Origin of the sequence: Stenotrophomonas sp. SBJS02, assembly GCF_020428325.2 — a bacterium.
GTDB lineage: Bacteria > Pseudomonadota > Gammaproteobacteria > Xanthomonadales > Xanthomonadaceae > Stenotrophomonas > Stenotrophomonas africana.
Genome location: NZ_CP109812.1, coordinates 1,342,185 through 1,394,951, shown reverse-complemented (window position 1 = coordinate 1,394,951; position 52,767 = coordinate 1,342,185). Strand labels below are relative to the sequence as shown.

At 61.7% G+C, this 52,767-nt stretch carries 69 protein-coding genes and 1 pseudogene (2 of these 70 running past the window's edge); 19 read left to right on the top strand and 51 right to left on the bottom strand.

Annotated elements, in window-relative coordinates:
• From FQS62_RS06660 to FQS62_RS06645, 4 genes are all read right to left on the bottom strand, one after another.
• A protein-coding gene (locus FQS62_RS06660) for a hypothetical protein (RefSeq protein ID WP_088475699.1) crosses the window boundary here: on the bottom strand, nt 1-87 show its beginning. Its footprint begins 246 nt before the window's first position; only the first 87 of its 333 coding nucleotides appear in the window; the start codon lies at nt 85-87; the stop codon falls past the left edge of the window.
• A 65-nt stretch (nt 88-152) separates the two neighbouring features.
• Nucleotides 153-1,409, bottom strand: coding sequence for a hypothetical protein (locus FQS62_RS06655; protein WP_088475700.1), 1,257 nt, complete (start codon nt 1,407-1,409; stop codon nt 153-155).
• 59 nt (nt 1,410-1,468) lie between these two features.
• Nucleotides 1,469-2,104, bottom strand: coding sequence for a hypothetical protein (locus FQS62_RS06650; protein WP_088475701.1), 636 nt, complete (start codon nt 2,102-2,104; stop codon nt 1,469-1,471).
• 28 nt (nt 2,105-2,132) lie between these two features.
• Entirely contained in the window at nt 2,133-2,534 is a 402-nt protein-coding gene (locus FQS62_RS06645; protein ID WP_111207076.1) for a hypothetical protein, read from the bottom strand.
• Between the two features lie 765 nt (nt 2,535-3,299).
• Between FQS62_RS06645 and FQS62_RS06640 the strand changes: the two genes are divergently transcribed.
• The 3 genes from FQS62_RS06640 to FQS62_RS06630 all read left to right on the top strand — a co-directional run bounded on the left by FQS62_RS06640 (nt 3,300) and on the right by FQS62_RS06630 (nt 5,558).
• Nucleotides 3,300-4,391 carry an HNH endonuclease gene (locus FQS62_RS06640; RefSeq protein ID WP_049419590.1) on the top strand — a complete coding sequence of 364 codons (1,092 nt, stop codon included), beginning with the start codon at nt 3,300-3,302 and terminating at the stop codon, nt 4,389-4,391.
• 5 nt (nt 4,392-4,396) lie between these two features.
• Complete coding sequence (locus FQS62_RS06635; protein WP_049419589.1) at nt 4,397-5,293, top strand: HNH endonuclease; 897 nt, start codon at nt 4,397-4,399, stop codon at nt 5,291-5,293.
• A 118-nt stretch (nt 5,294-5,411) separates the two neighbouring features.
• A complete protein-coding gene (locus tag FQS62_RS06630) occupies nt 5,412-5,558 on the top strand; it encodes a hypothetical protein (protein WP_157804755.1) in 147 nt (48 codons plus the stop codon).
• 40 nt (nt 5,559-5,598) lie between these two features.
• On the opposite strand, the gene FQS62_RS06625 is transcribed toward FQS62_RS06630, so the two are convergent.
• The 5 genes from FQS62_RS06625 to FQS62_RS06605 form a co-directional block, all read right to left on the bottom strand.
• The gene (locus FQS62_RS06625) at nt 5,599-6,636 is read right to left on the bottom strand and encodes a hypothetical protein (RefSeq protein WP_226053563.1); all 1,038 of its coding nucleotides are present in this window, start codon (nt 6,634-6,636) and stop codon (nt 5,599-5,601) included.
• Nucleotides 6,637-6,707: 71 nt separating this feature from the next.
• Nucleotides 6,708-7,316: a hypothetical protein gene (locus FQS62_RS06620; protein ID WP_049419588.1), complete on the bottom strand. Its 609-nt coding sequence runs from the start codon at nt 7,314-7,316 to the stop codon at nt 6,708-6,710.
• Nucleotides 7,313-7,909, bottom strand: a complete 597-nt coding sequence (locus tag FQS62_RS06615) for an AAA family ATPase (RefSeq protein ID WP_049419587.1) — start codon at nt 7,907-7,909, stop codon at nt 7,313-7,315. Before FQS62_RS06615 ends, FQS62_RS06620 begins: the two co-directional genes overlap by 4 nt.
• A 114-nt stretch (nt 7,910-8,023) precedes the next feature.
• Nucleotides 8,024-8,488 carry a hypothetical protein gene (locus FQS62_RS06610; protein ID WP_049419586.1) on the bottom strand — a complete coding sequence of 155 codons (465 nt, stop codon included), beginning with the start codon at nt 8,486-8,488 and terminating at the stop codon, nt 8,024-8,026.
• Nucleotides 8,479-8,652 carry a hypothetical protein gene (locus FQS62_RS06605; RefSeq protein WP_158229327.1) on the bottom strand — a complete coding sequence of 58 codons (174 nt, stop codon included), beginning with the start codon at nt 8,650-8,652 and terminating at the stop codon, nt 8,479-8,481. The genes FQS62_RS06610 and FQS62_RS06605 overlap by 10 nt, the downstream gene beginning before the upstream one ends.
• 165 nt (nt 8,653-8,817) lie before the next feature.
• Between FQS62_RS06605 and FQS62_RS06600 the strand changes: the two genes are divergently transcribed.
• Nucleotides 8,818-10,605 carry a type II secretion system protein gene (locus FQS62_RS06600; protein WP_208044151.1) on the top strand — a complete coding sequence of 596 codons (1,788 nt, stop codon included), beginning with the start codon at nt 8,818-8,820 and terminating at the stop codon, nt 10,603-10,605.
• Between the two features lie 162 nt (nt 10,606-10,767).
• Here the strand turns inward: FQS62_RS06600 and FQS62_RS06595 are convergent, their stop codons facing one another.
• From FQS62_RS06595 to FQS62_RS06535, 13 genes are all read right to left on the bottom strand, one after another.
• Nucleotides 10,768-11,529 carry an AbiU2 domain-containing protein gene (locus tag FQS62_RS06595; protein WP_080354593.1) on the bottom strand — a complete coding sequence of 254 codons (762 nt, stop codon included), beginning with the start codon at nt 11,527-11,529 and terminating at the stop codon, nt 10,768-10,770.
• Nucleotides 11,526-12,443 carry a hypothetical protein gene (locus FQS62_RS06590; protein ID WP_049419584.1) on the bottom strand — a complete coding sequence of 306 codons (918 nt, stop codon included), beginning with the start codon at nt 12,441-12,443 and terminating at the stop codon, nt 11,526-11,528. Before FQS62_RS06590 ends, FQS62_RS06595 begins: the two co-directional genes overlap by 4 nt.
• An 88-nt stretch (nt 12,444-12,531) precedes the next feature.
• A complete protein-coding gene (locus tag FQS62_RS06585; protein WP_088475648.1) occupies nt 12,532-12,972 on the bottom strand; it encodes a DUF6573 family protein in 441 nt (146 codons plus the stop codon).
• A gap of 256 nt (nt 12,973-13,228) precedes the next feature.
• Nucleotides 13,229-14,014, bottom strand: coding sequence for a hypothetical protein (locus FQS62_RS06580; RefSeq protein ID WP_226053561.1), 786 nt, complete (start codon nt 14,012-14,014; stop codon nt 13,229-13,231).
• A gap of 359 nt (nt 14,015-14,373) precedes the next feature.
• Complete coding sequence (locus FQS62_RS06575) at nt 14,374-14,862, bottom strand: ankyrin repeat domain-containing protein (RefSeq protein WP_099547440.1); 489 nt, start codon at nt 14,860-14,862, stop codon at nt 14,374-14,376.
• Nucleotides 14,855-15,139, bottom strand: coding sequence for a hypothetical protein (locus tag FQS62_RS06570; RefSeq protein ID WP_088475617.1), 285 nt, complete (start codon nt 15,137-15,139; stop codon nt 14,855-14,857). Before FQS62_RS06570 ends, FQS62_RS06575 begins: the two co-directional genes overlap by 8 nt.
• Before the next feature lie 88 nt (nt 15,140-15,227).
• Nucleotides 15,228-15,449 carry a hypothetical protein gene (locus FQS62_RS06565; protein WP_024956690.1) on the bottom strand — a complete coding sequence of 74 codons (222 nt, stop codon included), beginning with the start codon at nt 15,447-15,449 and terminating at the stop codon, nt 15,228-15,230.
• A 38-nt stretch (nt 15,450-15,487) separates the two neighbouring features.
• Nucleotides 15,488-15,985, bottom strand: a complete 498-nt coding sequence (locus FQS62_RS06560; protein WP_049400425.1) for a hypothetical protein — start codon at nt 15,983-15,985, stop codon at nt 15,488-15,490.
• Nucleotides 15,982-16,257 (bottom strand): hypothetical protein, encoded by a 276-nt coding sequence (locus tag FQS62_RS06555; protein WP_141098915.1) that lies wholly within the window; start codon nt 16,255-16,257, stop codon nt 15,982-15,984. Before FQS62_RS06555 ends, FQS62_RS06560 begins: the two co-directional genes overlap by 4 nt.
• 37 nt (nt 16,258-16,294) lie before the next feature.
• Nucleotides 16,295-16,699 carry a hypothetical protein gene (locus FQS62_RS06550; protein WP_088475618.1) on the bottom strand — a complete coding sequence of 135 codons (405 nt, stop codon included), beginning with the start codon at nt 16,697-16,699 and terminating at the stop codon, nt 16,295-16,297.
• A gap of 293 nt (nt 16,700-16,992) precedes the next feature.
• Nucleotides 16,993-17,475, bottom strand: coding sequence for a hypothetical protein (locus tag FQS62_RS06545; protein ID WP_024956693.1), 483 nt, complete (start codon nt 17,473-17,475; stop codon nt 16,993-16,995).
• Nucleotides 17,476-17,534: 59 nt separating this feature from the next.
• Entirely contained in the window at nt 17,535-17,897 is a 363-nt protein-coding gene (locus tag FQS62_RS06540; RefSeq protein ID WP_046272117.1) for a hypothetical protein, read from the bottom strand.
• On the bottom strand, nt 17,894-18,493 hold the full coding sequence (locus tag FQS62_RS06535) for a hypothetical protein (protein ID WP_187143982.1): 600 nt from the start codon (nt 18,491-18,493) through the stop codon (nt 17,894-17,896). The genes FQS62_RS06540 and FQS62_RS06535 overlap by 4 nt, the downstream gene beginning before the upstream one ends.
• A gap of 431 nt (nt 18,494-18,924) precedes the next feature.
• Here FQS62_RS06535 and FQS62_RS06530 point away from each other — a divergent pair, with 431 nt between their 5' ends.
• Nucleotides 18,925-19,275, top strand: coding sequence for a helix-turn-helix domain-containing protein (locus FQS62_RS06530; protein ID WP_076738325.1), 351 nt, complete (start codon nt 18,925-18,927; stop codon nt 19,273-19,275).
• Nucleotides 19,276-19,371: 96 nt separating this feature from the next.
• Nucleotides 19,372-19,668, top strand: coding sequence for a hypothetical protein (locus FQS62_RS06525; protein WP_141098928.1), 297 nt, complete (start codon nt 19,372-19,374; stop codon nt 19,666-19,668).
• Here FQS62_RS06525 and FQS62_RS06520 read toward each other — a convergent pair.
• The gene (locus tag FQS62_RS06520; RefSeq protein WP_088475658.1) at nt 19,665-20,453 is read right to left on the bottom strand and encodes a DUF6988 family protein; all 789 of its coding nucleotides are present in this window, start codon (nt 20,451-20,453) and stop codon (nt 19,665-19,667) included. The genes FQS62_RS06525 and FQS62_RS06520 overlap by 4 nt on opposite strands.
• The gene (locus tag FQS62_RS06515; RefSeq protein ID WP_208043158.1) at nt 20,450-21,928 is read right to left on the bottom strand and encodes a competence protein CoiA family protein; all 1,479 of its coding nucleotides are present in this window, start codon (nt 21,926-21,928) and stop codon (nt 20,450-20,452) included. The genes FQS62_RS06520 and FQS62_RS06515 overlap by 4 nt, the downstream gene beginning before the upstream one ends.
• Nucleotides 21,929-22,072: 144 nt before the next feature.
• Between FQS62_RS06515 and FQS62_RS06510 the strand changes: the two genes are divergently transcribed.
• Complete coding sequence (locus tag FQS62_RS06510) at nt 22,073-22,417, top strand: hypothetical protein (RefSeq protein ID WP_088475660.1); 345 nt, start codon at nt 22,073-22,075, stop codon at nt 22,415-22,417.
• Between the two features lie 361 nt (nt 22,418-22,778).
• On the opposite strand, the gene FQS62_RS06505 is transcribed toward FQS62_RS06510, so the two are convergent.
• The 3 genes from FQS62_RS06505 to FQS62_RS06495 form a co-directional block, all read right to left on the bottom strand.
• The gene (locus FQS62_RS06505) at nt 22,779-22,958 is read right to left on the bottom strand and encodes a hypothetical protein (protein ID WP_046272123.1); all 180 of its coding nucleotides are present in this window, start codon (nt 22,956-22,958) and stop codon (nt 22,779-22,781) included.
• Nucleotides 22,948-23,316 (bottom strand): hypothetical protein, encoded by a 369-nt coding sequence (locus FQS62_RS06500; RefSeq protein WP_046272124.1) that lies wholly within the window; start codon nt 23,314-23,316, stop codon nt 22,948-22,950. The genes FQS62_RS06505 and FQS62_RS06500 overlap by 11 nt, the downstream gene beginning before the upstream one ends.
• Nucleotides 23,317-23,538: 222 nt before the next feature.
• Nucleotides 23,539-23,706, bottom strand: a complete 168-nt coding sequence (locus tag FQS62_RS06495) for a hypothetical protein (RefSeq protein ID WP_153643641.1) — start codon at nt 23,704-23,706, stop codon at nt 23,539-23,541.
• 824 nt (nt 23,707-24,530) lie between these two features.
• Here FQS62_RS06495 and FQS62_RS06490 point away from each other — a divergent pair.
• A complete protein-coding gene (locus FQS62_RS06490; protein WP_208043156.1) occupies nt 24,531-25,394 on the top strand; it encodes an EAL domain-containing protein in 864 nt (287 codons plus the stop codon).
• A 478-nt stretch (nt 25,395-25,872) separates the two neighbouring features.
• Here the strand turns inward: FQS62_RS06490 and FQS62_RS06485 are convergent, their stop codons facing one another.
• From FQS62_RS06485 to FQS62_RS06475, 3 genes are all read right to left on the bottom strand, one after another.
• The gene (locus FQS62_RS06485) at nt 25,873-26,079 is read right to left on the bottom strand and encodes a hypothetical protein (RefSeq protein WP_153643642.1); all 207 of its coding nucleotides are present in this window, start codon (nt 26,077-26,079) and stop codon (nt 25,873-25,875) included.
• A 564-nt stretch (nt 26,080-26,643) separates the two neighbouring features.
• Nucleotides 26,644-27,258: a hypothetical protein gene (locus FQS62_RS06480; protein WP_032971128.1), complete on the bottom strand. Its 615-nt coding sequence runs from the start codon at nt 27,256-27,258 to the stop codon at nt 26,644-26,646.
• Nucleotides 27,259-27,306: 48 nt separating this feature from the next.
• Entirely contained in the window at nt 27,307-27,540 is a 234-nt protein-coding gene (locus tag FQS62_RS06475; RefSeq protein ID WP_106468504.1) for a hypothetical protein, read from the bottom strand.
• 1,049 nt (nt 27,541-28,589) lie between these two features.
• On the opposite strand from FQS62_RS06475, the gene FQS62_RS06470 reads away from it, so the two are divergent.
• Nucleotides 28,590-29,111, top strand: coding sequence for a response regulator (locus tag FQS62_RS06470; protein WP_050559897.1), 522 nt, complete (start codon nt 28,590-28,592; stop codon nt 29,109-29,111).
• On the opposite strand, the gene FQS62_RS06465 is transcribed toward FQS62_RS06470, so the two are convergent.
• Complete coding sequence (locus tag FQS62_RS06465; RefSeq protein WP_065427813.1) at nt 29,075-29,503, bottom strand: response regulator; 429 nt, start codon at nt 29,501-29,503, stop codon at nt 29,075-29,077. The two genes, FQS62_RS06470 and FQS62_RS06465, sit on opposite strands and share 37 nt — an antisense overlap.
• Before the next feature lie 15 nt (nt 29,504-29,518).
• Nucleotides 29,519-30,529: a sensor histidine kinase gene (locus tag FQS62_RS06460; protein WP_006375636.1), complete on the bottom strand. Its 1,011-nt coding sequence runs from the start codon at nt 30,527-30,529 to the stop codon at nt 29,519-29,521.
• A gap of 44 nt (nt 30,530-30,573) precedes the next feature.
• Between FQS62_RS06460 and FQS62_RS06455 the strand changes: the two genes are divergently transcribed.
• The 4 genes from FQS62_RS06455 to FQS62_RS06440 all read left to right on the top strand — a co-directional run bounded on the left by FQS62_RS06455 (nt 30,574) and on the right by FQS62_RS06440 (nt 32,813).
• A complete protein-coding gene (locus tag FQS62_RS06455; protein WP_032971133.1) occupies nt 30,574-31,098 on the top strand; it encodes an EAL domain-containing protein in 525 nt (174 codons plus the stop codon).
• 569 nt (nt 31,099-31,667) lie between these two features.
• Entirely contained in the window at nt 31,668-32,144 is a 477-nt protein-coding gene (locus tag FQS62_RS06450; RefSeq protein ID WP_046272126.1) for a chemotaxis protein CheW, read from the top strand.
• 117 nt (nt 32,145-32,261) lie between these two features.
• Nucleotides 32,262-32,495, top strand: a complete 234-nt coding sequence (locus FQS62_RS06445; protein ID WP_032971135.1) for a hypothetical protein — start codon at nt 32,262-32,264, stop codon at nt 32,493-32,495.
• A 39-nt stretch (nt 32,496-32,534) separates the two neighbouring features.
• Entirely contained in the window at nt 32,535-32,813 is a 279-nt protein-coding gene (locus tag FQS62_RS06440) for a hypothetical protein (RefSeq protein WP_125892001.1), read from the top strand.
• Between the two features lie 212 nt (nt 32,814-33,025).
• On the opposite strand, the pseudogene FQS62_RS22250 reads toward FQS62_RS06440, so the two are convergent.
• A pseudogene (locus FQS62_RS22250) lies at nt 33,026-35,255 on the bottom strand (methyl-accepting chemotaxis protein).
• A 147-nt stretch (nt 35,256-35,402) separates the two neighbouring features.
• Here FQS62_RS22250 and FQS62_RS06425 point away from each other — a divergent pair.
• Complete coding sequence (locus FQS62_RS06425; protein WP_139338727.1) at nt 35,403-35,612, top strand: hypothetical protein; 210 nt, start codon at nt 35,403-35,405, stop codon at nt 35,610-35,612.
• A 96-nt stretch (nt 35,613-35,708) separates the two neighbouring features.
• Here the strand turns inward: FQS62_RS06425 and FQS62_RS06420 are convergent, their stop codons facing one another.
• From FQS62_RS06420 to FQS62_RS06395, 6 genes are all read right to left on the bottom strand, one after another.
• A complete protein-coding gene (locus FQS62_RS06420) occupies nt 35,709-36,092 on the bottom strand; it encodes a response regulator (RefSeq protein ID WP_032971140.1) in 384 nt (127 codons plus the stop codon).
• Nucleotides 36,093-36,275: 183 nt separating this feature from the next.
• Nucleotides 36,276-36,749, bottom strand: coding sequence for a BLUF domain-containing protein (locus FQS62_RS06415; RefSeq protein WP_006375647.1), 474 nt, complete (start codon nt 36,747-36,749; stop codon nt 36,276-36,278).
• 61 nt (nt 36,750-36,810) lie between these two features.
• Nucleotides 36,811-37,086 carry a hypothetical protein gene (locus tag FQS62_RS06410; protein ID WP_032971143.1) on the bottom strand — a complete coding sequence of 92 codons (276 nt, stop codon included), beginning with the start codon at nt 37,084-37,086 and terminating at the stop codon, nt 36,811-36,813.
• 93 nt (nt 37,087-37,179) lie between these two features.
• Entirely contained in the window at nt 37,180-37,614 is a 435-nt protein-coding gene (locus tag FQS62_RS06405) for a BLUF domain-containing protein (protein ID WP_006375649.1), read from the bottom strand.
• A gap of 1,184 nt (nt 37,615-38,798) precedes the next feature.
• The gene (locus tag FQS62_RS06400) at nt 38,799-39,176 is read right to left on the bottom strand and encodes a hypothetical protein (RefSeq protein WP_006375651.1); all 378 of its coding nucleotides are present in this window, start codon (nt 39,174-39,176) and stop codon (nt 38,799-38,801) included.
• A gap of 2 nt (nt 39,177-39,178) precedes the next feature.
• Nucleotides 39,179-39,697: an H-NS family nucleoid-associated regulatory protein gene (locus tag FQS62_RS06395; protein WP_032971149.1), complete on the bottom strand. Its 519-nt coding sequence runs from the start codon at nt 39,695-39,697 to the stop codon at nt 39,179-39,181.
• A 222-nt stretch (nt 39,698-39,919) separates the two neighbouring features.
• Here FQS62_RS06395 and FQS62_RS06390 point away from each other — a divergent pair, with 222 nt between their 5' ends.
• Nucleotides 39,920-40,294 (top strand): HNH endonuclease, encoded by a 375-nt coding sequence (locus FQS62_RS06390; protein WP_076739360.1) that lies wholly within the window; start codon nt 39,920-39,922, stop codon nt 40,292-40,294.
• Nucleotides 40,295-40,584: 290 nt separating this feature from the next.
• On the opposite strand, the gene FQS62_RS06385 is transcribed toward FQS62_RS06390, so the two are convergent.
• Nucleotides 40,585-41,184 carry a relaxase domain-containing protein gene (locus FQS62_RS06385; RefSeq protein WP_076739359.1) on the bottom strand — a complete coding sequence of 200 codons (600 nt, stop codon included), beginning with the start codon at nt 41,182-41,184 and terminating at the stop codon, nt 40,585-40,587.
• 10 nt (nt 41,185-41,194) lie between these two features.
• Nucleotides 41,195-41,893 carry an ankyrin repeat domain-containing protein gene (locus FQS62_RS06380; RefSeq protein ID WP_158229329.1) on the bottom strand — a complete coding sequence of 233 codons (699 nt, stop codon included), beginning with the start codon at nt 41,891-41,893 and terminating at the stop codon, nt 41,195-41,197.
• 183 nt (nt 41,894-42,076) lie between these two features.
• Between FQS62_RS06380 and FQS62_RS06375 the strand changes: the two genes are divergently transcribed.
• Together FQS62_RS06375 and FQS62_RS06370 are read left to right on the top strand one after the other, a co-directional pair.
• On the top strand, nt 42,077-42,358 hold the full coding sequence (locus tag FQS62_RS06375; protein ID WP_032971158.1) for an ankyrin repeat domain-containing protein: 282 nt from the start codon (nt 42,077-42,079) through the stop codon (nt 42,356-42,358).
• A 25-nt stretch (nt 42,359-42,383) separates the two neighbouring features.
• Nucleotides 42,384-42,956 carry a hypothetical protein gene (locus FQS62_RS06370; RefSeq protein ID WP_006375657.1) on the top strand — a complete coding sequence of 191 codons (573 nt, stop codon included), beginning with the start codon at nt 42,384-42,386 and terminating at the stop codon, nt 42,954-42,956.
• A gap of 506 nt (nt 42,957-43,462) precedes the next feature.
• Here FQS62_RS06370 and FQS62_RS06365 read toward each other — a convergent pair.
• From FQS62_RS06365 to FQS62_RS06330, 8 genes are all read right to left on the bottom strand, one after another.
• A complete protein-coding gene (locus FQS62_RS06365) occupies nt 43,463-44,221 on the bottom strand; it encodes an abortive infection family protein (protein ID WP_099539936.1) in 759 nt (252 codons plus the stop codon).
• An 86-nt stretch (nt 44,222-44,307) separates the two neighbouring features.
• Nucleotides 44,308-45,378, bottom strand: a complete 1,071-nt coding sequence (locus FQS62_RS06360; protein ID WP_076739357.1) for a Shedu anti-phage system protein SduA domain-containing protein — start codon at nt 45,376-45,378, stop codon at nt 44,308-44,310.
• 242 nt (nt 45,379-45,620) lie between these two features.
• Nucleotides 45,621-46,769, bottom strand: coding sequence for a fimbria/pilus outer membrane usher protein (locus tag FQS62_RS06355; protein ID WP_268924149.1), 1,149 nt, complete (start codon nt 46,767-46,769; stop codon nt 45,621-45,623).
• Nucleotides 46,712-47,815 carry a fimbria/pilus outer membrane usher protein gene (locus tag FQS62_RS06350; protein WP_268924147.1) on the bottom strand — a complete coding sequence of 368 codons (1,104 nt, stop codon included), beginning with the start codon at nt 47,813-47,815 and terminating at the stop codon, nt 46,712-46,714. The genes FQS62_RS06355 and FQS62_RS06350 overlap by 58 nt, the downstream gene beginning before the upstream one ends.
• A 3-nt stretch (nt 47,816-47,818) precedes the next feature.
• Nucleotides 47,819-48,478: a fimbrial biogenesis chaperone gene (locus FQS62_RS06345; RefSeq protein WP_208043154.1), complete on the bottom strand. Its 660-nt coding sequence runs from the start codon at nt 48,476-48,478 to the stop codon at nt 47,819-47,821.
• 129 nt (nt 48,479-48,607) lie between these two features.
• On the bottom strand, nt 48,608-49,108 hold the full coding sequence (locus FQS62_RS06340) for a Csu type fimbrial protein (RefSeq protein WP_076739353.1): 501 nt from the start codon (nt 49,106-49,108) through the stop codon (nt 48,608-48,610).
• A gap of 470 nt (nt 49,109-49,578) precedes the next feature.
• Nucleotides 49,579-50,079 carry a hypothetical protein gene (locus FQS62_RS06335; protein ID WP_076739352.1) on the bottom strand — a complete coding sequence of 167 codons (501 nt, stop codon included), beginning with the start codon at nt 50,077-50,079 and terminating at the stop codon, nt 49,579-49,581.
• A gap of 2 nt (nt 50,080-50,081) precedes the next feature.
• Nucleotides 50,082-50,393: a hypothetical protein gene (locus tag FQS62_RS06330; protein WP_076739351.1), complete on the bottom strand. Its 312-nt coding sequence runs from the start codon at nt 50,391-50,393 to the stop codon at nt 50,082-50,084.
• A 330-nt stretch (nt 50,394-50,723) separates the two neighbouring features.
• On the opposite strand from FQS62_RS06330, the gene FQS62_RS06325 reads away from it, so the two are divergent.
• Together FQS62_RS06325 and FQS62_RS06320 are read left to right on the top strand one after the other, a co-directional pair.
• The gene (locus tag FQS62_RS06325; protein WP_076739361.1) at nt 50,724-51,206 is read left to right on the top strand and encodes a GNAT family N-acetyltransferase; all 483 of its coding nucleotides are present in this window, start codon (nt 50,724-50,726) and stop codon (nt 51,204-51,206) included.
• A 50-nt stretch (nt 51,207-51,256) separates the two neighbouring features.
• On the top strand, nt 51,257-52,072 hold the full coding sequence (locus FQS62_RS06320) for an AbiJ-NTD4 domain-containing protein (RefSeq protein ID WP_076739350.1): 816 nt from the start codon (nt 51,257-51,259) through the stop codon (nt 52,070-52,072).
• A 199-nt stretch (nt 52,073-52,271) separates the two neighbouring features.
• On the opposite strand, the gene FQS62_RS06315 is transcribed toward FQS62_RS06320, so the two are convergent.
• On the bottom strand, nt 52,272-52,628 hold the full coding sequence (locus FQS62_RS06315) for a PM1101 family membrane protein (RefSeq protein ID WP_046272143.1): 357 nt from the start codon (nt 52,626-52,628) through the stop codon (nt 52,272-52,274).
• Between the two features lie 136 nt (nt 52,629-52,764).
• A protein-coding gene (locus FQS62_RS06310; protein WP_076739349.1) for a hypothetical protein crosses the window boundary here: on the bottom strand, nt 52,765-52,767 show its 3' end. It continues 474 nt past the right edge of the window; only the last 3 of its 477 coding nucleotides appear in the window; its start codon lies beyond the right edge, outside the window; its stop codon occupies nt 52,765-52,767.

Here is a 52,767-nt window from a genome sequence, read left to right as displayed (position 1 = left end):
GAACAAGCGCCCGTGCAGGTTCAGCCACTTTGAGCCGAAGTGAAGTTTTCCGGGTTCCCGGTATTGCGTGAAAAACCACTTAAACATGTCTCCCCCTTATTCATGAGTAGGTCACTTCTTTCTAGATCGAATCCGCAGATGCGCAAGGGGGATCAATCGATCCCCGACTTCTTCGCCCAGGCGTCCAGGTCTGCGTTGGCTTCTTGCTGCCAGTCGTGCCTCGGCTCGGCGGCTGGTGCGGGGGCCTTCTTCGGCAACGGGGCGGTCGCACGTTTCGGCGAAGGCATTGGCTGGGACGCAATCGGCGCTGTCGTCGTTACCGGGGGAGCGGCGACAGGTGCGGGTCTCTCGATCGTGGCTTCTGGCTTGGCCTGTTCTGAAAGCACTGCTGGAGCGGGCGCGACCACGGGGACTTCCACCACCTCCGGCAACTGCTCGGGAGCGGCTGGAGTGGCCACCGGCGACGCGGGAGCGGGTGTGCTTGGAGGCACCTGGTTGTTCTTCCCAAGCAAGAAGTAGATCGCCCCCGCGACCAATGCTACCGCCACCACACCGGCCAAGACCCAAGGCAAACGAGAGCGGGGGCTGGGTTGGATTGGAGTTACCGGCTGCTCTACTGACGCGGCATGTGGCGGCTGGCTGGACCCTTCAGGCACCGCAGAAACGGACAGGGTATCCACCACGTCCTGCTGAGACAGGTCGGCCAAGGGTGCCGCACCTTCACCAGCAAGTGCCGCTGGCACATGAATGGTCGAATTCGCATCCAGCGCTTCTTTCGCAGCCCCACGAAGTCCATCCATTCCATCGGATACGACCCCGCCAGAAGCGAGCAGGTCGTTGCTGGTCATGCCAGCCCCTGTCTCACCAAACAGAAACTGCTCACTGCCGAGCTCTAATTTCGTTAACGAGGTAACAGCTCCAGGGTCTGGCACGAGATTGTTCGCACCGCCCAGTCCATCTGCAACCTGTGCGCCAGGCTCTCCAAATTCATCAACCAGTTCCCAAACGGTGCACATTCCCTTATCACCCGCTCCTACGAGAACCGGTGCAGCTGCATCGGACGTCAGTTGCCTGACCAACATTTCCTGCTCCACGGTGAGCGGAGCGTCTTGAGGCTTCTCTTCGACAGCACTATGTTCCTGGGCTTCTCGGGTGCGCTTTGCGTCCAGTTGCGCCTTGGCTTGCTTCGCCTTCTCTGCAGCGGCAACAACGCCCTTCTGGGTCAACTCGGCAGTGCGCTTGCTGATCACCCCGGCCCAGTGACCGGCAGCTTTCAGGTTTTCTTTCACGCCATCGGAAACCAGCCGCTCTTCCTGCGTGGGCGAAGCGGTTGGGGTTGCCTTGGCACGCTCAAGCAGTTCCTTGCGCTTGCGCTGAAGGATTCTTTGGTTCTTTTCTTCTGGGGTCATGTGGGCTCCTCGGAAGGGGGAAGGAAGCCCGAGCATCGATCGACACCCGGGCACTGAGATCACCGGACGTCAGGCACCGGGGTAACGACGATCACGGGCTCACCGCTGCCGCAGCGGTCGTCCACCGTGACCTTGGACAGCGCGCCACGCTTGGCCAGCTCAACGATGGGCACCTGGCAGGCGGCCTTGTCGGCGCCTTGGAACACCACCGTCAACCCGTTGCTGGACTTGTTCAACAGACCCGCGAACTTGTCGAGGAAGGCCCGGGTGTCGCTGTCCAACCGCTTCATGTCGGCGGGGTTGTAGTTCAAACGCAACGAATCTAGGACGGCTTCCTGCTTGCCTTCCACGGTTTCGGTCTTGGTGACCACTTCGGCCTTCATGCCAGCCGCACGGGCGGCGTCGGCGGCCTGCTCGGCGTGCTCCCGCTGCTGCGTCACGTAAGACGCCGAAGCACCCACGGCAGCACCGGCGGCGCAAGCGCCCAAGGCCTTGTCTTTCTTGCCCGTGAGCAAGGCGATGGCTCCGCCGGCCACGCAACCGATGCCACCGGCTTTGAACAGACGCTTCTTGTCGGCCTTGGGCTTGCCATCGTCCTCCGCGGCATGGACCGCATCAGGGGCGGCCTGGGCGGAAACCTGAAGCGGCATGAACGCCGCCAGGCAGAGAGTGAGAGGAAGGGAAAAACGTTTCATGGGATGGATCTCCTGCTGTGGGGGAAAGTTAGGTGCGTGGAGCAGTCATGGGTCCGGTTGCGGGCACCTTGGCCGCACCAGGACCTTTTGGAGAGGGTTGCGAGAGGGCCGCCGTCACGACCTTGCGAAGCGCTTCTTCGTAGCGCTGAATGGCGCTGTCCTGCTCCGCCTTCGTTTCGTCTCGCAACCGCCGCAGGTCTTCTTGGAGCGCACTCCGGAACAGCGCGTTCTCTTCCCGCAGATCGTCGATGAGGCGCTCCAGCTGAGCGTTGGCGTTCTCCAACACGCTCACCACTGACGTGGCGGTGTTGTGTCGCTCCAGCGCCTCTCGCACGTAGGCGCTGAACGCGCTGCCCGATTCACGGGCGAGCCGCTGAGCAAGTTTCAGTTGCCGAGGGTCGAGGTTTACGTTTTGACGAACGAACGCCATCGGTCGAGTAACTCCGTTTCGGGATTACTCCACCGATACCGCGAATCTCGGAGTTGGCAAGGCCCCACGTCAGGAGCCTGAAAAACATGGGCCAAACGAGCTAACAAGCACTGACACTGTCTCCATTCGGTGGTGACATGGTCAGGCCTTGATTGCATTGAGGTTTCGGCTGGCGTTACAGCGATTCTTGGGCGAAAAACGCACTCCCACTTCAGTGCGTCATGTGTATGACGACTCTGGGGAACCGTCCGGGCTCCTGCTTCTCTGCCACTGCCGACATTGCTTCCACCCACGTTGGGCTCTTGCAGTTGCTTTTCGGCGGCCCCTTGCGTGTTGCCCCAGGTGCGCTATTGGTGGTCTACGCCCCCTCGCCCCACAGGACCACCACCCACGCCATGCCCACGCAACGCTCCCGCTCTTCCACCCCTCACGCCCACCGATGCCCCACCCCGGGAATCCGTGCGGAGTTTTCCAGCCCACCGTTTCGCATTGCCCCCAATCCCCAGGACAGGTTGCCCTCGCCCACCCGCAGCACGCCCCAAGAAACCCAAATCACATTGGTTTTAGTCAAACGTGTGCAGTGCCCTTGGATACACCCACAGCGCGTTTCCCGAATCACAAGTGGGGAGCCAAAGAACCCCTGGAAGGAAATCGCAGATCCCTCGCCGCATTTCGTTTTAGTCAAGCGAGGGTGCGCGCCATGGCCTTCATTCACCGCCATTGGCCCATCAATGATCCACCTGCTTTCGTTTCAGGAGTGCTCTCATGAACACCGCTGACCTGGACGCGTTTGCCCGTCGCGTGCTGGCCTTCCATGCCGCCCGTGGGCCTGCCACCCCACGCTGGGCGCTGGACGTGGCCCGCCGCTCTGAGAACCCCGCGTGCGCTTTCTGCACCGCCCCTTTGAACGTGGATCATCGCCATTCGTGGGGGCTTTCACCCCTCGTTCCGTTGAACCAGGGCGGCCCGGCGGACACCGAAAATCTGCTCATGGCCTGCAAACGCTGCATCGCTGAACGCGGCAGCCGAGACCTGTTGGCCTGGCCCGAGTTGAGCCAGCGGCTGCCACCAGAACCCTTGGACGCCCTGCTGGCCGACCGGCTGCTTGTCCTCCAGCGCTCCGACAACCACCTGGTCGAGGTGGGGCGCTTTGCCAAGCCAGCCACCGTCCTTGCCCAGCTCCAAGAGCGCTGGATACACCCCCGGTTCGTCGTTCACGCCCAGAGGCATTCGGACGGCTGGATAGTGGGGTGGCCACTGGCCCACCGTGCCCATCTGACGCGAAACGACTTGGCCGCGCTCTTGCGCAACGTGCACCAAGGCGAATGGCTGGAACACCCCGAGGTGGTGGCCTTCCGGTTGACCGAGGATGTTTTTCAATCGGCGGTGTGGCAACTGATCGCCCTCCACGCGTTGGTCGTCCCCCTGCATCTGGGGACTGACACTCCTTCCGACCGCTCCTTTGAGAACCGGTGGATGGCCCGGTATCCAAGCCTGCGCCAGATCCGACTGCGGCGACAGGGCACGCACGAAGCACCGTGGCCTAGCCAGGCCAAAGACCACATTCCGGCTTACAGCGACAAGCCCAACGCGGTTCGCATGCGGACACAGCGCCAAGCCGCTCGTCAGGAGGAAATCAAGGCACAGTGGCTCAATGCCCGGCGCCGTTTAGCGAACCGGGACGCTGGGGTGGCCAGTGGGACGTTGAGGGCATGGCTGCCTGGGGAACGGTCCGCGCTGCAGGCCGACGTGGACGATCTGGCGGCGGCGTGGTTGAAAGCCCGCAAGCGCCAGCCGAAGGGGCGCCCGGACACCAGGTATCCCTTACCATTGAGGCAAGCTCAGACAACCAATTGACCGACATGGACGAAAAGGATCAGGACAAGGGAAGCGACAGTAAGGCTAACCGGAGCCCGTCGAAGCCTCAGCGGCGAAAGAAGAAGTGGAAGGAGCAATTTAACAAGCCTTTCAGCAGCCTGTTCACCATTCGCGATAACGAAGATGGAAACCCGCCGGAGCTGGAGGAATACCTGGTTCGTCAACACCTGCAAAAAGGGCTGAGCCACCTCCGGATGAGCAGCCGTGATGTTAGGTCAGCGCTAAAGGTCTTGAGCTTGGGCGAGCTGAACCAACTTTGGAGCATGCGCGAAAAGAAACTCAAGTATGTGGAGGACGCCGCCCTTCTGTTGGCGCACATCCGGCACCGGTCCGGGATTGACCTTCAGTTGCGCTCGGCATCGGAGCTTTTCAGTCACGATGTGATCCAAGCCCTTCAGGGCGTCCTTGAGGAGAGCGGGCGATTAAGGCTAGAAAAGCCACTGCCGCCGGCTCCTGATGCTGTCGCAGCAGAGGGAAAGCGAATGGAGCAGGTCCTCCGGGTGATCCGAGAGGGCCAGGCCGAGTTTCGCAAGCGCCTAGTCGCTCACTATGGAGCGGTGTGCATGGTCACCGGGACCGCCCTGGCCAGCGTTATCGACGCCGCTCACATCGTCCCTTACAACGGAGCTTCCACCAACGCTCTGAACAACGGCCTATTGCTACGAAAGGACATACACGCGCTGTTCGATGCAGGCCTGTTGACCATCGGGCCGGACCTGGTCGTTTACGTCAGCTCTGGGGTAGACGATCCGTTCTACCGTTCGTTGGACGGAAAGGAGCTCACGCTGAACGCCCCGCCCAAGATGTCCAAGGAGGCGCTGAGAAAGAGGCTGAATGGGCACGAGTCATCCGAGTTGAGCAACACGTCCCTACTGAAGTGAAACCCTGTCTTGGCCCTGATGTCTCAGGAGCTGATCAAACTCCCAAGATTTCTAACCAACTGTCCTGGCTCTCCCTTCTAGGCTGACCGCTCACCCAGCCTCCTGGAAGGAGAACACAATGAGCAGCAGCAAGAAGACCCCAATGACACAGGCCGCCCAGCGACGCATCCAAAGCGCGGTGGATCGCCAACCCAACCCCTCTCCTCAACAACGTGCGTTCAAGGCCAAAGCAGCCTCAGTTGTTGCGAAGCGGAACGGCAAGTGAGCCATGGCGGCTTTACCTCGAAATGAGGGGAGCCGCTTCATCACCTGCTTTGCGAGAACTGGGACCAGTAGGGTTGGACCCATGGGGTCTTCACCCGCCCCTGGTTGCACAGAGCGTTCCACCATTGGTTGTAGCGCTCACCGGCCAGCATTACTGCCTCCACACCCTGCTCTTCCACCCGTCCCCAAGCTTGGGCGGCGACATAGAGACGTCGCATCGTCCATGACACGTCTTTCCCCGTAGAGTGTCCGACATGCGCGATCACCGATAGCACATCCTCTTCTCGAAGCGCTTTGGTTCCATTGCGCCAACGCACCACCCAGGACTGGCCACCGGATTCGGGCGGGCCGCCCATGAGCACGCCCTCAATCTCTCGGACCTTCGGCAAGCTCTCTGGCAGGTCACGCCCGGCCGCAGCAAGCGCCAGGGCGTAATAGATGTCCAAAAGTCGGTGCTGAACCCGCTTCCTCGCCCCACTCCCAGGCGCATCAATCAACAGTGCCACCAAGCTGTTGATCTCACCCGCGTTAGCCATCAGAGGAGTGGTGAGGTCGTGATCCATCTGAGCCAATAGCAGGAGCAACGCATCCAAGCCTGGATCCAGCCGACTATCCGGCTGCATAGCTCCCGCGGGCAGTCCAACCACTTCTGCTGCCGCTTTGACCACTGCCGCTGACATACTGTCCCTGGACAACCGCCCATGCAGGACGTCGGCGGAAACCTCGTCGAATGCAACCGCCAGTGCTTCCAGCCTATCTCCGCCTGCGATACCAAGCGTGTGGTGGAAGAAGTTACACGGGGGGAGCGTTGGATGTTCGGACAGAGCGCGTGCACCTCGCTCCATCGCACGGGCTTGGCGCTCCGCACACTCCGGCATCAGCTCAGCGTGGCTTTGCCGGACGTAAGCAACCAGGCCATCACAGACCTGCTGCCGCTTCTTAGGCCTGCGCGGAATCCCAGCCTCCCAAGTTTTGGCGGACACCTTAAAAATCTTGATTAACCGATCGGAAAGCGTGCGCTTGTCTGCCCAGATTCCCGTCGAGTGAAGCAGCCAACCGGTCAGCGGTTGAGCCGTCATGCCTGGGACGCGCCAGATTTTGGCCCAAATGGCGTGCTCTTGATCAGCAGTCAGAGGGCCAAGTGCCACGCTCAGTAGATCTTTCCGTTCTTGCTCATCCCCAGATTCCGCACCGCCACCCTGGCGGCCTTGCGGTCCTCCGCGTGTTCGTCCTCGGGCGAGCTCACGATCAACAGCGTCTTGTCCTTAATGAGCGACGCGGCCGCGTAGTCGGCCAACGCCACCATGGCGGTGGTCAACGCGACTTCACTGCCGGCGTCCTCCGAATCGTCAAAGCCAAACAGCTTGGCGATGTTCTCGCGGAGCTTTGGCGGGATCGTCACCATGGCCCGGTGGTGGCGCAGCCCGTCCTCCCGACGGCGGTAGTCGTGCAGGGTGACCGATCGGGGCATGACCATGTGAACCCGCTTGCCTCCCACGCTTCCCGCCTTCTGGCTGTCGTCGTAGTCAAAGTAGGACTTGCGCTCCGGGTAGTCGCCCGGCCCCAGCAACAGGTGCTCCGGGATGCGGGCAATCGGAACGCTTGCCGCTTTGCTGGCCCGGCGGGGCTTGGCATGGGTCACGTCCTTGACGTCATCCAAGGTGCGCTTGACGGCCTTCTTCGTGGCAGCCTTCTTGGCAGGAGCTTTGCGAGTGGCCATGGGTAGGTCTGGGAGGGAAACCAAGGGAAGCTCCATCATGCCGCAGCCCTCCGGCCTGCACCAGCGGCCAAGGTATCGCGCACCCGGACAGCCAGGGCGTGAATCTCCTCCTGGGCCACCCGGGCCCAGCGGCCGTTGGCGTCGAACACGGTCTTTCCCTCCTCGTAGCAGTCCGCAAACAACGCACGATCCCGCACCAGGATAGCGCCCGACATCTTGGGGTGCTCCAGGCGGCGGCGATGGGCTGCCCGCTTCTCGTTGGTCCGGTTGGCGATGGGCAGGTAACGCTTTCCCTTCTTTTCAAGCACATCCACGGTTCGCAGGAAGATGAGAAAGCTGGCCCCATCGAGCAACGTGGGCACCAGGTAGAGATCGGCCTCGGGGATCACTTCGTTGTCCGGCAGACGCGGCGGGGTGTCGGTGATCTCCACGTCGAAGCCAGGGGAGCGCGATCGCCCGACACTGAACGGTGTTTCGTCCGACAGTGAGGCAAACGCGCAGGCCCCGCCTTGGGGGTCCCGGTCATTGACCAGCACACGCAGGCTGGGGTCACGGGCATAGCACCCGGCTAGATTCAGGGCCAGCGTCGTGCGGCCGACGCCACCCTTGAGTGAGAAGTTGCACAGTCGCATAGGGCATCCTTTCGTGAGTAGATAGGGGTTCCCTCCGAATCTACCCCGACGCTGCCATTGCGCAAGTGTATGTTTTTGCAACCCTTTCGGGCCGTTCAGCCCTTGGATTCTTTTCTATCCTTCCGACAAGGCGGCTGGACGACGGCAGTCCCACCGCAGCGTGTGGGCGGTGTTTGACGCCGAGCAATGCAGATCGAACGGCTGAGAGGCCATCCATGCTTTGACAGACGGTGGCGCAGCGCCATGCAGTGCTTCGATGATCGTCCAGCGTTGTTTTGCCGGACCGAACTCCGCGAACACGTCCGCCCCTGCTTCGGCCAGCAATCCGGCCATCTTGTCGTAGCACTGCCGCTTGGCCGGGTCATCCTGGTTCACGTGCCACGCCATGCAAGCGACGTGGAAAGCGGTGATTCCGTTGGGCCCCACCGGGTGGTCCAAGGACGGGAAAGCCGTCAGGCCCCTCCACGCCTTCAGACGTGCCTCGCGGATGGCCGCAATGGTTCTCTTCAAAGCCTGTGTGTTGCGGTGCTCGATGGCATCCAGAAGCCGCTGAGCACGCCGGTCGGTGGTCATTTCCATTTCAGCTCCTTGCGCAGCTGGCGCTCGAAGTGGCGTTGCTCGCGCGCCAGGCGGGCTTGCCGGCGAAGCTTGCCTTCGGGCAGGAACGCGGGAACCGTGGGAGGGATGTGCGCGAAAGGAAGGCCAGCGATGGGGCGGGCCGAGCGGGTGGGGCTTTCAATCATGGCGACGGTCTCTTGGGTTATTTAAAGCGGTCTTCGTGAGTAGGTCGCCCCACTCCCTTAACCCCATGCAACCAGACCACCACGCAATGTCAAGATGAAAAATCCAACTTTTTTTGACTAAAAACAGGGGCTTGCGGAATCCCAGGTGCATCGCATGCTGAATGCATGACGCACACGACCCGCCCCCGCTGCTCGCCTACCCTCACCCGCCTTTCCAAGGGCGTGCGCAGCGCGCTGGGCTTCACCCTCACCGAGACCTTGCTGGCGCTGGGCGTTGTGACCGCCGCCACGGGCGCGATGTTCCTGTTCTTCGGGCAGGTCGATGCAAAGGCCAAGCTCGCCAGCGAAACGCGCAACCTGCGCGAGCTGTCCCGACGCATCGAGAGCAGTTTTGGGATGGTGGGGACGTTCCGCGGGGTGAGCACCACGGCCATAGTGGTCGATGGTTTGGCCCCCGAATCCCAACTCGGCGTCGGGGAAAGCGTCTTGACCAACGCGTGGGGCGGCGCAGTGAACGTCCAGTCCTACACCGTCGAACGCTTCGGGGATTCGTTCTCCGTCAGCTACGCCGGCCTTCCTCGCCAAGCGTGCGTGGACCTGGTCGCGGCCAACGCGGGCGGGGTGTGGGACGCGCAGGTGTCGGACGTGTCGGTGATTCGAAACACCGGCGGCCAGCTCGACGTGGGGTTGCTGGGTAGCACGTGTGCGGACAAATCGCGCGTGGTCTTCGTCTACCACAGCGGATTGTTGGGGGGCGAATGGACCGGATCGCCGCTGGTGTTGCCACCCGTCACCCCCTCGGTCACCCCGCCCGTTTCTCCACCCGTGGGAACCCCAGTAGGGCCCGTGGGGCCGGTCGCGCCTTCCACGCCGGTGTCGCCACCATCCGCCCCGCCGCCTAGCGCCCCACCTGCTACACCCCCACCGACCACTCCGCCCGCTCCTCCGGTGAGCGTGACGCCTCCGGCCCCGCCCACGTCACCGCCGGTCACGCCGCCGCCGACAAGCACGGTGCCGCCGTGTCAGGAGTGGAGCGAGAACCGAACCATCAACTGCCCATTGGGCCAAGTGGGCCAGGTGTTCCAGAACCGCCGTCACCACTGCGGAACCGATCCGAGCGTTTACGAGGCGTGGGCTGGCTCCACGACGGCCGGCAGTTGGACCACGACCAACAGCACCTGCGCGCCGTGCCCTGCTCCCGAAACGCGCAACGTTGGATGCCCTGCCGGTCAGTTTGGCGCGATCGGCCAGCAGCGGATCTTCTCATGCACGGGCACCGGCTCGTGGAACGCCTGGACGCAAACCAATACCACCTGCACGGCTTGCCCAGCGCCTTTCCCACAAGCCGAAACCCAGTGGATCACCACGGCGGCCGCTTGCCCGGCAGGCCAAATTGGATCGCACACGTGGCAGGCCGAGCAGCGGCGGACGAGGACCGGGTCATACAACTGCCCAGCCACCACGTGGTCGCTGCCCAGCCCGACGTTCACCACTTGGACAAATTGGGCGGAGACGGGGGTTCGTCGCAACGAGGCCAATACATGCACCCCCAACGCACCACCTCCGACGTTTCCCGAATACACCGGGCGATCTTGGCATTCGTGGGGAGACGGAGGGCACTACGGCTGGGCGATCTTCTGCAACGCTCCCCGGACCCTGGCCGAGCTTCAAGCCACCTCGTTGGCATGCACTTGGCAATACGAAACGAACGACACCCCCACGTTTACGCCAGAGCCACCTGGCGTGACCCGCCCAACACCGGCTTTGGAAGCCTGTGTCTACGCGCTGCGCGCCAACTTAACTCCGATGCCAGGTTACGGCTTCGTCAACCACCCCGGCACCGCGGTTTGGCCGGCGGCTTGCTCGTGCAGCGTCGTGGGTCCAGGCGCACGGTTCTACTGGCAAGACCTGGGAGCGAGCGACTGGGTGGGCTTTGAATTCAAATGCCCCTGACGGCAAAGAAGGCGGGGGGCATCCCTCACGTTCGAAGTGGCAAAGCTTCGGATCTCCAAAACCGACCGGAGGCAATGCCCTCGCACCAAGCGTGCTTTTCAGAAGGCAGGTGGCTTGGCCACCTGCGGCGGCTTCTGGGCTCTTCGCTGTTGTGCCTCGAAGTCAAACCCCAGCCAAGGTTTTCCACATCGCCTTGCCCTGGGCTTCGTGAACCGATGCGTATTGCTGTGGATCCCAGCTGGTCCCGGTCAGCAGCAGCCCCAGCTCTGCCACGATGGCCTGACAGCGATCGCCAAAAGCCAAGACCTCATTGAAGGTCAACCCAAGCGTGTTGATGTCAAACGCGCCAGGCTCCTCGTCCAGCTTGCGCATTTCCAGGTGGGCGTGGTGCTTGTCCCGGAGCGTTTTGATCTTCTCAGCCACTGGGTCGGCCATCAAGAGCGCCATAGCAGCGGAGACCTTTTCCCAGCCACTATCGAAGCGCGAGTAGTTCTCGTCCCGATCGCTCTGTCTGAACTTCTCCTGGAAAACAGCCGTGCTTTCGGGCGGCAGGTCACTGATCGGTTCATCGTGGAAGTGATCGAACATGTGCCCGTAGCGCTCCCGGTAGTGCTCCTTGATGGCTGGATCTGCTTGCAGCTTTCTCCACAGGTTGGTCAGGCTACCCGACCTGGGATCGTTATCCAGAAAAAGCCGTGACTGATCGCGCACCAGGTCTTGTCCAAGAAGCGGCGCCAGGTGGTTCCAGGCATTGGCACCCGGCGTCTTGTCCAGCTTGGCTTTCAGCCCTGCCTGAATCTCGGGGTCTTGAATGAGTGGGGACAGAATGTGCCGGCGCTCGTCGAGGATGTGGCACTCCTGCGTGAGCACCCGAACGAATCCATCGATTTGGCGAATACGTTGTTCCAGTTCCTGAGGCTTCATTTTTGCTCCGCCTCCAGCGGCACCTGCTGGAACCGCACCTGCAGCCGCTTGATGAGCGCCCGGGTTTCCACGTTCGGAGCGCGCGTGCACACCAGCACCGCCTCCCCGTTGGGCACGTGGCGGATCGCCTTCTGCTCGGCCCGGAGAACGGCGCGGTATTTCACCGCTTGATAGACGCCTCGCTGGAGCTCGTCCTCCGAGCACTTGCTGGTTTTAACTTCCACCGCCAGGCGATGTCTTCCGTTATCGAAATGCGCGTCCAGTCGGTCACCCGAGCTCAACAACTTCTCGTTGCTCCCCGTGGGGAAGCTCCCAAAGTCCACGAACTCTTCGGGATGGCTGGCCACCCACGCCTTCAACGCTTTGTGCTCATCGCTTTCTGGCCTGCCACCCTCCTGGACTTTAGGAAGGGGAAGAGGCGCATCCGCTGCCACCTCTTCAACCGCCCCGGCGGACGGGGTCAGCATGGTAGCTCCCAGAGCGTGGGCGACCCGGTCCCAATTGGGATAGGTGAAAACGTCTTCCATCGCCTCTCGCAAGTGCGCGCGGCGCTCTTCCTCGGTGTCCAACTTCTTGCCCGCGAAGTAGGCCGGCGAAATAGTTATGGCACCCTCGCCAGGGTGTTTCGTGTTCTTGTTGACGACGATTGCATGGAGGGGTGGGATGGGCTCCTTCCACTGCTCGCTCAACCACTGGAGCGCTTGGGCCACTCCCCCGGCGACGGTGCCGTAGAGGTCCTTGCGGGGTTTGATCTCGTGTCCGAAGGTGTCGTGCAGCTCTTGGGCCAGGTCGCTGTAGGAATGAGCTTCGCCCTCCTGCGCCCACCGGATGAGGATCGGCAACGCGTCAGGGATAACCCGGCTTCGCCAGGGCGTGCGTGCAAACTCCACCTTCGACCAATCAAACTTTTCCATCCCCTACCCCTCCCCTGTCATCCCACCATGGTAGCGGCGGGACCAGCACGGGAAAACGATGAAGGCCGGTGTCCTGCCCCCTCCGTTCTCAATCCTCGTTGGGCAGCATGATGGTGACCACCGGCTCCAGGGCGTCCCCGGGCCCGCACAGTGCTTTCAAGGTGACAAGGCGATGGGTCAACCGCGTCAGGCCAGACCCGGCCTCCGGGTGGGCTTCGTTCGACAACCAGTCGCCGGCATCCGGCAGGGCCACGTGGAGCTGGTAGTGGATCTCCGAACCGTTGCCCTGTTGCCGCTTGATGGCGACGTGGAGCATGAAAAGCACATCCCAGAGCCGGCCGTCCACCGACTGGCCGCGCAGTTCCAACCCTCTGGGCACTTCGACGTAGCGTGCCCACGCAGCGCGGGTGATGGCCACGGGCAACTTGAAACCGGCTTCTTTGGCCACGTCGGACACGTCCACCAGGACGCCGTCGTCGATCGCCTGGGCGCGGGTGTAGGAATGGATAAGGTCGAATTCGTCAAACATGGAGCGCACCTCGCTGGTGAGTAATGGCCCGGTCCAGGGCATCCGGTCCGGATGTCCTGGAATGGAAAACCCACCGCCCCACCGCTCGGCGCGGTCAAGGGAGGAAATGGAAGGGCTGGCGCGGCCCGCAGCGGAGCGAGGACACGGGCCCTGGAATGACCCTTGACCGGAGAGCCGGGCGATGGGGCCGCGCGGAGCGCAAGGGGCTTGAATGGCGTGCCGCCGGCGGCACACCGGGTTGAACTTGGGGAGGCCGTCAGGCCTGCGTGCAGGTCAGAGGGACCCGGTCCATCCAGGCGCTCTGTCCTGCCGATGCTTGAGCGGTGAGCGGGCCAAGGCCCTGGACAAACGTCAGGCGTGCAAGCTCGACGTCGTTCTGGGGCCAGTAGGGACCATCCGGCGAAAACACGAAGTGGTCCCCTTGAAGGGCCCCGCAGGTGGTGCAATGGTGGGCCAAGTAGGTTTGCCCGGACGTCCGGGTGGCGTCGAAGCGAAGCCAGGGCGCGTGGCCCGCCACGAAAGCGGCAGTGTTCTCGTCCAAACGCTCGATGTAGCGCAACACGGCACCCTCCCCCTGATCCACCAGGCCCTCGTCGTCGTGCTCCTCGAACGAGGGCACCCAGATCGCGGCGGTGGGCGTCGGCGCGTGGCAGAAATGGCACTCGGTGTGGCCGAGCAGCAGGCCGTAGGCCGGGGCTTGAAGGGTGGATGGAGCGGCAGCGTGGGTCATGAAACCATTTTGCCCTGCCAGGGTGTCAGCCGGTGAGACCAGCACGCGTTGAATCATGGGTGTTTCGGAGCGTAATTCGCTGTGAACCCAGCCACGCCAGAGCGTGCCCCGCTGTGAACCCAGCCACGCCATTTGCTTGTATTCGTCTTTGCTGAGCAACTTGGACACCCCCAACCACTGCACCAGGTGGTAGTGCGCGATCGTTCGCGGGTAGCGCTGAATCCCCTCGTGCAACAGTTTTGGCAGGTAACACACAGAACCATCGCGGCGCTCGTATGCGTAATAGCGGTGGCGGGCGGCACGCGTGGTCATGGCGTTTCCCTCAGTGCGCCCAAAGGGCACGATCGATGCAGCGTTCAAGGCGCTGGGCCAACCAAAGGCTGAAAGGAAGGGCGATGGGGGCGGCGATGGCGAGAAGAGAAAGGGTCATGTCGGCGGTTCCAGTCGGTGGGAAGAGCGTTGCGTTCTTCCTGATCCCAAGGTAGATCGCCCTGGAAATTTGTCCACGGTTGTAGTGGACAAAATCTTGACTAAAAGTAAAAACTGCGGAGCTAAGGCCGCAGTTATTCCTAACATCACTTCTCGCGCCGAAGGCGTCACCTGCTCTTTTCCACCACTGCTTCTACAGATGCCGGCGCGCAGCGACCGGTGGCGGCGTTGGGCGTTTGGCTCTACAGCCTTGCCCGCTTTGCACTGACACCTCCCCGGGCTGCCCATGCCTGCTTCAGGTGGACCGCGCGTTGTTCGGCTTCCACCGTGGCCACCACGTGCGGCATCGCCGCCTTCAGCGATGGCGTGTTCCAGAACGGGCTGCCCCGGTGAGGGTTGCCGCCCAGCCGCAACAGCAGCAACGCCGTCTGCTCAAGTCGGCTGCGCTCGTCGGCGTCGTCGCTCAACTGGTAGTCCGCCGCCAGCTTTTCCAGCGGGCGCTCGCACCAGTGGTTCCTCTCTTGAGGGTGCGCACCAGCTTGCAGGAGGGCTTCGACGATGCGGGGCCAGGCAAGTGCGGAATGGAGCGCAGGACCTTCGTTGAGGCGCCATGCGTTGGGGTTGGCGCCCTGCCGCAGGGCCTGTAGAGCGCGGAAAAGACTTCCATCGACGCACGCGTGAATCAGCTCAGCGCTCGGACTTCCTGGCGGTGGTGGGCGGCGGTCACCCATGGCGGCTGCCCCGAACCTGGTTCCGAAGCAGATGTCCTTGGACGTAGTCCCGGATGATCTGGCGCACCGCTTCTGCGGTGGAAATCCCCGCGTTCACCGCGCCCTGCTCCACCGCCTCCAAGACGCTGCGCTGCAGCGGAAGGTAGGCCAGGCGCACGTCCCTCTCCCCACCCAGCCGACGCTTGCTCAGTGCGTAAGGGTGGGCGGCATACATGGCGAGCACTTGGCGCACGGCTTCGTTTCGGGTGACCTGCGCGCGCGCGGCGGCCGCCTGCAAGCGCTCCAAATCACGGGAGTAGCCCCGGGAGGACGGAAGGGTGACAAGTTTTGGGGAAGGGACAGGTTGAAGCACGTCGCGCTCCGGCTTAGGACGCCGCGTCCAACGGCTTGGCGGCCGCCTCTCGGACCACCGCGATGGCACGCCAACGGTTGATCGCAGCGCCGGCGAAATACAGGGCGTCCACCAGTTCTTGCGCGGCCCCCTTCTCAAGCAGGGCCCGGTTGCAGGAGGCGAACCCTGCAAGGATTCCGTAGCGGTCCGCGTCGTCTTTGGCTTTGTTCATGGCTTCCGCAATTTGAACGTTCATGTCGAATCTCCTGATTTTTGCTGGTGGGTGATCGGCGGTTACAGACGCACGCGCTGACGAGGAGCTTCCAGGACAGCCGCCGGAGCTTCGCTGTGCGCCTCTTGCCGTGGGTTCCAGACCTGCCCACCGATGACCATGCTCGGGCCGCCTGCAGCAGGAAGGACCTGCGAAAGCCTGGCTTGCTTCGCTGCGGCGTTGATCGCACGCACGGTGCCCTCTTCCATGCCTTTGGCTTCGTAGATCACCTGCCCCTCCAGGTGATCCCCCGCTTCATCCACAAGGGCGGCAAGGGTTCGACCGAACTTCGACTTTGGTCCTTGGTTGCGAGCATCGGCGTCCCAACGCTCGATCACTTCGAACGTCTTCTCATGACGATGGCCAGACTTGTTGAGTTCTTGGAGCACCGCTTCGGCGTCTTTCACGTTGAAGCGAATGGCGGAGAGCTTCACCGGGTGCGCGTAGCCACCGCCACTCGAAGCCGATTGCGTGATGGCGACCGCTTGGTTGCCGTCGCTGACGAGGTGATGAATTTTCATGTCGATTTCCTTGATGGTTCCCGGAAGGCGCGATTGCCTATCCACAAACTCAAGGTAGATCGCCCCATGATTTTGTCCACTGCTTGAGTGGACAAAACTTTGACTAAAAGCAAAAACTGCGGAACTAAGGCCGCAGTTATTCCTAACATCACTTCTCGCGCCGAAGGCGTCATCCGCGCTTCTTCCATCGCCGCTTTCCAGAAACCTGCGCGAAGCGACCGGCGGTTGGTTTTTTGCACAAAAAAGGCCCCTCGCGGGGCCTCAAAGGACATGAATTGTTCTTACGCGATCAGTTTTTGTCAGCACGCCTTACTCCGCGCACTCCACGCCGATCCATTCTTCATCGAACCATTCGTCCAGCGTCGCCAGGTCCTTGACCTTGCAATTGGTGCCGTAATCCGACCCTTCCATGTCGAACACCACCTCATAAAGGAGCTGCCCGTCCTCTTGGCGCTCCACGTTGACGGAGACGGTTTGGTCAGCCAACAGCTCGTCGTCTTCGCATCCCAGCTCTGCCGAATTGCGGTTCAGCAGGAAAGCCAGCAGCGCGTCTTCAACGGAAGGCTGGAACGCGGGATAGAGATAGCCCGCCGCGCCGGTCGAAAAGGTATACCCAGACAACTGGTCAAACAAAGTGCTGGCAGCGGCATGCGCAGCTTCGTGAGCTTCCTTGATGGTGATGGTGTCGTTTGTGATGAGCATCGCGTGGTTCATGGCGAGATCCTTGTTTGTCGGTTGGCACGATTGCCTTCCCATGTATCCAAGGTAGATCACCATAAAAATTTGTCCACGGTTTCGGTGGACAAAATCTTGACTAAAAGCAAAAACTGCGGAGCTAAGGCCGCAGTTATTCCTAACATCACTTCTCGCGCCGAAGGCGTCATCTGCTCTTTTCCCACCACCGCTTTTACAGAAGCCGGCGCGAAGCGACCGGCGGTGGCTCTGGGCTTTGTTCTTTGAAAAAAAAAAAGGCCCCCTCGCGGGGCCCCAAAGGACATGGACTGATCTTACAGGCTGGTGGAGCGCCAGAGCTTGCCTGCGATGCCACCCACGATCAGCGCCACGGGCATGAGCGCCGTCAGAGCCATCGGGGGCACGGAGGTGAAGAAGTTTCGCTCGCCCTCTTCCAGGCCCGGGTAGAGCAGGCCCACGGCAACGCTGACCAGCTGCAGGGCAACGACGAAGAGCAAGCCCACCAGGGCGCCCTTTCCAAAGCCACCTTTGCGCGGCGAAACCGGGAGCCCGCTGGCCCTAGCCGCGCGCACGCGGGCCGCGCGCCAGTTCAACACGTAGAGCAGGAGCAGCAAGAGCAGCACGGCTGCCCCACCAGCGGCCGCCAGGCCGGCCTCCCAGCCGTAGCCCATGTTCTCGCCGATCTCTTGGGCTCCGGCAAGAAACAGCAGGCCTGCACCACCGAGGATGACGGTGCCCGGTGCCAGCAAGCCCCACTGCATGTGACCGCCGGGGGTGTGGTGAGCGTTGTAAGACATGGGACCTCCTTGAAGTGGTGTTCCCTCAATGCATAGCGCGATTCCGCGCCTTGGCAAGGTCAGCCCTTCTTCTGGGCTCCGACCGGCACCCAGCCTGTGGGTTGCTTCTCAAAGATGAAGTCGTAAGCCGACGGCACGGGAACGGGATCGGGCTTCAACTGCTGCCCGCCCTGGAACCCGACCACGTCCAGCGTTCCACCGGTCACGCACGTGGCCCGCTGGGGACCACTGGAGGTGCAATCCGCGGTGAGGTCTTTCCAACCCCAAACCTCGATTCGTTGGCCCATTTCGCTGGAAAGGTTGGCGTTGGCATGCGCCTCGTAAGCGTGGGCGACTTGTTCGATGGTGGGCAAATCCGCCTTGCTGCTGCAGGCGGCCAAGCCTGCGGTGATCAGGGCGAGGGAAACGTGGGTTGCTTTCATGCCGGTGCTCCTTGCGTATGGGTTAAATCAACGTCGATGGTTTCGTCGCGGTATCCGAGCCGAACCCTCTCTATCGTCACGTCCATCTTCGGCACCGTGCCCTCCACCCAGACCCGGTTGACGGAGAACACCACCAGATCGTCTCGGTAGCTGCGACCTTGTCGCGCCAAGTTGGCGGCCTCTTGGGCGCCCACTCGGATGAGCAGGTGGAAGCGGCCGGCGTTGGGTGGGCTGGACACCCCCGTGGAGGTGCGGTGAACCCACGGCACAAAGCCCTTGCCGGTGACGCTTTGTCCCGCCGCGGACACCTGAGGCATCGGGATGAATCCTTCCAGCACGCCACGGTCGGCCCGATAGGCGACATCGCCCAGGGCTTGGAACGTGGGACGAACGGCAAACCGTCGGATGGCCTTGAAGCGCTGCAGGCGCGCGTCGAAAGCCGGGCCATAACGGCGCTCGATGGCAGCCGGATCATCGCCTGAGATGCCGTTGGCGCCCTGGGCCTTCGTGTCCATCAGCCACCATTGCCTCAGGCACCATTGGCGCTTGTCGGCGTCGATGCGATAGGACGAATGGGCCATGGCGAGCAGCTGCATGTCGCAAGTGTCCACGCCGCCACCACCCACAGCCGTCACCCCGGCCCGCAGGTGCTGAGCCCCTTCCAAGACGTCCTGATCCAGGTCCCAGTAGGTCCCGGTCGGCTCGACGTAAGGGCTCCTTGCCCTATCACTGACCACCTTGGGCGTGCCTTGGATGGCTCGGCCGATTTGGCGAAGCAGATCCGATCCAGTCCCCGATTGCGCCTGCGCTCCAGCCGCCGCAGTCAGGGCAAACGCCCCGGTCAGCACGGCCCTTCTAACTCCCTTCATGGAACCCCCTGTTCCCACCAATGGATTTGGGATCTTGCAGCCAACTTACGCGACACGTAGAGTCTACCCGGGGCGTAGCCTCTGGGTCATCCTGTCCGCATGCCTGCATTGCATCCGTTCAGCCCGTGACCGCCGCCCCGCCCGCTCCCCGAGCCGTGGTGGCCGCGCGTCTGCGCCAAGCCCGCGTCCTGCGGGGCTTGAGCCAGCGCGAAGTCGGAGTGCGGATGGGGATGGACAAGGACACGGCGTCGGCCCGAATCTCTCGGTATGAATCCGAGGGCATGTCGATCAGCTTGGAAGCCCTCTTCGAGCTGGCCCAAGCCTTGGAGGTGCCCCCAGCCTATCTTTTGGCGACCAGCCCAGCGATGGCCGATGCGATCTTGGCTTTGGGCGAGCAGAGCGCGGCTCAGCAGGAACGGTTTGCCGAACTGCTGGGCGTTTTGGGTGAGCTGTCGGCGAAGAAGCGCAACGCACTCATCGAAAAAGTGTTGTCGCCCACCAAGGACTAGGGCATCGGCGAACAAGGACGAATCGACCCCATGTGGACATGGATCACCAACCTTTGGCGCGGCAAGCGGACGGAGCCCACCCGGTCCCCTGTTGCCATGACGACGCTGATCGAACTGAACATGCTGGAGCTCAACGCAGCGGAGGCCAGCAGCCGCGCTGCACTGGACCCACCGGGGCATGAAGCAGCACTCCTTGAGAGATTCAAGGCATCGGCCCAGCTTGTCCTCAACGAAAAGCCTCCGTCCGACGCAGCAGACTCAACCTGGGAATCCCTTGGTCAGAAGGCACGCCGCCTAAACCGAGGATTCGCAGACCTCCGATTGCAACTCTCCCCGCCAGCGATCGTTGGTGGGGATAGAGAGCCGCGCGACAATGCGCGTCCGATCCTTTAAGGCGGCCAGGCCAGCTCTTCCATGCGAGCTTTCCTCCGTTGCATGTAGTGCAACATCCCGCTGGCGCACTGCTCAACAACGGGGCTTTCCTCAAAGGCCCCAACCCCAACCGCTGTCAGTGCTGCAATGACGCACAAGTTGGTGGTGGCCACCGCGTTGACGGTGGTCTGAAAAAGAATGGCTGCCGGCACGTGCGCCCCGATCTTCCCATTGGGATCTTGATACATCACCCGAATGGCCTTCCCGCCATGGACCAGTCCGCAAAGAGGGTCCCACGAATTGGTCACCGTCCGAGCCAGCTTCTGAGGCTCATCGTCCTGCCCGATGCGTGCAATGGCCTGCTCCACGTCCGCGGCCAGGTCTTTGAGGGCAATAGTCACCCACTTTCCTTTCTCGTTCTTCTTTCGGGGGCCGCGATCTTCCTGGAGAAAGTCCTCCAGCTGTTCGTCGTCGGCAAGGAACTGGACAAACACCGCCCGCAGGAATTGCTCAATCTGGGAGCGGTGCATTGCCAAGGCCACCGCTGGAAGATCGATGGGATGGGTTTCCAGGAGGAACAGCAACGCACGCCCGTAGTCCATCGAGGCCCTCAACAGCTGGAAGGTCACCCGGTGGCGCTCGCTGCCGGCGGGAACAGTGATGCGGGCCATGCAGGACATGTTCGATTCCAGGCTGGCCTTGGCTTCTCTGGCCTCCTGTGCGATGTCCAACGCCGTGGGCTGGCGCTTGGCAGCACGAGCGTCCAGCGCCGATTGAATGCCGCGGCTCAACGGGTCTTCCTTCATGCCATCGCCTCTTGGCGTTTCTTTGCCTGCTGGCGCGGCTTCAAGGCATCTGTCGCCACCTGCCTGGGATCGGCCAACCACAAAGGCCCCACCTCGGGGAACAGTCGGAGCATGAGGGGATCCCAGGACCGGTGGGGCGCAAAGGTGGTCTCCCCCCGGGCCAAACTGGTCAGCACGCCTTTCATCTTTGCCTGGAGCTTTCCGGTGCGATCTTGGGACACGACCGTCTTCAATTGGTGGTGTGCACGGAGCATGCAACGGTAGAACCACAAGCTCTTGGGCCAGATTTTGTGGGCGTGGTGGCCCAACTCGGCCAGCGTTTCAAAGCCAATGCCCATCGGCCGCCCTTGGCCGTGCTTGATCGAATAGCCAATCACCAGCAGTCGGTCCAAATCAGGGGCTTCCTTAGCATAGGCCGGCAGCGTGATCCCCACCGGGGAGAACAAGCGGCGCAAGTCTTCCCAACGGCGATCGCGCTCCTTGTAGTCGGTGATCTCTCCCCGCAGCAGGGCCACGTAGAAGGTTTCGAAAGCCTCTCGCCGATGGCTCCAGACCTGCTCCTCCTGCCAAGCCATTCGATCCTTTTCTGCTTGGGCTTTGTGCCCTTCGTAGTCGAAGGCGTAGGCCCGAGGGATGCCCCGGCTACACGTGTCGAACGTGAGATCGTCGAAGCAAACCTCCCGCCGCACCTCCACGTCGCGGATCGTGCCGCCCTCCAGGCGGGGCTCCAGCCAAACGCCTTCCAAGCAAAAGCGGCCCTCACGCTGGGAGCGGGCCACGGTGGCGGGGGTAACCCGAAACGCGTTGCGGTTGTTGGCGAAGAACAGGTCGTCTTCGGACAGTCGAAACTGATCCAGATCCAGGTCCTTGAACAGCCACAGCATGCGCCCCCCGTTCTTTCGGTAATGCCGCATCCGCTCGGCGATGACGTGAACGAAGGTGGTGGAGAGTTGAATCTCGATGGCCCACCGCTGGCCGTCCCGCTGCGTCTGCACGTCGGGCTGGCGCCACTTCACGCCCTCGATGTCCCACCAGCGTTCTTCCAACTTGGTCTCCTGGAAAGACGGATCAGCGTCCAGGCTGTCCCTCACCCACCCCTTGAACGCCTTGTGGAGCGCGCCCTCCTTACACAGCCCAAACCGGCGCGCCCGGATGGCTTGGGGCGAATGTCCCTTGCGCCCGGTGCAGGTTTCGCGGTGGCGAGCCGTGAGGAGATCGAAGTAGAAGCGGAACTCGGTTCGGGCGCGGATGGCTTTGGACCTCACGCCCATGGCGTCCTTGCAATAGGGGCACTTGAACCGAGGTGCGCCGTCGAGCACCTCCAGTTCGGCCGCCAGCCGCCCATCCCGGACGACCTCTCCGTAATCCCGGCCTTCCATGAACGCCTCCAACGTCAAGCACTCGCCCCCCTCCCGATCCCAGACCAAATCGTGGGATCGCTTCGCAGCTGGCACGTAAAGGACGGTTTTCTCCATGAAGCCACTTTATCCCGGCCCCGTCTCGCCAGGTGAGACGGTATGCCACCGGTGCCTTGACCTTTCTTGATCCCTTGGTTTCGCCAATACCCACCCCCATTCCATTTTGGACAGGGACGTCCTGTCTGACAGGGGGAAAACCAAATGTTGAAGTTCTACACCAAGGATCCAGCAGGCCTTCTCCAGAAGTTCAAGGCGAAGCTCAAGGCCAAACAAGGCCAGGACAGCATTCAGACGTGGGAGCAGGTGGGGGAGAACTTTGGGCACACTTCCGAACGCTGGAAAGGCAAGCTGGCGTTAAAGGCAACCATCAATGCGGACGCTACGGAACCCAATCTGACCTTTACGGTGGCATCAATGGCAAAAGGCACCCAGGAAGAACAGCAGATCTTCTACGCCTACTACCACGGCCACCTGCTGCAAACGTTTGTAGACCACTTGGGCGAGCACTTCTCCGCGGCTCGGTATGCCGACACGCGCGGCAAGTGATCCACACAGAGGCCCCTCTTACAGGGGCCTCTGAATTGCCTCTGGTTCCGGTGCTTCTCGCCTTTTCAGGCCATCGTTCAACAGCCACCTCACCAACTCGCTGGCATGCAGCCCCTCCCGGGCAGCCACTTCTTCCAGCCGGTCTTTCATCTCCTGTGGCACGCGAACGGCCATCTGCACGTAAGGTGGCCGGCTCACGTGGACAGCCTCGCCAAGGTGAGCACCCACGCCAACGCCAAACCGGCCAGGATTTGGGCACGCATGCGGTAACGCACACGAAGCGCCCCGCTGGCGTGCCGGGCGTTGACCCAATGGATACCGGCTAGGCCCAGGACGGCTGCCAGCACCGCGCCCACAGTGGTCATGCCAGCGCCCCGGCCATGGTGGCCAAGACGAACCACTGTCCAGCGATGAGGCCGTAGCCGATGAGCAATCCCTCCAAGCCCGCCCAGCGCTGGCCCGGGGTGCGCAGCAAGGCCGCGCTGTCGTTGAGCAAGGACCACCCGGAGAGGATGGACAGCCACTCAAAATCAATGGTCATAGCGGTCATAGATCGAGCCCTCCCCTCCAGCGGAATTGATGGTGGAGGGCAACATGACCTCCTCGTTTTTCACGCGTCCGAACACGCTGGCAAACACGTCCATCAGCGAGGTGCTTTGGGCCGCGTCCCGTTCGGCCTGGCGCGCATACTCGTCCAACCCAGACGGGACAACCTGGCGTGCGCCGTTGACGGCGCCGCGCAACCCGCTGGCGTTGGGCATGCTCGCCCCAAAGGTGCGGTTCCACGTGTCGGAAAACCGGTCCAAGCCGTCCATGCCCATAAACAGCAATCGCGCCAGCACCAGGACAACCACGGCGTTGACGACAAGCCGCGTCGTCAGTCTGAATCCAATGAACATCTTCCCCCCTTTCGTTTCGTTGGTCGGTGTCAGACGCACGCATCGCGAACGCCATACGTTTGGGATACACCGGCACGCGAAACCCACAAGGGGGTTATTTTGACTAAAGCTAAAAATTGGGAGAAAAGCCCAATCACGCTGCAGGCGCGGCTGCACTTGCCCGTCAGCCGGCGCTCGACTGGGGCATTGCGTTGAACGGTCCGAGTGACCAAATTGGCAGGGCTAAATCGGGCCCAAGTCTTTGACCACCGCCTGGCCAGGCTTCAAAAAGCCCAATAGCAACCGTCCGCCGGCGACGGTCCGCCCCATGCTGGCGTTGAGGTATCGAGCCTGGAGCTGCGCTGCCACCAGCAGGTCCTGGGTGGCCATGCTGGCGATCGCCGGGCTCACGGCCTGCTGCTGTACAGTTCAGACGCAGATGCATGGTTGTTCGATCAAGGCTTGCAAGCCAGTGGAGCTGGGGCTGAAGTTCATGGAAAGCTTGCCGATAAACCTGTAACAAGGTAAATGAGGCGAGAAGCCAAGCGAAGCGATGGCGCGTTTCAGATCGGGGGTTGCTTTGAGCGTTCGAGAAAATCGGCTTCGCTACGTCTTGACCGTAATAGGAGCCACGGCGGCGTGCGTCTTGGCGATGCTCGCGGTCGCCCAAGCCATCCTCTACGTGCGTGACAAGGAAGGGGCGGAGGCAGTGGCGGAAGCCGCGGTGACGCGCTCGGAGGCTTTATCCCTTGCAAGGCGCGTCGCGGCCGAACAAGCCTCTCGCATTGGACAGCCGCCTTGCTCCGCCACCGACATTGACTCACTGAAAGAGATCGCGTTCCGCTCCAGCTACATGAACGACATCGGTCGCATCCGAGACGGACGCCTTGTCTGCAGCGCTCTCCTGGGGGCGCTCGCGCCCCTACACCCTCCCCGCCCCACGCTTCTCCAGCGGCGCTGTCCGGCTTTGGCACGCATCGGATCTCGTTGGCTCCCCCTACACCGGGTCCAATCTGATCGCCCAAGGCGACACATTCACCGTGTCCTCCCCGTCTGCCTTCGAGAGCTTGGACCCTGCGCGCAGCAGCTCCATCAGCATCGAAACGAAGGACCGATCGTTTACATTCCGCACCTTGTCCCCGACCAGCCGCGTCGGCACCCCGTCTCTCGTCCAAGCTCAACATTGCAGCCGGGTGGCCGACGTTTGCGCGTTCGTTACCAGCCCTAGGCACGTGGTGTCCGAACTGCCCTCGGCGTTGCTCACCACCATCCTGTCAGCGGGTGCCTCGGTAGGGCTTTTGCTCGCGTTCTTGCTGATCAAACACCAAATCACGGCTCGGCAAACCATCCAGCAACGGTTGGTGCTTGCACTGAAGCGCAGCGAGATCGAACTGGCCTACCAGCCACTGCGTCGAATTGGCACGCGGGAGCTCGTGGGATTTGAAGCGCTCAGCCGCTGGCGCCCGCCGGGAGACGATGAAATCCCGCCGGCCATCTTCGTGCCCATCGCCCACCGATTCGGCCTGAGTCCTGATCTTTTTCGATACGTGCTGGCCCGTGCCATGAATGATCTCGCCCCCGCGCTGAGGGAGCATAGGAACCTCTACGTAAGCATCAATGCCGAGCCCGTGGACATGGCCCAAGAGTGCGTCGTTCGCTACATCGGCAGCGTCACCAACGATTTTGGCGTGTTGCCAGAGCAAATTCGCATCGAGATCACCGAGCGGGAAGAACTCGTGTCCGCTGCCGCAAAGAGCAACATGCAGGCCCTCTCAGTTCTGGGATACCGGTTCTTGATCGACGACTTCGGGACCGGCAGCGCCAACTTCTCCCGCCTCGCCCAATCGCCGTTTCGAGGAATCAAGATCGATCGCATGTTCGTGGCCGCTATCAACGAGGACTCCCCCCTGCGGCCCGTTTTGCCAGGGATGTATCGCATCGCACGTGAGCTTGGGCTGGATGTCATCGCAGAAGGCGTCGAATCAGAGGCGCAAGATTTGCTGCTCTACCGGATTGCTCCAGAGGCTATTGGCCAAGGGTGGCACTATGGCTGCCCTCTCTCAACCAAAGACGCGCTTGCCGCCATCCAAGTTGGGTAGCCCTCGCGCACGGGTCGACCCGAGCGCGTTCACTGGCGCTTGACGTTCGCCCTAGCAAGATGTCCGTGCGTCCGATGGACGCGACAATCGTGAAAATCTCCGCTATGGCGCTGACCCCAGTTGGCGCCGCCGAACCCAACGGGGTGACTCCCCCTCCCCTAGGTGACGCCCCGGCAGTTCAGGGCATCGTCGTGATCGGCCCCCCTAGCAGGCGGCCTCTTTAGGGCAACGCGCGACACACACCCTCAGCAGTGGTCCGCAACCGACTGGCCGCCGGTCTGGCCTTTTGCTGGTTAACGAACTGGCTCAGCGCTTTCCAACAGCGCCGCTCGGTTACTTCCCTGTGCCTAAGGCTGTCGCCGTGCAGCCCGCCTCTTTATCATGCTCCTGCGACGGCAATAGAGGGATCGGACAGCGGTATCTGGCGTGCGGACTGCGCGGACGACCCCGTAGATGAATTCTTCAGAATCCAATTGTCTCATCTGGTTCCGGTGGGGTTGTCGCGGTGCATCATATGCATTCCGCTCTGTTCAGCTTTTTGTTCATCTTCATGCCCAACATTGGACGTTTCTTCATCGATCAGGTTGAGGGTGTGCGGCGGGCCGACGGCTCGCTCTTGCAGGTCACGCGGATCAGTTGCGCTTGTCTGGAATGCGGCCGCCAACTGCGATTGGTTCCAGGGCATGGCCTGCTGGACTTGGACGGCGCCGCCGTGCTCACTTGCCCGCTCTGTGACAACCGCTAGGCGGTGGCACGCGCGAGGTTGGAAAAGCTTTGCCCCCAACCTAACCACCCGCGCATGGCGAGTCTTGATTGAAGAGTGGACCGCTGTGTGCTGGCCCGAAAGGGCCGATTGACGGTGCAGTCAAGCGGAACGCTCACCGGTTTCCAACGCTTGAGCTTGGGGCCACCCTGCTGCCAGACCGCGATTCGGTGGCCAGCCAATGGAGGAGGGGTATGCACAAGGCTGAGACGGAGGCGTTGGTCAAGTTGGAGCTCCGCCTGAGCGAGTGCGAGAGGCGCCTGCCCAACGCTGAGGGCGAAACCAATGCCTTGGAGTATGCGGTCAGGGCTTTGGTGGCCAGTTCTGCCAATCCCACCGCGGTGCGCCTTGCATGGGCCCACCTGATGCCCATGATCGTCGACATCCATGTGCCTCCCCAGCCAACGCTCCAATGCGGACTTTCTGCTTGGCTTGCGTCATGGACTGAGGTCCGTGGCCGAGCAAATCGACGCTTTGCCCTGCCCCCTAGAGACCTCCCAGATCGAGAACGGTTGCTTGGCCCTTTGAGAGAATTGCTGCCAACAGACGACCGCCCGCTAATGGCCGCTCGCTGTCGCCGTTGAGGTAAGCGGCTTGCAAGCGTCCTGCTGCCATCAACTCCGCCCGTCCCATGCCTGCTGGCTGATTCCGCAAGGGCTCTCCTGGCGACGCCAAGCCTCCCACCAGCGCTTGGACCACGGCGGGACGGCCATCTTCGGACTTTGCATAAGCGGTGGCAACCATGCGCTGGGCGTGCGCCGACCAGCCGCCCAAAACCAACTCGGTGTGCATAGCGCTGATGGGTATGCCAGCGGCTGCCGCCGCGCTCACGTAGTTTGGCCAGAGGCGATCAATCACGCCGCCAAGCTCGCCGGACAGCCGCTCTATCGTGAAGTCTGCTCGAAAACTGGCTTGGAGACAGAGCTCGTAGATTCTTAGGAAGAACTGGGCCGACCCACGCGTGGCCAAGACGGCGTTGTGCTGAGGCAGCAGAAGCAACTTGGCGCCCTCTGAGTGCGCCCCGGTTTGAGCATCTTGCGCAAGGGTATCGACGGTCACAGCCAAGTGATCGGCACTCAGCAACACGTTCAAAATGCTCATCTGCCGTCCTTGGGATCCATTCCGTCGATTGAACCTTCCAACGCCAATTCAGCCATAGGGGTTGTTGAGAATCTCAGACGCAATCCGCTCTCCCGCGTCCAACGCATGGAGGCACGACGACGCTTTGATGCTCAAATCCGAGCGCCCTCCCACGCCGTGGACCTCGACAGCGAGAAGAACCCAACGGCTTTCACTGAGCCGCCAGATCTCGGAGGTGTAAACGTGCTCTCCCACCGACAAGGTGACCCGTTCTAAATCTTTGCCCGGCTTGGAAGTACCCATGGCCCTCGAACCCTGACTGTTCAAAAGCAGTGTGCACGCGAACGCCGCTGGCCTCAACTGATCGCCTTCCTGCGACGCGGGGAGTCACACTCAAGCGAAATGCCCCCCGATGGATCAGACCCAGTCCTCATTGGATGCCGGCGATGTGACCGTGACCTGCCCAACCTGGGGTGGCCGTCATGGCGTTGAAAGGGCGGGACATAGTGAGGGGGCCGCGCCCACCGCGTTCGGGGCATCTCCGGCCGACTCCACCGCTGAAATGGGCCCGATCTGCAGCAGAGCCAAGGCCGCCAAGCACGCCTGCCGACTGGCGAACGTCTCCCGGGGAGCCATCAAAACATGCCCGCGTGGCGCCACCAGCCGCCAGCGCCAACCTTCCGCCCCGGTGATCCCGGCCCAAAATCCCACCCGGTGGTATACCTCAACGTACATAGCTGCCTTGCGTGATCAATCTGCGATGCTAGCGCGATCGAACCGAGCTCGGCCTATCTTCCGGCCGGGCGTTTAACTCGTCTTTTGAACAACGCGCTCAGGCGTGCGTCGCTAGAGCCTGCTCCGGCCCCGGGACGCCCCGGCTCACAGGCTCATCCAGCAGGTTTGAGCCCCCAGGACGTCCGGGAAGAGACCGCAACAATTGACTCACCCTGTGGACGCTTCCTCCCCTACCCCCCTCCGCACCCAGCACGTAGAGAACCCGCCCCTCAAACTGGGCGGATACCAGCTCAAGCCCCTCCACGTCTGCCAACTTCTTCGTCAGAAGAGCTCGCCACGACGCGGGCGGTTCGGATTCAAATTCGACGATCACCGCGGTATCACCGCACTCCAGCGGCATGATTTCGACGCGAAGGGCGTGGGGCGACGCTGCCGGCAAATCGGGGGCGGATCGGGCCATAGTGGGAGTGTCCAGGCGGGAGGGGTGGGGATTGAGTATCCAGCCCTCGCGGCAAAACCGCGTCAAGGCGCGACGGCGCCCTCGCCTTCCCGTGATTGCCGTCATCACAGGGATGCACCAGCGCTTTACTCCCAGTCCTGCATGATTCCTCGAATTTTTGATCAACCAGGTTTGCTATGACTGCCTCTCGTACCCTCGCATCCTTCTTGTAGAGCACGACGTCGCCATCCGCGAATCGATGCAGGACGTTCTCAAAGACAGCGGCTATGACATCACTGCGGTCGGAGACGCTGAAGCGGCTGTGGAGCGCTTGGCGCAGCAACCCGCCTTCGATCTCCTCATCTCCGACGTGGGCCTGCCGGGGATGAACGGGCACGATCTCGCCAAGCACGCCATGGCACGCCACCCTTCCGTGACGGTCCTGCTGGTCACCGGTCACGGGGGCGTTCCCGGCGCAGACCCACACTTCCTCGAAAACGACGTTATGCTGCTCAAGGAGCTTTCACGCTGCTGGAGTTGCTGGGAACGGTTCGTTCGACGCTTTGACGGCTTCCAGCAACAACTCGGTCACTCTTCTTTCCAACTCCCCCGCGGCGAACGGCTTGGTGAGTATCTCCATGCCAGACTCAAGCTGGCCGGCTCCTACCGCGACGCTTGCTGCATAGCCGGTGATGAATAACACCGGCGTGTCGGACGGCGCTGCCGGCCCGCGTCCGCCACCTGCCGCCCATTGAGCGAGCCCGTCAGGCCCACGTCCGTAATCAGCAAATCAAAGTGCTTTTCGCTGGCATGCACAGTGAGGGCGTCGCTGCCGTTTGCAGCCGCCTTCACGCGGTGGCCCAAACTGCTCAGCACCTCTTTCACCAGCGTGCGCATGGCGGTCTCGTCTTCTACCAGAAGGACCGAGCGACCAGGCGACGTGGCTGGGGGAAGCGCGGGCGTTTCCTGGATTCGGTCATCGGTATCAGCCGTGCTTTGCGGCAAATAAAGGTGCATCGTGGTTCCCACCCCAGGGATGGAGTCAACCGCCACCTGACCGCCGGATTGGCGCGTGAATACGTAGATCGGCAAGCCCCACCCCGTGCCCTACCCGATCGGCTTGGTCGTGAAGAAGGGCTCGAACACCTTTTCAACAACGCTCGCGTCCATGCCGGTTCCCGTGTCTCGGACCGACAAGCGAACATAGGGTCCAGGCGTCAGCACCAAACGCTCCGCCAGTCCGCCATCGACGTGTGAGAGCTCGGCCTCAATCGAGATGCGCCCTCCATCCGGCGTCGCATCGCGCTCGTTGATGCAAAGGTTGAGAAGGGCGTTTTCCAGCTGCGGAGCATCCACCCGCACGACGTCCTCCACTTGATCCGACCGCGTCTCGATCTCAATGGAGGGCCCGATGGAGCGGGCCAGGATGTGGAGCGTCCTGTTCACCATGGCCGACACGTGGATGGCCGACGGTGCCAACGTCTGCCGGCGAAAGAACGCCAACAGTCGTTGGGTTAACGCTGCAGCTCGGTCGGCCCCCGTTCGAGCCATCTCCACGTAGCGACCCAGGTCCTCCAAACGGCCTTGGCCAACGCGCATCTCCAACAGCTCCAAGCCCATGGAGACCCCGGTGAGCATGTTGTTGAAGTCGTGGGCAATGCCGCTGGCCAGTTGGCCGGGGGACTCCATCTTCTGGCCCTGTCTCAGCCGTTCCTCCATCGCCATCAGTTCGTCAGTGCCGGCCTGCACCCGCTCTTCAAGCGTTGCGGTCAACTGCTGCAAACGCTCTTGAGCCACGCGGCGATCGGTGATGCCGGAGGCTGCACCGAACCACTCGCTCACGTTGCCTTCGCTGTCCATCAACGGGACTGCCCGCAACTGTATCCAGCGGACGGAGCCGTCTGGCAACAAGGCGCGGTGTTCTACCTCCAACGGCGACGCCAACTCCGCGGCATGAGCAATGGCCAATTCCACCGCGGGCCTGTCCTCGGGGTGGATCAGCTGTTGACGCCAGTTGCCCCCAGTGGCCTTGAGCTCGGCCATGTCCCCTTGGCGATAAATCTGCTCCTGCTGCCAATCGGGGGAGATTGAGTAACGCGACTGGGTGGCCGCGGCCACAAATGCCCCCAGGGGCCGCTCGCTTGCGCCTAGGATTGGCACAATTGGCGCAATGGAAGCGTGCTGGCCTTGCGTTGAGCCTTTCCATCAACCTCTCCGCTCGGAATGTCGCGCGGCAAGGAATGGCCGATGAACTCGTGGCCAAAATCCACGCGCAGGGGTTGGATTGCCAGGACGTGGAGGTCGAGATCACCGAGGGAGAATGGCTGCGGGTCAACTCGCTGCCGGGCGAGCAACTCAAGCGGATGGCCTCGTCAGGCATTCGGCTCGGGGTGGATGACTTCGGCAGCGGCTACAGCAATTTCGGGTACCTGACCGAGTTGCCCATTCACACGCTCAAGCTCGACAAGTCGCTGATAGACGATATTTCCGAAGACCAACGCGCATTGCTCAAGGTCCAAGCGATCGTCGGTCTGGCCCATGATCTGGGCTACTCGACCGTCGCTGAAGGAGCCGAGACGAACGGTCAGGTCGCCAAGCTCCAAGGCCTTGGGTGTGACGAAATTCAAGGTTTCGCGCTTTCCAGACCCATCAGCGCCATTGAGTTGGCCGAGCTCCTTGCGCCCTGACCCGAGGGAGTTTGATACTCGGTCTTCCAGCCGACGAACCGTCCCGGATGGAAGCACGCGGAAGGATCCTGCAGCGTGCGTATCGCTTTCAGGAAGTCTGCGAGATCGCTGAGGCCGCTGACTGCCTCTGGCCTATTTCAGGACCCTACCCGTGGCTAATACCGGCTTTTATTTTGCTTCGCTTTGTCAATGGAGAACTGACCTCCGACGGCGCTCTGGCGCGTCTGCATGCTGTTGAGGCCACTTGTAGCAGCTGTGGTCTCACCTCGCTGCTAGCACCGGGCGAGGGCCTGACGGACTTGGAAGGCGCCGGTGTGATGGTGTGCCCACACTGCCAGAACCACCAAGCGGTGAGCCGGATGAGGTTGGAAGAGTTCATGAAGCGAATGGCCGGCACGAACGCTACAGCCACCGCTAACCCATCGTCTTCGGACGACGGGCAGGTCTTGTCAGAGTGAGGCCCTTGGCCTGCCAATCTGAACGCCTCGGATTTCTTAGGGCATGAATTGCCACGGTGGACACATTAAGGGCATGATGCGATCGCCCTTTGGTCTTTGCCCACAGAAACCATGACCGTTCCCCTGCCTTATGATCCATTTCTGCAGGCCTCATCAGAGCCATTGCTGGAGCTGGTGATTGTGCGTGTGGGCTGCGATTTGTTCGGTGTGGATGTCGAGTCGGCCGTGGAAATACGCGGACCAGAGACGCTGACCCGAACCCGGGACCGCCAGTTTGTAGTCTCGATCAGAGGGCAAGACGTCCCTGTGGTTGATCTGGGCTTGATCACCGGAGGCGATGCAGTCGGGACGGGTTGTCCAGCAATGCTGTTGGTTCAATCCGCGGTTCAGCTGTTCGCCCTTGCAGTGGACGAAGTCTTGGTCATCGAGAGCCTGTCTGCCTGGCGTGCCGAGCCTGCCGCTCACAGCGACCGATTCGCTGAGCTCTGCCCGCAGGGCGTGCAGCTGGGAAACGGCAAACGCGTCGCCGTCATTGACCCTGGTCGTGCCCTATCCATTCAGCAACGGCTGGAGATCGATTCAGGTTGATTGCCCAATGCTGCACGGTGCTGCCGCTTTCAGTTGCAACCGATTCGCGCGCGTTCCAAGTTCCACGCTTTGCGGTAATCTCTGGCTGACACCGCGATTCCGTGCATGAGGCGCTCGATGGAGAAATTCGACGGAGCAACGTGGTTCCCACTGGACAGGTTTGAAGTCGGCATTGACGCCGAAACAGCAGTGGTTGCACTCGGGCTTTACCAAGTTCGCAACGCGGCCGGTGACTCGACCATGTGCGGCTCGACGATGACTCCGACGCAAGCGGAGCGAACTGGCAATGCCCTTTTGATCGCCGCCAACCGTGCTCGCCTGACGATCCCGGGCTCAAGCAGCAGCCACTGATCCTCTTCTGTGTTGATGTGCCTGCTCGCGGAGGGCTTGGTGAACGACGAGGTCAGGGACGCATTTTTGCGTCTTCAAGAAGCAATGAATCGCATGCATATACGTGTTGCGGCGCTGGAAGCGGCCACAGTGCTCCTGCTTCGCACGAACGCCGGCAACGCCAACGTCGCAGACGAGTTTGAGCGCAGCATTCGGCACTACCTCCAAGGGATGGACCAGCACCGGGACCATGTCTTCGCGTTCGAGGAGATCGTCGAGCCATGGCTGGGCATCCTGAGGGAACCATTGGCTGGCATTCCCCCGTCTCCGAGCCGCTGAACTGCCAAAGCGGAGCGGCCATCGGGCGGCCGTAACCTCGGCCAATGCCATTGCCGCCTCGCCGCCTCACGGCGCAAGGCGCCGAGCTTTCGGCGCGCTTGCGGGTCTGAGGCCGCCATCCAGGCGGCCTCACCCACGGTGACTTCAGCGGCAACTTCGGTCAACCATGCCCTGCGAGCGACCATGCGTTCGCACTGGCCTTGGAAGGGCGGTTAGAACTCCTGCCAGTGCGCTGCGTCCGCAGATACCTGCCGTGCGGGACGAGCTGGCAATGCCTTCGGCGGGGTTGGCTTGCCCGCGTAGGCGGTTTGAGAAAGGCGGGAGCCGTCCACAGCACCTGGCTTGGTCAAGCTTGCACTGGCCGTGGCTGGCGTCTTTCCCTGCGCGCGTTCATTCACCTTGAAGACCGCGACGGCGGTTGCCAGCTGTACCGACTGGTCTTCCATGGATCGGGCAGCGGCGGTCGCTTCTTCCACCAACGCGGCGTTCTGCTGGGTCGTTTCGTCCATCTGAGAAACAGCCTGGTTCACTTGCTCGATGCCCGACGCCTGCTCCTGAGAGGCGGCAGATATCTCACCAATGACGTTGGACACGCGCTCAACCGAGCTGACAATCTCAGACATCGTCTGGCCAGCCTGGTCAACCAGCGCCGATCCTTGAGCGACCTTGGCCACAGAGTCCTCGATTAGCCCCTTGATCTCCTTGGCTGCAGAGGCAGAGCACTGTGCCAACGTGCGCACCTCGGAGGCCACCACGGCGAACCCTCGACCCTGGTCCCCGGCTCGAGCCGCCTCCACGGCCGCATTGAGTGCGAGGATGTTGGTCTGGAAAGCAATGCCATCGATCACGGAGATGATGTCCCCGATGCGGCGCGACGAGGCTTCGATACCCCCCATCGTCTCCACTACTTTCCCGACCACTCCACCGCCCTGCCCGGCCACGCGCGAGGCCCCACTCTGGCCAACTCGCTGGCCTGGCGTGCATGCTCGGCGTTTTGGCGCACGGTGGAGGTAAGCTCCTCCATGGACGCCGCCGTCTCTTCCAAGTTGGCCGCTTGTTGTTCGGTGCGTCGCGACAAGTCGCCATTGCCCGCGGCAATTTCCGTCGACGCGGTATTGATTGCCGTGGATGCCTGCTGGATGCGGGAGACGATATCGGTCAGCTGAGCCACGGTCGCGTTAGCGTCTTCGCTCATCGTCGCAAAGACGCCGCGGAAGTCGCCTTCCATGCGGTGGGTCAAGTCGCCAGAGGCAATGGCCTGAAGCAAGGTGGAGACGGCGCTGAGGCTGTGGTCAGCTGTCTCCATCAGACGGTTGAGGTCCGAAACCATCAATTCAAAGTCGTGCTGGAACGCAGACGTGTTACCGCGGGCGGAGAAGTCGCCGTCGGCAGCCGACACTGCCAACCGCTTGATCTCCGTGTTGATCGCCAGCAGACTTGCTTTGGCAGCGTCCATCGATTCGTGGAGCACGCCCGGGAGCCGGGCAGGCGTCGCGCGTCACGCCGCAGGTCACCGGCCGCATACTCGTTGAGCACTTGGATGGCATCCAGGATGGCCTCAAGGTGCTCGAACACCATTGTGTTCATGCCCTTGGCCAGCTCGCCGTAGACACCGGGCAGGTCCTCCGGAATCCGGTGCGAGATGTCTTCGGCCTCGTGAAGCTTGACCATGACCTTGGTGTCGTTCGAAAAACGCTCCAAGGTGGCAACCATTTGACGGAGGGAGAGCAGCATCTGGCGCGCCTCATCGCGGCTCTGGTAGTCGGTTCGCACGTTGAGGTCGCCATTGGCCACGCTGCGGATAGCGGGCAACGCCTCACCAATGGGCCGGGTGACCGAACGGCTGATCGCCCACCCCAGCACGCTTGCGACCAAGTACAGCACCGCCAAGACCAAGCCTGTGATCGACATCAGGTTGTTGAGGCTTGCTGCGTTGGTTGCGAGTTCAGCCTTCATGCCGCGAAGGTTGTATTCGCTGACTTTCTCCATGGCGTCGAACAGCGCCACGCGCTTTGCCCTGGATTCTGTCACCGAGATCGTCTGCGCGGCCTCGGCATCGCCAGCGAGGAGCGCAGCGTGAAGCTGATCGTGGATGACAAAGTAATCGCTCAACGCAGCGCTGACCGGCTTGAACAACGCGGCATCTTCGCCATCGGCGAAGGACCGCAGGTATTGCTTCACCAGCTCGTTGATCTTGGCCTTGCCCGCCACGATCCGCTGTTCGTATTGCTTGACGGCCTCAGCGGAAGTGGCTTCGCTGACCTGGGAGGTTTCGTAGATGCGGAGATCGCCGAACTGCGCACGCATCTCTCCGATGGCATAGCTGCCAGGCGCCCAGACGGACTCAATCCTGGACAACTCCTGCTTCGAATGTGACGCGCGGACAATAGTGAAGATGCCCAACGCCAAGGTCATGCTGGTCGTTATGGCGAATGCCAGCATCAGTTTTTTGGAGATGCTTCCGACGTGGCTTCTTCGGCGCACAGGAAGAACACGGCGTCGCCGTGGCTTGAAGCACTCAACGCGCTATGAATGGAGATAAGCGCGGCGAAAGGAGACCTGACGAAGGCCTCCTGGTAACTGTGGCCTTTGATCTCGCTCGCCGTGGCCAACAGCGCGCTTGGCCTGCTCCGCTCGATCAGAAAGCGGCCGATTGCTGGAGTCGGGAAATCCAATGGCGAACGACGTATTCAGGAGCCAGTTCTTGAACGCTGTCTGCAGGACAACGATCTGGTCGCCGTCTTGAAAGTGACGGTGCTGAACGACAGTGCTTCTGATGATGCAAGTAGCGCGCATTGATGGGCAGCAGCGACGTTCGCTTCCAGCGTATCCACTGTAAAGAGGAAGGCTTGCGGTCCAATGCACTCCAAAGGGCGGATGCATGTTGCCAGTCAGCTAGCGCACGTGCGCGCCTGCCGGTTCGCCTCTGCAATCTTTGCCAAGCGCCTCGATCCAGGAAGCGATCTGTTTGACGCCGTAGGGCTTGGACAAAACACCCCGATCCCGGTGCCGGCTGATCACATCGTTCGGATGAAGCGTGGAGGTAAAGAAGACAGCGATGCCATCGCGCCGAAGTTCGTCTGCCAACTTGTATGCACTGCGCCGGGCGTCAGGGCTGGCGGGCACATCCAGAATGACGACGTCGACGTGCCCCGCTTGCGCTGCGCGCAAGGCTCCTGAGCTGAATTCCAAGCATTCGACGTCATAGCCGAGCTCTCTTAGTTCGACTCCAACCACCTCACAGATGGAGGTTTCAATGTCCACGAAGAGAACGTTCATGTGGATTGCCGTTCCACAAGGTCGGGTCAAATTTTCCACACGGTCAGCAGCTGGTTCAAGCTAGTTGGGACGACTTCTGCTTTCGGCAGACGGAATCTGCTCAGCTTTGCCAACGCTTCATCGGGAGCGCGAGAGGAGCTCCCAGCATCCTTCCGCCGGGTGACAGACCAGTCGCCACGATGTTCATTTCGCCTCCCCTTCGCTGAGTGGTTTCGAGAGGGGCCCCACGTAGACTGAGGCAGACGGCCCTCCCGTGAAGCGCACAAGGAGATCCATCGCCGTTGCATTCATTGCGTCCGCATCGCCCCGCTGAGAGAAGCTGGCCCAGTCTGCCATCGCGATGCTCTGCAGCTGGCCCTCCTTGGCCAAAAACAGCCGCATAGGCCACCGCGGCAGCCGACGTTGCGAGACACGCCCGCGTGCCAACTCGATGAAGTTCAGGTGGCTGCGCGCTTCGGATGCCCTGGCGTAGGCAACGCGAAGGCCATCCGGTGGACCCTCCAGGTAGGACAGGAACCGGGCCCCGTCGTACAAGGTCACCCCGGTCACGCCGGCCTGTCTGTTGAACCGCTCCGCGTCGGCTATCAACTCAACCAGCCGCCCAAGGCTAAGGTAGGGGCTGGCCTCACTCACAAAAACCACCGCACGGTTTGGCATGACACGCTCCTAAGATTGCTTCAGACCCAACAACCTGACGGGTCGGGAAGAGCAACAAGTGCTACACGGCAACCTTTGATTTTGCCTTCCAGGCGCCTGTTTCCAGATCCTTCCGCAGCACCCAGTCCTTCGCCGGAATCTTTGCCCCACGGGCGGTCAGGTAGTCCGGCATGAATAGCATGATCTCCCCCCCTTGAATCAGACAGCTGGTCGAGAGGACCACGCCGTCACTGAGCTCGACCAAGCAGGTGGCTCTCTCGCCCAGTTCAGCCTGCTCGCCTGTCAGGGACGCGGTGGCCCCTGGGTAGATGTGGCTGTGAGTAAATTCCAACCGCATGGCATGCCCCTGTCGAATGCCTCAAATTCATGACTCCCCTGCTTCCACTGTGCAACGTGAATCGGGCGGCCTACAGAGGAAATCCGTTACCCATCACTGCGGAACGTCATCGAGACGATTGCCGACCAATGCGGCAAGCCGCTCCATCCCCGTTTCTGGGATGAATTTCCCTCCGAAGCGTTGGGAGAAATTCACCCAGTTCGACCTCATCAGTGCTTTGAGCTCGGCTTCTGAAATCCGCAGGAAGAGCAATGCATGCGCAGGGAACCGCAACTGCTGGATGGATCCCCGCGCCAGCTCAACGATTTCGGTATGCAGGGTGAAGGACTGGGTGTAAACGGAGCTCGCAGCCACCGCACTCGCTGTGCCTTCCAAATATGTTAAAAACCTGCTGCCGTCGAAGCATACAACTGCACGCGAGCCGCACTTGGCATTGAACTCTCGGCCTGCACGCATGACTTCGGGCAAGCGCTCCTCACCGATCTCTTCCACAGCCGCGCTTACGAACACCACCGCACACTTAGACATTACGGGCTACCTTTCACTCGGCACCAGTGCAAGCCGGCCAACGTGGATCAGCTGTGTACAAAACGCAGGCCAGCTTGAATTTCAGTTTTCAGTTGCGCTATTCCTGAACCTTTAAGAGTGCACCATGGCTAGCCCCGTCCCCGACTCAAGTTGGCTGCAAGAGCGATGACCTCGCTAGGGATCACGGCCCCGAGGTGCGCGAGAACCGCGGCTTGGACGACCTCTGTGTTGCAGAGGAAGAATATCCCGTCTCGCGGCCCAGCCGACGTCAGAGACCGGTTGACACTGATCACCGAAGCTGGCACATCGCTCACGAACACTTCGTGAAACTTCGACCCCGCAAAGCGCGCTTCGAGGGCTCTCCGACTTGCTTTCGTGTCCTGCCGTAGCGCCACACCGTATTTTCCAGACAATCCGATGCCACTGGCGGTAAATACGTAATGATCTTTAAACGAGGTCAACCACACCAGAATCGGTCCGCCCTCGGCGAGAACGCGTCTGTGAGCAAGCTTGCTACGTATCATCGGGCTGCTCGTTGTTGGCCTGATTGATCGATTCGCCCCTCTTGTGGCTCCGTGGGCGGCGCGAATTGCGAGCTACGAACGATGGACAGGATCAGTATCCGACAGCGGCAGAGGTGAGGGCAACGCCTGCGCGCCGCCCTTCATTTCGGCCGTCCGGGTAGATGGGCTCACCGCACCACAAACGGCCGATCTGTAAGCGAAACAAACCGAGCGGGCTGTGTAGGGCTTAAATCCTTTGGCGGCCCGCCAGGCTCAGCCGAAGCGCTCATTGCTCCGCCGATTCATCCCCCCCCGGTGCACGCGAGACAAACGCCATCCACGTGCGACCTGAAATAGCCGGTGTCGCCCGTCAACGAATAGCGGACTCCGGCCCAAATCGATGTCGCTGTGGGGCTGTGCCAAGCGCGAGTCCTCTGGCAGGCGTGGCGAAACGAACGTATCATTTCGCTCTCCTGCGGCGCAACCATTCCCGGCAGGACAGCGCCTTGAAGAGCGCGATTACAAGTTGGAGCAGCGCCAGACCAGTTGCGCAGGCCAAGATAACCATAGCAAGAGGCAAAAGTAGCTCCATGATGGGATCCTACAGGCCCGCGGGTTGGCAGCAAGTCAAGGCGCCCGGGCCATTGGCGCTCAGCAATCTCCTGTTCGCTTGGGGTGAGATCACCACAACCGCGTGACAGTGGCGTGAAAGTCGTGTGGCGATCGCAAGTAGCTGGCGCATAGCGAGCTGCCGTCCGAACGCAGGTTGGCTCCCGTGTGCGCCGCCATGACGGCAGCCCCCAACAGGTGCACCTGGGTGCGCCCGTTGTCCTGCCACCCTTTGGGCAGCGATTCAATGGCCGCCAAGGCTTCTTGCCCTGACAGGCATTGGATGCAGGTCAGGTAGGACCATTGAAGGCCCACTTCCTCGCGCAAGCGCCTGCCGGCGGCCTTCTCGTCCAATCGGCCCTCGGCACTGTCCAGCAGCACGTGGGCGGCCGCAATGGCTTTGCCTTGGGGCGAGAGCCGGCTCTTCTTCTTGGGGAACAGGCCGCGCATGATCAGGCCTTCTTGCTGGCCTTCTTGGCGACGGCATTCTTCGCAAGTTTCTTGACGGCCTTCTGGGCGGCCTTCTTCACCGGCTTGCCCGTCTTCTTGGCCACCCTGGCGGGAGCTTTCTTCACCGTCCCATCAGCCGACGGGAACTTCGCTCCGGGGTTGGCCTGAGCCCACGCCTTGCCCTCGGTGGACTTGGCCCACGCGGTGAAGACCTTGGGGGCCAAACCCCGACCGGCCCACGTCTCACCGGTTGGGAGGCGATACTTCGGCGCCACCTTGCCAAGCTTGCGGCCCTTTCGGGGTCCCGGGGCAGCCTTGGCGGCACGCGCCGGCTTGGCGTCGATCGTTTCCCCGATGAGCTTGGCCACCTGCCGCCGCTGGGCCGGACTGAGGACCTTCGCATACTTCTGCAGGACCGCCAGGGCTTTGGGCACCTCGCCGTCGCGCTTCTCCACCAGCTTCTTCTGGGCTTCGAGCTGTTTGATTTCGGCGTTAAGGGATTTCAGGGTAGTCAGGGCCAAAGGAGCACTCCGGTCGGGAATCCAACGGTTATAGCCCATCGCTCCGGGCATGGCCACCCGAATGGGCCCCATCTTGACACCCACCAGCCTGGGGCGCGATAACTCCCTTGCCGCGAGGGGAAATGCCCCCGGCGTATTGCCTGCTTAGCTCAAGGCAACAGGTCCCGATTCGATCGCACAAGCGACGACGGGATGGTTTTTCCTGTCTTTTGAGATCTAAGCATGCCCAACCTCCAACGGTTGAGAACCGAGGCTTTCCTCGCCCAGAAGGGCCGGTGCTGCTATTGCAGCGTGCCGATGTGGAACGCCTCTCCCGATGAACTAAAGCCGTTCGGCCTGCGCGCCAAAACGGCCACGCCGCTTCGCTGCACCGCCGAGCACCTGGTGGCCCAGCAAGAGGGCGGAAAGGACGTGGCCGGCAACATTGCTGCCGCCTGCTGGCTCTGCAACACACGCCGGCACAAACGCAAATCGCCGCCCTCCCCCGAGGCTTACCGCGCCTTCGTGCAGAATCGCCTGGCGAAGGGGAAGTGGCACCCGCCGAGCGTGGCCAAGTTGCGCCTCAGAACGTGTGGAACGCAACCACCCGACGGATGAGTTCCGCCACGCTCACATGCTGCCGCTGCGCCTCGTGGCGGGCGCGGTCGGCCAGGTCTCGGGAAGCCCGGATAGGCGGCAAGCGGTCGTCCCTGCGGCCGGCAACGGGAGAGCGCAGCAGCGGGGGGCGCGCAAGGTAGGCGGTGAGCCATTGGCGCACGGCTTCGCTCTCGCTCACCCCGGCTGCTCTAGCGCGTGCGGCCAATGCCTGGCGCAAGGTTGAAGAAAGGGACACTTTCGGCAGCACGGCCGTCAAGGGAGGCTTGGACGTCAGCGTCACAGCCTCTGCCTCAGTCGGCCCACGGGGGCTGGGCGGAAGAAGCGCTCCAATCGTTTGGTCTCCAGCAACGCTTCCATGAAGGCCCCATGGCGTGGGTATAAGCGTCCTCGCTGGCCGCCAACCGCAAGCTCAGCGCAAGCCGTTCCCACTTTCCGTTCGGTGCGCATGCGATGGCGAACAACCAGTGGTGCGTCCAGTCATCCTCCAACCGATCGGATGCAACGAAGAGCACCCGGTGATCACGCTGGAACGGCAGGGACGACAGCGCCTGGTCAACCGCATGGCGGTGGGCAGCCTGTAGCCGTGCCCTCTCCTCGCCGTCGGTATCCAGCAGCGCGGCGAACCCTTTTGGCAGGCGCAACGAAACGCGGTAGCCCGCCGCCCGGGCGTGGTGGCCCTCGCCTTCCCACAACCGCGGCTGCCCATCGAAATCCTGGCCCATAGCGAAGCGCCGCATGGCCTCCTCGGTCACTGGCCCACCGGGCTTCAACTGGGTCAACCACGCACCACCCCAGCGCAACGCGGCCAAGGGCGCCTCCAGCAGTTCTGCGAAGGCGAACCCATCGGCGAACACGTCCTCCCGGCAGAGGCAGGTGAGTTGCAGGTTCATGGGATCACCCTCATAACCGTGCCCTACTATTCGGAACGGCTTTCGTTGCGCCAGGGAGAGTCGCATCCAAACGCAGGGCCTCTTGTTCCGTTTCCCATCTCCATAGGCGATCGCGTATTTGCGGACGTTGCTGTTCGAGCCACGCATCGGGACGTGGCTCTGCATTGACAAACTGCAACCAAGCCTTCGAACGCGGATTGGCCCCTGCCTGCAACAACAGGTCGAGCAGCTCCACGTTGCCCGCCAGATAGGCGAAATAGATTGGTGACCGCCTTATCTCGCCACAGTCGTAATCCGCGTCCGGATCTGCGCCAGCTTCGAGCAGCACGCGACAAACCTCGAGCCACCTTCGCCCATTTTCTTCCCATGGACTGTCCTGCATAACAGCAAAAATAAGTGGCGTTTTTCCATCTTTTCGCTCCCGAGCGTTCACATCAGCGCCATCTGCAATCAACTGCTCAAGCTCCCTCAGCTGGAACCCTCCTTCGCGCTCGAATAGCTGAAAGATGGGTGGCATCCGGCGATGTCTCCTCCATTTACCCATGCGTTTCTCAATGACATAGCGGGGGATCAGGATTGGAGACAGCAGCGTCAATACAAGGAACTCCACGCGAACCTTCCAGATCGGCTCTTGAAATAGATTTGGTGGGTCACGCAAATTCTTTAACCATCCCCGCACACCCTTTTTGATACTTGCCACGAAATTCATGTCAGCCCCCATGGAATACATTTGTATCCCTTCAGATCCATGCAAGCAGAAAGGGACATTCTGTCCAGAGGGCTTTACTGACTAAAGCGAAAAAATGCTGGGGTTGCACGACAGTTTGCCAAACTGTCACCCTCCCCTTGCGCGTTTCCGCTACAGCGGAAAATCAGTGGGTCAGGAGGACGCATGGCCAACACCGACTTACTCGCTGCAATTCGACAGCGCAACCCCGCCCAGGTGGACCTGGCGATCGGGCGCGGGGCCCAACCCAACGCGCACGACGCCCGTGGCTACTCGCCGTTCCACGTCGCCCTGCTGACCGCTGACGCACCAACGGTTCGGGCGTTGCTGGACAGCGGAGCTGATCGGTTGGTGAGCACGAAGTTGGCCCAGGCCCGGAACATGGGCGCCAAGACCTTGGTCGCGTATCGTCACGTGCAAGCGCGGCCGCGGGAGGCTGCGTGGTAGCAGGAAGCTGGACTAAGATGAGTCCATGCCCGTATCACCCGACAAAGCCTATCGGCTATTGAAAGCCTTCGGAATGCTTGAGTTCCAGCTTAAGCAGACTAGCGAATTCTTTCAGACCAAGACCCCAAAACCGCCCATCTGGAAGGTGTTCAAGATCGGCTCATTCGAGATCGATGTGCGTCTCAGCGCCTTGCCAGCACCTGCCCCCGTTCCCGTGGTAGACGTGGACTGGAACAAGGTGGATCGAGCGGTGGCGCGCTTGGGGCAAGCATTCGTCGCACTCGTTCCCCTTCCCACTCAGAGAAAGCTGCTTGCTCCACCACGCAATCGGCCGAAAAGGGAGCGCATTGAGTTTGACCAGACGGGCCGACCACGGGCGACCTACCAGCCCGTCAACCTGCCCCATAACGACGCCGAAGCCTTGGTCGTTGCGATGCGACGCGTTAGAAACAACCTTTTCCATGGCGGCAAGGAAGACCCGCTGGAGGAGACGTATTTCGGAGAAGACAACGATTGGGCGGTGGCCGCCGCAGATGTTGCGGATGCTCTGTTGGATCTTCTCGACCGCCAGTTGCTCCGACCCGTTCAAGCGCCCTGACCCACTTCAGTCTTCCTTGGTCGGCGGGCAACGTGGGAACCGACTGCAGGAGTGGAACACCTCCTTTGTCGCACGATAGACGCGCTCCACCAGCACACCTTGACCACACACCTGCAGGCTTAGCGGCTTCCCATCGTTGGCCTCCGGCGGCTTGTCGTAGAGAGACTGGATGTAGAAGTTCAGGCATCAGGGAATAACCTCGACCGTTGGCAGTACCACCACTCTCGCCCTCGGCCTCGATAATGAGTTACTCCCTCACTCACGTCGACTTTCATCAAGGGAACCTGCTCGCTGGCATCGACTTGCGCGCTCAGGCGCTCATGGGGGTCATGGACCGGGCAAATGGGAAGTCTGCGCGGGGCCCATAGGCATGGCCTCGGCTGCACGCCGGATGCGCGGGGGTGTTGCACTACCCCAACTGGGCCATGAACCAGAAAAATTCGTCTCCCGCCTATGCCACCCGGTGGAATCATGTGGTGCGGGCACAATGGCAAGCCTGAAGGCAATTAAAACGGGATGTCAGTATCCTCGGGGAGAACCGTTTCTTGCCGCCGCGCCAGCTGCCATCGTTCCTCACACGCCTTGATGAATCGCACAGTGCTGGCAACGTTGCTAGCGATCAGCAGCGCCTCGTCGTAGGCGAGCACTGGATTGTCGTGAGCCATCGTGTGATTGTTCCGAACGTAGTCGTATTGGCCGAATATCGAAGTCGCGCCATTTAGGATGTGCTCCGCCATCTTGGATTTGAGGAGACCTTCCTCCTTGACGCGCTTCACGTATCCACCCATCAGACCGCCCAACGGCACCGAACGGTCCCTAGGTATGCCGTGCTCCTCGCATAGCTTCCGAAGAAACTTGACCAGAAACGTATGTAACCGGTCCAGGCCTTGTTCGGGCTCGTTTCGCTCAAAGCACTCCCTTGCGGCCTTAGCCACCTTCTGGAAGTCCTCCGAGTCGCCTTCGATGGCCTCTATATCCGCCACTGCCTTCGCTTGCGCCAGACGTGTCCCTATAGCTTCGCACTCCTTGAACAGAGCCTGCCGCTCTAAGGCGGGGTGACCGGTGTCCCCGCAATGCTCTAGCAACCCCAGAATTACCCGACCTACCAGGAAATCGTCTTCCTTGGTCCAAAAGCTGCGCAGATGGTTGGCTTTCGACGAGCCATATTCGCTGTACTTCCCTCCGTAGATGTCCAGATAAACCACTTCTTCAAAGAACCGAGCAAATGTGCTGTTCGAAAAGTCGAGAACGTAACCACTGCTCATTCCGAACAGATCTTCAAGTTTTCGTTTTTCCCGGGGAGCTAACGTAGACATAGCGGCCAGACTATTGGTGTGAGGGGTGGGACTACTTACCAAGGAATGTCGTCATCGTCAGCTGATGTCTCAGCATCTTCATCCCCATCGCTAGGGCTCATCATCTCAATCAGGCGCTCTCCTTGAGCCAGCAGGTGATCGTAGGTCATCACGGATATCCCGTGCATGCGCTGATTGAGGCCGTGGAGCGCACGCTGTTGCTCATCGGACCACTCATTGGACCGCCCGATGACGATGGTGGCCCGCGGGTGGTAGGCGACTACTTCTTTGTGGTCCAGCAAACCGTGCCTGGCTGCCTCATGAAGGAGGTCCAGGTAGCGATGACATTGCCCGATGGCACGGGATACGTCCGCTGAGAAGTAGTGGTTCTTGTGGGCTGCATCGTAGAGCAGCACATCCTTGTCCGGTCGCTTGAGCTCGACGATGTCCCGATAGCCGGCAATGACATTGGGCAACATCAGATCGAGATTGTCACCGGTGGTAATGCCCCTAACCTCATCCCGGACCACGTAGGCGCTGCCAAAGGCCCAGCAGTGCTTTTCGCACCAGGCCTGGTAAGTCTGTTCAACCGCCTCTCCCCGGGTGAGGTTGGAGCGCAGTTCGGCCACCGCTGATCGCATCTCGCTCAAGCGGATTGACCCACGCAGCGCCGTGCTTAGCTCATGCGTGAGTTCAGTGCTGGACAAATGACCCAGCAACTCTGACTGCGATAGAACCTTTGTCAGGGCACCCACCAGTTCTTGAGGATCATGGCCCGTCAGGTTGGCCTCGCCGTTGGCCACCCGAATCAAGATGAACTCCCCCGTTTCCGACTGAGCGGCAAGGGGCAGATGTGTCTGTAGGTATTTAAGTAGCTGGAGGGACGAAGTTTCCGACAACGTCAGGGTCTTGGTCTTGTCCTCGATAAAGGGCTGGCCTTTCGACTTCACCAAGCCTTCTAGCTTCAGCGAGAAAGTGGTTCGACCATCGCTATGGGGGATGAACCAAGCTAACGCTTGCAGCTTGCTTTTGCTGGTCTCGTTGAGAACCACGGGTGGTGCGTAGTCCACCTTGCCACTGCTGGCCGTCTTTCTGACGACTTTCTGGACTTCCCTTGGCTTTTCCATGTCTGTTCCCCGTCTATGTCCCGATCGCCGCCTTCCATTGCTCGGTGCCGCTATTTCCCGCCTCTTGCTTTAACACAGCCATCCGGTGGATTCCGCAGCCCTTGCCCTTGGTCGCCCGGAGATCGTCCACGATCCACTTATCCGCCCTGTATCTGTCCCAAGTATCGTTCAGCCCCATGGTAGAGGGCCACTTTCGCAGCACCTGCGACATAGCAAGCCTCTGTTTCCAAAGATTCTCCCCATCAGCGGCAAGCCACCTCGGCCACCGTTTGCGCAGCCCCAAGGTCCGCAGGCAGCTGGGCCTTGCAGACCCCTTCCACGTCCACCGTCTGGCCGGGGCGCGGCTGCTCCAGGTAGAGCACCCCGTCATAGCCCACCTGGGTGGTCTCGGTCGCCGTCTTAGCCACCGTGCCCGCTTCGATGGCCGGGCCCGTGAGGCGGAAGGTGCGTGCGGTCTCGGTCAGGACCGGGAAGGTGAGGTGCATGCCGGCTTGGCGGCCAGCGGTGGCGGTTTGCTCGATCTCGGCCAACTGGGTGCCCAGTGGCAGCGCCCGATCGTCTACGCGGACCTCGGTGGGCACCATTGGTGTCACCTCGCCCACCACCAGGCGGCCCTGGGCGTTGGTCTTCCCCACCAATCGGCCGCCCACCCTCACCGGCACCCCGGCTTGGCCGGGCACGTCCACCACGGCGAAGGATTCGGCCGGACCCAGGAACGTCACGCCCTGGCGGTCCAGGTGAACGGCACCGGCCATCGAACCGGAAGTCCAGGTGCCGCTGGGCCCGTGCTCGGCGTTGATCTGAGCCCACCCTGCCCGGGTGGTCCAGTTGGCGTTGGCCCGGGCCGTCTGGCCAGCCGCTCCCTCGTCTACCGACAAGGACAAGCCCACCGGGGTTCCAAAGACCGTGGGGCGGGCGCGTCCTTGGACGGCCCAGGCCGTGGCATCCGGGGCTTGCCGGGCCCTAACGCTCACGCCCTTGCCCCGGCCGAAATCGTAGCTGTAGCCCACCTCCACCCGGGTTTCCTTGCGCTCCAGATCGCGCAAGGCGGAGACGGCCACGGTGTGCCCGTTGCCACGCCAGGTCAGCCCGGCGTCGGCGTAAGCGGTGCGAAAGCGTGGCGTGCGCACGTCCGAATAGCTGGCCCGAAGGGACCACTGGGGCGTGGGCCGCCAGAACACCGAACCCCGGGTGCGCTGCTCCACCTCCACCGCACCGGGGGCGCGCAGGCGCCAATAGTCCTGCTGGCGCTCGTGCTCCAGGCGCACGCCAAACCTCGGGCCGCGGTAGTCGTAGGCCACGGCCTGCCGTTGGCCGCCTCGCGTGGAGGTGCCTAGTTCCATGTCCAGCGTGCCATAGGTGCCGAGCACCGTCGTGGCCCCCAACGCCACGTTGGCCTTCCCGTCCGTTGAGGTTTGGGCGGTGCCGCGCAGGGTCCACCGGTCGTTGAGGCCCCAAGCCACCGACCCGGTCGCGCCCAACGTCCCGTAATCGCTCTCCCCTTGCCGCACCCGGCCGCCGCGACCTCCCAAGTGGTGAGCCCTTTGCGGAGCAACGTGGGGGCGACGTAGAAGCGCTGATCGCTCACCACCGTTTCGCGGCCGTAAGGGTCTCGCACGACCACTTGGGTTTGCTGTGCTCCGGTGCCCAAGGCGCTGCCATCGGCGGTGAACGGCCCTTTCCCCACCCGGCCTTGCAGCACGCGGGCGCGGTTGGCCAAGACCTCGACCGTGGCCGGATCGAGCGCCACGCCGCCGAGCATCGGGACCGGATACGTGGGCGTCAACGGGTCCAACGCCCGCGGGTCCTTGGCCACGCGCACCCCGCCCAGGTTGACCGGCGAGGAGGACGGACCAGCGAACACATCGCCGGCTTGGTAGGTCACCAAGCGGTTGGGATCATCTTTCTGCCAGCGCGTCACGCCGCGAACGTAGCCGGTGCCGGCCGTGTCGGTGTTGACCTGCCCGCTGGTGCTGATCACGCCCCAACGCCCCGCCTTGCGGACCTCGTGGCCCAGCGAGAACGCCTGCTGTTGCTCGGACACCATGCCGGCCACGCTGTAGTTCACCAGCACCCCAGGAGCGGGCGGCGCGATGGGTCCGCGCTCGCTGCGATCACGGGCCACGCGTTGGGCCTTGAGCCGATCGGCCGGCAGATCCAGGGCGACCGTCGCGGTGGCCTCGTCCACAACAAAGCCCACACCCAACGCTTGGGCGCTCATCGGCTCCGTTTGACCCGGGGGAAGTTGGAGCCCGACCTCGCGCCACGTGGCCGGCTCGGCGAACCACTGACCGCCTTGCTGCCAGAACGTGAGCGGTTCCGCCTTGGCCTTGCCGCCGATGACCGGCACCAGGAACGCGGGCGCCACGCCGTCGGGCACCGCTGCGCTGGCCGACGATGCAGCCAGCAACACCAAGGCCAGGGCCCGGCCACGCATGGATCACCGCCCCACAGGGACGGTGACGGGCTGGCCGTTGACGGTGATTGAAAGGTTTTCAGCGCGCTGGCCGGGTTGGGTCTCGTAGGTCATCGAAGCCCCCGGCAGCGTCCAGCCCAATGCACCCTCGCGCCACGGCTTGCCACCGGCCGGGCCGATGGACGAAACGCGGGCGGCGGTCTGGCCGTGATTCGTCAAGCGGTATCCATTGGGCACCGCTTGGACGGTCACCTTGGGGACGGGCGCGTTGGCGGCTTCAAAGGCCACGGGCAAGTCCTGGTTGACCAGCAACTGGACGCCCTGGGCGTTGGGGTCTTTGAGCTGCATCAGCAGCACGCGGTAGTAGCGCCGCTCGCCCAGTGCGCCCACCCGCATCAATCGGGCGGTGCGCTTGGATTGGGGTGGCACGTCCACGAAGGTGGGCGCCCCCACGATCTCCGTGGTGGGTGAAAACACGTTCTGCCCTGTGGCCTGATCCCACCCCACGGCTTTCACCTGGTAACGCACCGACGCGTCGCCGCTGTTGTGCAGCGTCACGGCGACGTGCTTGGCCGAGGTATCGGCCATCAGGGTGGTGGGGCCGACGGAGATGGAACCGGCGGACGCCGAAAAGGACAGCAAGGACGCAGCGACCGCGGCCAGGGAGCGTTGGGAATGGGTCATGGGATCTCCTTTGGGGGGTCTCCTTTCAAGCTAGATCGGAATGCTATTACGTCAACCCATACCTACTCATCTTTTCGACAACAAAAAGCCCCCAGCGCGAACCGGGGGCTTCGGGACAACCGATGGGGATCAGTTGTAAGTGGCGGTGACGGTGACCGTATCGGTGTAGTTGCCACCCACGGCCTGCTTGAGGGCGAAGAACTTCAACGCGAATTCGTGGGTTTGCACAGCACCGTTACCCGTGCCCGCGAACGCATCGGCATCATCGCCCCATGCCTGGGTGCCGGGAATGTCCTTGAACAACCCATACGGAATGAAGGCACCCGAACCGTTGCTCACGGCGCGGTAGGTCTCGTAACCCGCCAACGCTCCGAAGTTCTGTCCCTGTCCTGGGGAAATGGAGTAAGTGGTTCCCTGGTTGCACACGATGCTCAACGCAGAGGTTCGGGTGGAGTTGTCAGAAGTGCCCGACCAATCCATGTCCGTGACCGGAGAAACGGACAGGTTGCAGGTGTTGGTCAGGGTGCCCTGAATCGTCAGGTCTGCGGTGGTGTCGGCGGCGAAGGCGGGCACCGCCAGCGAGGCCAGGGCGATGGGCAGCAGGGCGCGAAAGAAGGTCTTGCGTGTCATGGGTATCGTTTCCTTGAGAGGGATTGAGTGGGGATGAGTAGCCCTTAATGGGCCATCCCCTTACCGATACCTCGAATCTAAAAACGCGCAAGGGGGCCCCTTGCTACCTGGCCGCCTTTGTCTCGTTAGTCTTCGGTGATAGAAGGACTTTTATCTGACGCGCCTCGCTCATCTAGGAATGCCCTCCACTCGTCGGTCTTAACGACTTTCGCTACCGCCTCTTTAGTAGCGGCTTCCCAGTCGACTCCAGACCCAATACGAAAGGGCCTCATAAAGGAGCGTATCCAAGAATGACCGGCTGAAAACTCCCCATCCTTTTGTTGAACGTTGTGACAATTTTTCATGGCTTGTCTCCTCTTGATTGACCAGCGGACCTCGCCGGATACGGGTTCGGGTGGACTGCCCCCGAACTGGGCTGGGTAGATCCGGATGGGCTAAAGTGGGCCAGGTAAGGCCCATTGAGCCAGCGGTCAGAGCCTGGGACGTTTGCCACCTGCGGTGGCTGACTGTTGCCATGCCCCATCCAACTCACGCGCACGGTGCTGAGCCATTGCCTCCTGAATCATGCGCTGAAGGACGAACGCAAAAGCGTCGGTCACAAAAACGCCCACGCCGATCCCGCAATCATCCGGCAAGCTGGAAATCTGTTTTATCGATGGCTGGTGAATGACCTCGTCGAGCTCAGGGGGCAACGGGTCCACGAACGTGTCAATGAACGCGCTCACCTCTGTTTCGGCTGCCTTGCAGAGGTCGGCGTCAGCGAGCAGCACCCGCAAGTCGGCCAGCGTGGGAAGCCACACCGTGTTGAATAGCGGGCCACCCACCGAGGGACTGATGAAATGGATGCCGTGAAGCACGGTTGCCCTCTCACTCTTTCCGAGCTCTCCCTCCCCCCAATGTCCGTTCATCCGGGGGATCGAGTCACCCATCACAACCGGCGCATCTTTGGCCTGGGTGAGAAAAGGAGCCAAGGTCAGTGCCCTCCCCGCGCTTTCCAGTAAGCCAGTTCTGCGCGCCGACCCTGCTCCTCTCGCCAGCACCTGAGCAAATGCTTGTAGCCGGGCTTGGCTTGGGTGACGTGGAAGGATCGGCCGTTAACGTAGACCTTCCCGCCGTTGTGGAGCTCGACGGCATGAACCGCACTCCAAGTGGTCGCCCAGCCCAGGCGGTCCTCTTCTTCAAAGCTCACGGGCTCCAAGGAGACCGCTGCATAATCTTCAATCAAACCGGGGTTCAACCCCAACTCGGTCATCGCGGCTTCGTTGGTTGTGACGGCTGTGCTCATGTGACACCTCTTGGCTTGGTCGGCGGTATTGCCTACCTATAGATTCAAGGTAGATCGCCACGGCATTTTGTCCACACCACGAGTGGACAATAATTTGACTAGACACAAAAAGTGCGAAGCGAAGGCCGCAGTTTTCCACCTCATCGTTTTTCGCGCCGAAGGCGTTTGTGCTTTCCATCCATGCGGATGCTTCTTCATATGCCGGCGCGCAGCGACCGGCGGCGGCTTCCGGCACTGGCCTTTGCTCCCAAGTGGGCCAGCCATCGGGAACTTGAGAGCTTCGGTCGGAACAGCGACGATGGGACGACCTGTCCTCTCACGAAGGCCCCTATGTCCAACATGGCCGATCCCAATCAAGCCCTAATCTCTTTCCAAGAAGCCCTGGCTGCGGGCGGCCTTCGGCTGGAGCGGGGCCGCATCGATCCAACGGTCTACCTGCACGTGGATCACCTCCAAGGCAAGCCGCGATTCACTTACGTTCAGATGGACGGGAAGACCGTCACGGCTTTTGCCAATTTCGTTCCCAATGGAACCTTTGAAGGCCATGCAAACCTAGCGGTTGGCTACGCGGTTCCCGAGCGTTATCAAAACCAGGGGCGCGCCAAAGCCATCCTTGCGGCGGGCATTGCAGAGCTCCAAAACGGCTTTCGCGGGCATCCGCCCTTCTACATCGAAGCGGTGGTGAGCGTGAACAACCCCGCTTCGCAGAACGTGGCCCAAGAGGTTCTGGGCGGCGAACCTGAGCCAATCGTGGATAACCATTCGGACGAGCCCGCTCTTCGCTACGCAAAACTGTTCCCAACCGGCAAGTAGACGGCGACGGCCGCGCCTACTTTGGACCCTACATACAGCAAGGAACGCACATGAGCACGTTCTCAGAACGCCACAACTACAGCTCGCCCGATGCAGACATCACCATTCGTGAAGATGCGCCCGAGGTGTTGCGCGGAGCCGTTGTTGCCATCGCTGGCAAAGCGGGGATTGGATACGAAACCCTGCGCAAGGAAGTCTGCGGTGCGCTTGGCGTGGCACCAGACACCCGGGGCAACTGGAGCGAACCCAACGTGATCGCGGAGGTGCAGCATCACCTGGAAGAGTGCGAATGGTTTGAGGTGTATGACGTCATCGAAAGCATAGCAGCGTCCCTTCAAGGTCGCCCACCTGCCTATGGGCAGCCCAAAGCACCTTCGGACGTCTTCTCGGACGGAATCAACAAGGTCTTTCGGAAGAACGGAATCGGTTGGCAGCTGTTGGGCAACCGCATTGAGTTTCGCGGCTCAGAGGCGTTTGAAGTTGCTATAAGGAAGGGCACCAACGAGTTGCGCAGCGCAGGGAAGAACACGACGGCCAATGAACTCCACGAGGCATTGCGCGATCTGTCTCGTCGCCCCAACCCCGAGCTCACCGGCGCCATTCAACACGGGATGGCTGCCTTGGAATGCTTGTCGCGGGACGTCACTGGATCGAAAGACACCTTGGGGAAATTGCTCGGAAGAAACCCCAACCTGTTTCCAGCGCCACTCGGAGACGCAACGGAAATGATTTATGGCTTTGCTTCCAACAATGGCCGCCACCTTAAAGAAGGCGGCGATCCGACGTTGGAAGAGGCGGAACTTATCGTTGGACTGTCAGGCGTGCTGTGTCGCTACCTGGGCCGCAAGCATTCCCCGAGCAGGTAATTGCGCGCCCCGTGCAACATGGCCTGAGTGGCCGCCATGAGCTTGGCGGCCACCGGGCACTACTTACAGACCAAACGAGGCTTCACGGACAGCGACTTGCATGCCGGACAGAAGAGGCCCAAGTTGATCTCCCGCTGGAAATGGTGATTGCATTTCCTGCAGGCAAAGAGATAGGGAGCGCCCGGCACGAAGGCGACCATCACCTCCCCTCCTTTCGCCGAAATTTCGCCTCCCCCTTGGAACTAAAGTCCACGTCGTAATCCTTGTGAATCGCCAAGATCAACGCGATGCCCAAACTGGCTGCGGTGATAATTGCCGCTATTTCCAGCCCGGTGACTGTGGCTACCGCCGCCAGCCCCAGCGTGCTGAGCCCTCCGGTAACCGGAGCCAAGCCAACGGCAGCGGCGATTGCCGCAACGCCCACAGCCCCGAGTGTTGCAAACTTGCGCGTCTTCTTGAGGTCGTCAGCCAACTTTCCCACAGCGACAATCTCGTGGGCCTTTGCGTTCTTGGCCACTTCCAGCTCATCCCGTGTCCTTACGATCACACTTTCCATATCGCCCCCTGTTGTTAGCAAAACCACTGATGGATACCCTCGATAGGATAGCCGAGGGCTGAATCACGGCAACGATGTCGCCTGGGCAGCAATGATCGCACTGGACTGTCTCTCTAGTTGAGACGCGGCGCGCTCATCA

Coding starts and splice junctions, on each gene's coding strand:
- FQS62_RS06520 (WP_088475658.1), bottom strand. CDS start 20,453: ATGAAGGAAGACCCGTTGAGCCGCGGCATTCAATCGGCGCTGGACGCT.
- FQS62_RS06325 (WP_076739361.1), top strand. CDS start 50,724: ATGTCCAACATGGCCGATCCCAATCAAGCCCTAATCTCTTTCCAAGAA.
- FQS62_RS06555 (WP_141098915.1), bottom strand. CDS start 16,257: ATGTCCTTTGAGGCCCCGCGAGGGGCCTTTTTTGTGCAAAAAACCAAC.
- FQS62_RS06480 (WP_032971128.1), bottom strand. CDS start 27,258: ATGAGCATTTTGAACGTGTTGCTGAGTGCCGATCACTTGGCTGTGACC.
- FQS62_RS06515 (WP_208043158.1), bottom strand. CDS start 21,928: ATGGAGAAAACCGTCCTTTACGTGCCAGCTGCGAAGCGATCCCACGAT.
- FQS62_RS06380 (WP_158229329.1), bottom strand. CDS start 41,893: ATGAATTTCGTGGCAAGTATCAAAAAGGGTGTGCGGGGATGGTTAAAG.
- FQS62_RS06450 (WP_046272126.1), top strand. CDS start 31,668: ATGACCGTTCCCCTGCCTTATGATCCATTTCTGCAGGCCTCATCAGAG.
- FQS62_RS06645 (WP_111207076.1), bottom strand. CDS start 2,534: ATGGCGTTCGTTCGTCAAAACGTAAACCTCGACCCTCGGCAACTGAAA.
- FQS62_RS06510 (WP_088475660.1), top strand. CDS start 22,073: ATGTTGAAGTTCTACACCAAGGATCCAGCAGGCCTTCTCCAGAAGTTC.
- FQS62_RS06340 (WP_076739353.1), bottom strand. CDS start 49,108: ATGACACGCAAGACCTTCTTTCGCGCCCTGCTGCCCATCGCCCTGGCC.
- FQS62_RS06620 (WP_049419588.1), bottom strand. CDS start 7,316: ATGATGGAGCTTCCCTTGGTTTCCCTCCCAGACCTACCCATGGCCACT.
- FQS62_RS06415 (WP_006375647.1), bottom strand. CDS start 36,749: ATGCCAAACCGTGCGGTGGTTTTTGTGAGTGAGGCCAGCCCCTACCTT.
- FQS62_RS06640 (WP_049419590.1), top strand. CDS start 3,300: ATGAACACCGCTGACCTGGACGCGTTTGCCCGTCGCGTGCTGGCCTTC.
- FQS62_RS06575 (WP_099547440.1), bottom strand. CDS start 14,862: ATGGGTGACCGCCGCCCACCACCGCCAGGAAGTCCGAGCGCTGAGCTG.
- FQS62_RS06600 (WP_208044151.1), top strand. CDS start 8,818: ATGACGCACACGACCCGCCCCCGCTGCTCGCCTACCCTCACCCGCCTT.
- FQS62_RS06390 (WP_076739360.1), top strand. CDS start 39,920: ATGCCCAACCTCCAACGGTTGAGAACCGAGGCTTTCCTCGCCCAGAAG.
- FQS62_RS06650 (WP_088475701.1), bottom strand. CDS start 2,104: ATGAAACGTTTTTCCCTTCCTCTCACTCTCTGCCTGGCGGCGTTCATG.
- FQS62_RS06590 (WP_049419584.1), bottom strand. CDS start 12,443: ATGGAAAAGTTTGATTGGTCGAAGGTGGAGTTTGCACGCACGCCCTGG.
- FQS62_RS06580 (WP_226053561.1), bottom strand. CDS start 14,014: ATGACCACGCGTGCCGCCCGCCACCGCTATTACGCATACGAGCGCCGC.
- FQS62_RS06550 (WP_088475618.1), bottom strand. CDS start 16,699: ATGAACCACGCGATGCTCATCACAAACGACACCATCACCATCAAGGAA.
- FQS62_RS06365 (WP_099539936.1), bottom strand. CDS start 44,221: ATGAGCAGTGGTTACGTTCTCGACTTTTCGAACAGCACATTTGCTCGG.
- FQS62_RS06635 (WP_049419589.1), top strand. CDS start 4,397: ATGGACGAAAAGGATCAGGACAAGGGAAGCGACAGTAAGGCTAACCGG.
- FQS62_RS06560 (WP_049400425.1), bottom strand. CDS start 15,985: ATGAAAATTCATCACCTCGTCAGCGACGGCAACCAAGCGGTCGCCATC.
- FQS62_RS06405 (WP_006375649.1), bottom strand. CDS start 37,614: ATGTCTAAGTGTGCGGTGGTGTTCGTAAGCGCGGCTGTGGAAGAGATC.
- FQS62_RS06610 (WP_049419586.1), bottom strand. CDS start 8,488: ATGGAAATGACCACCGACCGGCGTGCTCAGCGGCTTCTGGATGCCATC.
- FQS62_RS06485 (WP_153643642.1), bottom strand. CDS start 26,079: ATGCCCTGGAACCAATCGCAGTTGGCGGCCGCATTCCAGACAAGCGCA.
- FQS62_RS06445 (WP_032971135.1), top strand. CDS start 32,262: ATGGAGAAATTCGACGGAGCAACGTGGTTCCCACTGGACAGGTTTGAA.
- FQS62_RS06345 (WP_208043154.1), bottom strand. CDS start 48,478: ATGACCCATTCCCAACGCTCCCTGGCCGCGGTCGCTGCGTCCTTGCTG.
- FQS62_RS06505 (WP_046272123.1), bottom strand. CDS start 22,958: ATGACCATTGATTTTGAGTGGCTGTCCATCCTCTCCGGGTGGTCCTTG.
- FQS62_RS06605 (WP_158229327.1), bottom strand. CDS start 8,652: ATGATTGAAAGCCCCACCCGCTCGGCCCGCCCCATCGCTGGCCTTCCT.
- FQS62_RS06500 (WP_046272124.1), bottom strand. CDS start 23,316: ATGTTCATTGGATTCAGACTGACGACGCGGCTTGTCGTCAACGCCGTG.
- FQS62_RS06655 (WP_088475700.1), bottom strand. CDS start 1,409: ATGACCCCAGAAGAAAAGAACCAAAGAATCCTTCAGCGCAAGCGCAAG.
- FQS62_RS06320 (WP_076739350.1), top strand. CDS start 51,257: ATGAGCACGTTCTCAGAACGCCACAACTACAGCTCGCCCGATGCAGAC.
- FQS62_RS06360 (WP_076739357.1), bottom strand. CDS start 45,378: ATGGAAAAGCCAAGGGAAGTCCAGAAAGTCGTCAGAAAGACGGCCAGC.
- FQS62_RS06375 (WP_032971158.1), top strand. CDS start 42,077: ATGGCCAACACCGACTTACTCGCTGCAATTCGACAGCGCAACCCCGCC.
- FQS62_RS06350 (WP_268924147.1), bottom strand. CDS start 47,815: ATGCGTGGCCGGGCCCTGGCCTTGGTGTTGCTGGCTGCATCGTCGGCC.
- FQS62_RS06625 (WP_226053563.1), bottom strand. CDS start 6,636: ATGACGGCTCAACCGCTGACCGGTTGGCTGCTTCACTCGACGGGAATC.
- FQS62_RS06540 (WP_046272117.1), bottom strand. CDS start 17,897: ATGAAAGCAACCCACGTTTCCCTCGCCCTGATCACCGCAGGCTTGGCC.
- FQS62_RS06545 (WP_024956693.1), bottom strand. CDS start 17,475: ATGTCTTACAACGCTCACCACACCCCCGGCGGTCACATGCAGTGGGGC.
- FQS62_RS06410 (WP_032971143.1), bottom strand. CDS start 37,086: ATGCGGTTGGAATTTACTCACAGCCACATCTACCCAGGGGCCACCGCG.
- FQS62_RS06585 (WP_088475648.1), bottom strand. CDS start 12,972: ATGTTTGACGAATTCGACCTTATCCATTCCTACACCCGCGCCCAGGCG.
- FQS62_RS06565 (WP_024956690.1), bottom strand. CDS start 15,449: ATGAACGTTCAAATTGCGGAAGCCATGAACAAAGCCAAAGACGACGCG.
- FQS62_RS06400 (WP_006375651.1), bottom strand. CDS start 39,176: ATGCGCGGCCTGTTCCCCAAGAAGAAGAGCCGGCTCTCGCCCCAAGGC.
- FQS62_RS06525 (WP_141098928.1), top strand. CDS start 19,372: ATGACGACGCTGATCGAACTGAACATGCTGGAGCTCAACGCAGCGGAG.
- FQS62_RS06595 (WP_080354593.1), bottom strand. CDS start 11,529: ATGAAGCCTCAGGAACTGGAACAACGTATTCGCCAAATCGATGGATTC.
- FQS62_RS06385 (WP_076739359.1), bottom strand. CDS start 41,184: ATGAACCTGCAACTCACCTGCCTCTGCCGGGAGGACGTGTTCGCCGAT.
- FQS62_RS06420 (WP_032971140.1), bottom strand. CDS start 36,092: ATGAACGTTCTCTTCGTGGACATTGAAACCTCCATCTGTGAGGTGGTT.
- FQS62_RS06330 (WP_076739351.1), bottom strand. CDS start 50,393: ATGAGCACAGCCGTCACAACCAACGAAGCCGCGATGACCGAGTTGGGG.
- FQS62_RS06315 (WP_046272143.1), bottom strand. CDS start 52,628: ATGGAAAGTGTGATCGTAAGGACACGGGATGAGCTGGAAGTGGCCAAG.
- FQS62_RS06630 (WP_157804755.1), top strand. CDS start 5,412: ATGAGCAGCAGCAAGAAGACCCCAATGACACAGGCCGCCCAGCGACGC.
- FQS62_RS06615 (WP_049419587.1), bottom strand. CDS start 7,909: ATGCGACTGTGCAACTTCTCACTCAAGGGTGGCGTCGGCCGCACGACG.
- FQS62_RS06475 (WP_106468504.1), bottom strand. CDS start 27,540: ATGGGTACTTCCAAGCCGGGCAAAGATTTAGAACGGGTCACCTTGTCG.
- FQS62_RS06535 (WP_187143982.1), bottom strand. CDS start 18,493: ATGCAGCTGCTCGCCATGGCCCATTCGTCCTATCGCATCGACGCCGAC.
- FQS62_RS06370 (WP_006375657.1), top strand. CDS start 42,384: ATGCCCGTATCACCCGACAAAGCCTATCGGCTATTGAAAGCCTTCGGA.